This window comes from Mycobacterium asiaticum (assembly GCF_001673315.1).
In the GTDB taxonomy this organism is placed as follows: Bacteria; Actinomycetota; Actinomycetes; order Mycobacteriales; family Mycobacteriaceae; genus Mycobacterium; species Mycobacterium asiaticum_B.
The window spans coordinates 1-56,375 of sequence record NZ_LZLQ01000141.1 but is presented as its reverse complement, the minus strand read 5'-3'; the positions used below and the strand labels follow the sequence as shown (position 1 = coordinate 56,375).

The 56,375-nt window shown below is 66.1% G+C and carries 56 protein-coding genes, 2 tRNA genes and 1 pseudogene (1 of these 59 running past the window's edge); 39 read left to right on the top strand and 20 right to left on the bottom strand.

Annotation, left to right across the window (positions count from 1 at the left end; all coding sequences use genetic code 11):
* On the bottom strand, positions 1-487 hold the 5' portion of the coding sequence (locus tag A5636_RS22755) for a cysteine hydrolase family protein (RefSeq protein WP_065160887.1). Its footprint begins 53 nt before the window's first position; the window shows 487 of its 540 coding nt (coding positions 1-487); the start codon lies at positions 485-487; the stop codon falls past the left edge of the window.
* 214 nt (positions 488-701) lie between these two features.
* On the opposite strand from A5636_RS22755, the gene A5636_RS22750 reads away from it, so the two are divergent.
* From A5636_RS22750 to A5636_RS26315, 3 genes are all read left to right on the top strand, one after another.
* Entirely contained in the window at positions 702-1,001 is a 300-nt protein-coding gene (locus A5636_RS22750) for a DUF4193 domain-containing protein (RefSeq protein ID WP_065160886.1), read from the top strand.
* A 45-nt stretch (positions 1,002-1,046) separates the two neighbouring features.
* Positions 1,047-2,375, top strand: coding sequence for a cytochrome P450 (locus A5636_RS22745; protein ID WP_253900671.1), 1,329 nt, complete (start codon positions 1,047-1,049; stop codon positions 2,373-2,375).
* A gap of 104 nt (positions 2,376-2,479) precedes the next feature.
* Positions 2,480-2,635 (top strand): hypothetical protein, encoded by a 156-nt coding sequence (locus tag A5636_RS26315; protein WP_155763956.1) that lies wholly within the window; start codon positions 2,480-2,482, stop codon positions 2,633-2,635.
* Between the two features lie 601 nt (positions 2,636-3,236).
* Here A5636_RS26315 and A5636_RS22740 read toward each other — a convergent pair.
* The 4 genes from A5636_RS22740 to ponA2 all read right to left on the bottom strand — a co-directional run bounded on the left by A5636_RS22740 (position 3,237) and on the right by ponA2 (position 7,948).
* Positions 3,237-3,310 (bottom strand) — tRNA-Pro (locus A5636_RS22740).
* 61 nt (positions 3,311-3,371) lie between these two features.
* Positions 3,372-4,487, bottom strand: coding sequence for a PLP-dependent cysteine synthase family protein (locus A5636_RS22735; RefSeq protein ID WP_065160885.1), 1,116 nt, complete (start codon positions 4,485-4,487; stop codon positions 3,372-3,374).
* A complete protein-coding gene (locus A5636_RS22730) occupies positions 4,484-5,452 on the bottom strand; it encodes a metallophosphoesterase (protein WP_065160884.1) in 969 nt (322 codons plus the stop codon). The genes A5636_RS22735 and A5636_RS22730 overlap by 4 nt, the downstream gene beginning before the upstream one ends.
* Positions 5,453-5,509: 57 nt before the next feature.
* On the bottom strand, positions 5,510-7,948 hold the full coding sequence (gene ponA2 / locus A5636_RS22725) for a transglycosylase/D,D-transpeptidase PonA2 (protein WP_065160883.1): 2,439 nt from the start codon (positions 7,946-7,948) through the stop codon (positions 5,510-5,512).
* Between the two features lie 361 nt (positions 7,949-8,309).
* Here ponA2 and A5636_RS22720 point away from each other — a divergent pair, with 361 nt between their 5' ends.
* Complete coding sequence (locus A5636_RS22720; RefSeq protein ID WP_065160917.1) at positions 8,310-8,660, top strand: WhiB family transcriptional regulator; 351 nt, start codon at positions 8,310-8,312, stop codon at positions 8,658-8,660.
* Between the two features lie 517 nt (positions 8,661-9,177).
* Here A5636_RS22720 and A5636_RS22715 read toward each other — a convergent pair.
* Together A5636_RS22715 and A5636_RS22710 are read right to left on the bottom strand one after the other, a co-directional pair.
* The gene (locus tag A5636_RS22715; RefSeq protein WP_065160882.1) at positions 9,178-10,320 is read right to left on the bottom strand and encodes an ArsA family ATPase; all 1,143 of its coding nucleotides are present in this window, start codon (positions 10,318-10,320) and stop codon (positions 9,178-9,180) included.
* The gene (locus A5636_RS22710) at positions 10,317-11,339 is read right to left on the bottom strand and encodes an ArsA family ATPase (protein WP_065160881.1); all 1,023 of its coding nucleotides are present in this window, start codon (positions 11,337-11,339) and stop codon (positions 10,317-10,319) included. Before A5636_RS22710 ends, A5636_RS22715 begins: the two co-directional genes overlap by 4 nt.
* Before the next feature lie 40 nt (positions 11,340-11,379).
* Between A5636_RS22710 and A5636_RS26310 the strand changes: the two genes are divergently transcribed.
* Genes A5636_RS26310 through A5636_RS22700 form a run of 3 tightly spaced genes read left to right on the top strand, consistent with a single transcriptional unit; the run spans position 11,380 to position 12,804 of the window.
* The gene (locus A5636_RS26310; RefSeq protein WP_099051178.1) at positions 11,380-11,541 is read left to right on the top strand and encodes a DUF4177 domain-containing protein; all 162 of its coding nucleotides are present in this window, start codon (positions 11,380-11,382) and stop codon (positions 11,539-11,541) included.
* 10 nt (positions 11,542-11,551) lie between these two features.
* A complete protein-coding gene (locus A5636_RS22705) occupies positions 11,552-12,007 on the top strand; it encodes a RidA family protein (protein ID WP_065160880.1) in 456 nt (151 codons plus the stop codon).
* A gap of 5 nt (positions 12,008-12,012) precedes the next feature.
* Complete coding sequence (locus A5636_RS22700) at positions 12,013-12,804, top strand: MBL fold metallo-hydrolase (protein WP_065160879.1); 792 nt, start codon at positions 12,013-12,015, stop codon at positions 12,802-12,804.
* Here A5636_RS22700 and A5636_RS26680 read toward each other — a convergent pair.
* A complete protein-coding gene (locus tag A5636_RS26680) occupies positions 12,801-13,262 on the bottom strand; it encodes a GreA/GreB family elongation factor (protein WP_065160878.1) in 462 nt (153 codons plus the stop codon). The genes A5636_RS22700 and A5636_RS26680 overlap by 4 nt on opposite strands.
* Before the next feature lie 262 nt (positions 13,263-13,524).
* Here A5636_RS26680 and mbhE point away from each other — a divergent pair, with 262 nt between their 5' ends.
* Genes mbhE through A5636_RS22660 form a run of 7 tightly spaced genes read left to right on the top strand, consistent with a single transcriptional unit; the run spans position 13,525 to position 19,193 of the window.
* Complete coding sequence (mbhE, locus tag A5636_RS22690) at positions 13,525-15,828, top strand: hydrogen gas-evolving membrane-bound hydrogenase subunit E (protein WP_065160877.1); 2,304 nt, start codon at positions 13,525-13,527, stop codon at positions 15,826-15,828.
* Positions 15,825-16,283, top strand: a complete 459-nt coding sequence (locus tag A5636_RS22685) for an MnhB domain-containing protein (protein WP_155763954.1) — start codon at positions 15,825-15,827, stop codon at positions 16,281-16,283. The genes mbhE and A5636_RS22685 overlap by 4 nt, the downstream gene beginning before the upstream one ends.
* Entirely contained in the window at positions 16,280-16,666 is a 387-nt protein-coding gene (locus A5636_RS22680) for a sodium:proton antiporter (RefSeq protein ID WP_065160875.1), read from the top strand. The genes A5636_RS22685 and A5636_RS22680 overlap by 4 nt, the downstream gene beginning before the upstream one ends.
* A gap of 7 nt (positions 16,667-16,673) precedes the next feature.
* Complete coding sequence (locus A5636_RS22675; RefSeq protein ID WP_065160874.1) at positions 16,674-18,077, top strand: complex I subunit 5 family protein; 1,404 nt, start codon at positions 16,674-16,676, stop codon at positions 18,075-18,077.
* Positions 18,074-18,574: a Na+/H+ antiporter subunit E gene (locus A5636_RS22670; protein WP_065160873.1), complete on the top strand. Its 501-nt coding sequence runs from the start codon at positions 18,074-18,076 to the stop codon at positions 18,572-18,574. The genes A5636_RS22675 and A5636_RS22670 overlap by 4 nt, the downstream gene beginning before the upstream one ends.
* A gap of 5 nt (positions 18,575-18,579) precedes the next feature.
* Complete coding sequence (locus tag A5636_RS22665) at positions 18,580-18,849, top strand: monovalent cation/H+ antiporter complex subunit F (protein WP_065160916.1); 270 nt, start codon at positions 18,580-18,582, stop codon at positions 18,847-18,849.
* Positions 18,846-19,193 carry a cation:proton antiporter gene (locus tag A5636_RS22660; RefSeq protein WP_065160872.1) on the top strand — a complete coding sequence of 116 codons (348 nt, stop codon included), beginning with the start codon at positions 18,846-18,848 and terminating at the stop codon, positions 19,191-19,193. The genes A5636_RS22665 and A5636_RS22660 overlap by 4 nt, the downstream gene beginning before the upstream one ends.
* A 4-nt stretch (positions 19,194-19,197) precedes the next feature.
* Here the strand turns inward: A5636_RS22660 and A5636_RS22655 are convergent, their stop codons facing one another.
* The 4 genes from A5636_RS22655 to A5636_RS22640 all read right to left on the bottom strand — a co-directional run bounded on the left by A5636_RS22655 (position 19,198) and on the right by A5636_RS22640 (position 22,404).
* Positions 19,198-19,821, bottom strand: coding sequence for a DedA family protein (locus A5636_RS22655; protein WP_065160871.1), 624 nt, complete (start codon positions 19,819-19,821; stop codon positions 19,198-19,200).
* Between the two features lie 22 nt (positions 19,822-19,843).
* On the bottom strand, positions 19,844-21,070 hold the full coding sequence (locus A5636_RS22650) for a TerC family protein (RefSeq protein ID WP_065160870.1): 1,227 nt from the start codon (positions 21,068-21,070) through the stop codon (positions 19,844-19,846).
* Between the two features lie 166 nt (positions 21,071-21,236).
* Entirely contained in the window at positions 21,237-21,911 is a 675-nt protein-coding gene (gene crp, locus A5636_RS22645; RefSeq protein ID WP_036362963.1) for a cAMP-activated global transcriptional regulator CRP, read from the bottom strand.
* Between the two features lie 97 nt (positions 21,912-22,008).
* Positions 22,009-22,404 (bottom strand): hypothetical protein, encoded by a 396-nt coding sequence (locus A5636_RS22640; protein WP_172827301.1) that lies wholly within the window; start codon positions 22,402-22,404, stop codon positions 22,009-22,011.
* Between the two features lie 173 nt (positions 22,405-22,577).
* Between A5636_RS22640 and nth the strand changes: the two genes are divergently transcribed.
* Genes nth through marP form a run of 4 tightly spaced genes read left to right on the top strand, consistent with a single transcriptional unit; the run spans position 22,578 to position 25,975 of the window.
* Entirely contained in the window at positions 22,578-23,270 is a 693-nt protein-coding gene (gene nth / locus A5636_RS22635) for an endonuclease III (RefSeq protein ID WP_155763962.1), read from the top strand.
* 12 nt (positions 23,271-23,282) lie between these two features.
* Positions 23,283-23,930 carry a TlpA family protein disulfide reductase gene (locus A5636_RS22630; protein ID WP_065160868.1) on the top strand — a complete coding sequence of 216 codons (648 nt, stop codon included), beginning with the start codon at positions 23,283-23,285 and terminating at the stop codon, positions 23,928-23,930.
* Between the two features lie 24 nt (positions 23,931-23,954).
* The gene (locus A5636_RS22625; RefSeq protein WP_065160867.1) at positions 23,955-24,776 is read left to right on the top strand and encodes an NUDIX hydrolase; all 822 of its coding nucleotides are present in this window, start codon (positions 23,955-23,957) and stop codon (positions 24,774-24,776) included.
* Entirely contained in the window at positions 24,773-25,975 is a 1,203-nt protein-coding gene (marP, locus tag A5636_RS22620; protein WP_065160866.1) for an acid resistance serine protease MarP, read from the top strand. Before A5636_RS22625 ends, marP begins: the two co-directional genes overlap by 4 nt.
* On the opposite strand, the gene A5636_RS22615 is transcribed toward marP, so the two are convergent.
* Together A5636_RS22615 and A5636_RS22610 are read right to left on the bottom strand one after the other, a co-directional pair.
* A complete protein-coding gene (locus A5636_RS22615) occupies positions 25,968-26,924 on the bottom strand; it encodes an alpha/beta fold hydrolase (RefSeq protein ID WP_065160865.1) in 957 nt (318 codons plus the stop codon). The two genes, marP and A5636_RS22615, sit on opposite strands and share 8 nt — an antisense overlap.
* Positions 26,925-27,452, bottom strand: coding sequence for a phage holin family protein (locus tag A5636_RS22610; RefSeq protein WP_065160864.1), 528 nt, complete (start codon positions 27,450-27,452; stop codon positions 26,925-26,927).
* A gap of 269 nt (positions 27,453-27,721) precedes the next feature.
* Here A5636_RS22610 and A5636_RS22605 point away from each other — a divergent pair, with 269 nt between their 5' ends.
* Entirely contained in the window at positions 27,722-28,381 is a 660-nt protein-coding gene (locus tag A5636_RS22605; RefSeq protein ID WP_065160914.1) for a S1 family peptidase, read from the top strand.
* A gap of 6 nt (positions 28,382-28,387) precedes the next feature.
* On the opposite strand, the gene acs is transcribed toward A5636_RS22605, so the two are convergent.
* The gene (gene acs, locus A5636_RS22600; RefSeq protein ID WP_065160863.1) at positions 28,388-30,337 is read right to left on the bottom strand and encodes an acetate--CoA ligase; all 1,950 of its coding nucleotides are present in this window, start codon (positions 30,335-30,337) and stop codon (positions 28,388-28,390) included.
* 35 nt (positions 30,338-30,372) lie between these two features.
* Between acs and A5636_RS22595 the strand changes: the two genes are divergently transcribed.
* From A5636_RS22595 to A5636_RS22575, 5 genes are read left to right on the top strand one after another with little or no spacing between them, the layout of a single operon-like run.
* Entirely contained in the window at positions 30,373-32,004 is a 1,632-nt protein-coding gene (locus A5636_RS22595; protein WP_065160862.1) for a peptide ABC transporter substrate-binding protein, read from the top strand.
* 1 nt (position 32,005) lies between these two features.
* Entirely contained in the window at positions 32,006-32,932 is a 927-nt protein-coding gene (locus tag A5636_RS22590) for an ABC transporter permease (RefSeq protein WP_065160861.1), read from the top strand.
* Positions 32,925-33,746: an ABC transporter permease gene (locus tag A5636_RS22585; RefSeq protein WP_065160860.1), complete on the top strand. Its 822-nt coding sequence runs from the start codon at positions 32,925-32,927 to the stop codon at positions 33,744-33,746. Before A5636_RS22590 ends, A5636_RS22585 begins: the two co-directional genes overlap by 8 nt.
* The gene (locus tag A5636_RS22580; protein ID WP_065160913.1) at positions 33,743-35,386 is read left to right on the top strand and encodes a dipeptide ABC transporter ATP-binding protein; all 1,644 of its coding nucleotides are present in this window, start codon (positions 33,743-33,745) and stop codon (positions 35,384-35,386) included. Before A5636_RS22585 ends, A5636_RS22580 begins: the two co-directional genes overlap by 4 nt.
* A gap of 35 nt (positions 35,387-35,421) precedes the next feature.
* Entirely contained in the window at positions 35,422-36,153 is a 732-nt protein-coding gene (locus A5636_RS22575; protein WP_065160912.1) for an oxidoreductase, read from the top strand.
* 493 nt (positions 36,154-36,646) lie between these two features.
* Here A5636_RS22575 and A5636_RS22570 read toward each other — a convergent pair whose 3' ends face one another.
* Complete coding sequence (locus A5636_RS22570; protein WP_065160911.1) at positions 36,647-37,504, bottom strand: HAD-IB family hydrolase; 858 nt, start codon at positions 37,502-37,504, stop codon at positions 36,647-36,649.
* A 441-nt stretch (positions 37,505-37,945) separates the two neighbouring features.
* Between A5636_RS22570 and ssd the strand changes: the two genes are divergently transcribed.
* The 7 genes from ssd to A5636_RS27490 are packed head-to-tail and all read left to right on the top strand — an operon-like array spanning position 37,946 to position 42,439.
* Positions 37,946-39,046 (top strand): septum site-determining protein Ssd, encoded by a 1,101-nt coding sequence (gene ssd / locus A5636_RS22565; protein WP_065160859.1) that lies wholly within the window; start codon positions 37,946-37,948, stop codon positions 39,044-39,046.
* Positions 39,043-40,206 (top strand): TadA family conjugal transfer-associated ATPase, encoded by a 1,164-nt coding sequence (locus A5636_RS22560; RefSeq protein WP_065160858.1) that lies wholly within the window; start codon positions 39,043-39,045, stop codon positions 40,204-40,206. Before ssd ends, A5636_RS22560 begins: the two co-directional genes overlap by 4 nt.
* On the top strand, positions 40,203-41,000 hold the full coding sequence (locus A5636_RS22555) for a type II secretion system F family protein (protein WP_065160857.1): 798 nt from the start codon (positions 40,203-40,205) through the stop codon (positions 40,998-41,000). Before A5636_RS22560 ends, A5636_RS22555 begins: the two co-directional genes overlap by 4 nt.
* Positions 40,997-41,575, top strand: coding sequence for a type II secretion system F family protein (locus A5636_RS22550; RefSeq protein ID WP_172827298.1), 579 nt, complete (start codon positions 40,997-40,999; stop codon positions 41,573-41,575). Before A5636_RS22555 ends, A5636_RS22550 begins: the two co-directional genes overlap by 4 nt.
* 12 nt (positions 41,576-41,587) lie before the next feature.
* Positions 41,588-41,791: a DUF4244 domain-containing protein gene (locus A5636_RS22545; protein ID WP_065160856.1), complete on the top strand. Its 204-nt coding sequence runs from the start codon at positions 41,588-41,590 to the stop codon at positions 41,789-41,791.
* Complete coding sequence (locus tag A5636_RS27495) at positions 41,788-42,114, top strand: TadE family type IV pilus minor pilin (protein WP_253900675.1); 327 nt, start codon at positions 41,788-41,790, stop codon at positions 42,112-42,114. The genes A5636_RS22545 and A5636_RS27495 overlap by 4 nt, the downstream gene beginning before the upstream one ends.
* Positions 42,115-42,145: 31 nt before the next feature.
* The gene (locus A5636_RS27490) at positions 42,146-42,439 is read left to right on the top strand and encodes an Rv3654c family TadE-like protein (protein WP_065160854.1); all 294 of its coding nucleotides are present in this window, start codon (positions 42,146-42,148) and stop codon (positions 42,437-42,439) included.
* A gap of 27 nt (positions 42,440-42,466) precedes the next feature.
* Here A5636_RS27490 and A5636_RS22530 read toward each other — a convergent pair whose 3' ends face one another.
* The 3 genes from A5636_RS22530 to A5636_RS22520 form a co-directional block, all read right to left on the bottom strand.
* Positions 42,467-43,504 carry a PAS domain-containing protein gene (locus tag A5636_RS22530; protein WP_065160909.1) on the bottom strand — a complete coding sequence of 346 codons (1,038 nt, stop codon included), beginning with the start codon at positions 43,502-43,504 and terminating at the stop codon, positions 42,467-42,469.
* A gap of 533 nt (positions 43,505-44,037) precedes the next feature.
* Positions 44,038-44,946: a PE family protein gene (locus A5636_RS26935; protein ID WP_065160853.1), complete on the bottom strand. Its 909-nt coding sequence runs from the start codon at positions 44,944-44,946 to the stop codon at positions 44,038-44,040.
* 207 nt (positions 44,947-45,153) lie between these two features.
* A complete protein-coding gene (locus A5636_RS22520) occupies positions 45,154-47,451 on the bottom strand; it encodes a DEAD/DEAH box helicase (protein WP_065160852.1) in 2,298 nt (765 codons plus the stop codon).
* Positions 47,452-47,747: 296 nt separating this feature from the next.
* Here A5636_RS22520 and cspA point away from each other — a divergent pair, with 296 nt between their 5' ends.
* The 5 genes from cspA to A5636_RS22495 all read left to right on the top strand — a co-directional run bounded on the left by cspA (position 47,748) and on the right by A5636_RS22495 (position 53,033).
* Positions 47,748-47,951, top strand: coding sequence for a cold shock protein CspA (gene cspA / locus A5636_RS22515; RefSeq protein ID WP_036363014.1), 204 nt, complete (start codon positions 47,748-47,750; stop codon positions 47,949-47,951).
* Positions 47,952-48,169: 218 nt separating this feature from the next.
* Positions 48,170-48,748: a hypothetical protein gene (locus A5636_RS22510; protein ID WP_065160851.1), complete on the top strand. Its 579-nt coding sequence runs from the start codon at positions 48,170-48,172 to the stop codon at positions 48,746-48,748.
* Positions 48,749-48,955: 207 nt separating this feature from the next.
* Positions 48,956-51,772, top strand: coding sequence for a type I DNA topoisomerase (topA, locus tag A5636_RS22505; RefSeq protein ID WP_065160850.1), 2,817 nt, complete (start codon positions 48,956-48,958; stop codon positions 51,770-51,772).
* Between the two features lie 31 nt (positions 51,773-51,803).
* The gene (locus tag A5636_RS22500; RefSeq protein ID WP_065160849.1) at positions 51,804-52,265 is read left to right on the top strand and encodes a MarR family winged helix-turn-helix transcriptional regulator; all 462 of its coding nucleotides are present in this window, start codon (positions 51,804-51,806) and stop codon (positions 52,263-52,265) included.
* A 99-nt stretch (positions 52,266-52,364) separates the two neighbouring features.
* Positions 52,365-53,033: a nitroreductase gene (locus tag A5636_RS22495; protein WP_065160908.1), complete on the top strand. Its 669-nt coding sequence runs from the start codon at positions 52,365-52,367 to the stop codon at positions 53,031-53,033.
* Here A5636_RS22495 and A5636_RS22490 read toward each other — a convergent pair.
* The gene (locus A5636_RS22490) at positions 53,030-54,715 is read right to left on the bottom strand and encodes an adenylate/guanylate cyclase domain-containing protein (protein WP_253900674.1); all 1,686 of its coding nucleotides are present in this window, start codon (positions 54,713-54,715) and stop codon (positions 53,030-53,032) included. The two genes, A5636_RS22495 and A5636_RS22490, sit on opposite strands and share 4 nt — an antisense overlap.
* Before the next feature lie 76 nt (positions 54,716-54,791).
* On the opposite strand from A5636_RS22490, the gene A5636_RS22485 reads away from it, so the two are divergent.
* The 3 genes and pseudogenes from A5636_RS22485 to A5636_RS27965 all read left to right on the top strand — a co-directional run.
* Positions 54,792-56,009, top strand: coding sequence for a DNA polymerase III subunit delta' (locus tag A5636_RS22485; protein ID WP_065160848.1), 1,218 nt, complete (start codon positions 54,792-54,794; stop codon positions 56,007-56,009).
* Between the two features lie 35 nt (positions 56,010-56,044).
* Positions 56,045-56,120: transfer RNA gene (locus A5636_RS22480), tRNA-Thr, on the top strand.
* A gap of 180 nt (positions 56,121-56,300) precedes the next feature.
* Positions 56,301-56,375: pseudogene (locus tag A5636_RS27965) on the top strand (hypothetical protein); the annotation flags it as partial.

Below are 56,375 nucleotides of genomic sequence, written 5' to 3'. Positions count from 1 at the left end.
TCATCTTCAGTGCCGCCGCACCGAGATCTTCGTCGATGTGGGCGACCGCATCGGAGGGAACCACCACCTCGTAATGACGGAGGTATCCGTCCAGCGCGCTGTAGAGGATGCACTGTTCGGTGACCTGTCCGGCGAGCACAATCCGCTCGGTTTCCAGGCGGTGCAGAAGGTAATCGAGTGCGGTGGAATAGAAGACGCTGTGCCGCACTTTCGTGATGATCCGGCTGTCGGGTGGCGGAATCAGGGGCTTGACCAGTTCGGGCCGCTTGCCCTCCAGCGCGCTGTTGATGATGGCGCGATGGTCAGCTGTGAAGTCACCGTGGTTGTCGTTGACGTAGATCAGATCGACGTCGTCGTGTGACTGCGCGTCGCCTATCAGGCCAACCAAGGGATCGATGATGTCGGCAACGTTGTCGGCCAACGGCTCGGCGTCGGGATGGTCGTAGTCGTTGAACATGTCGATGACGAGCAACGCGGTTTTACTCACGAACGCTTAGTACCCGCTCTGCCTTGGCTCAACAGTGATCTCGAAAACAACGGGTAGTCGAGGCGGCGCTTGGAACGGGTGATTGACCCGTGGCCTTAGCACATGCCCAGATTTTCCTGCACACGGGTGTGAGCGGGATTCGAACTGGGTACTGCCTGTGCCAACGGGCGCACTTGGGAGGTGCAAAGCCCGGTCACAGCAGGAGGGAAATGCCATGCCTACCGTCAGTGATTACGACGCACGCCGCGTGACCGAGGCCGACGCCGCCGACCGGTCCACCTTGGGCGAGCTGGGCACGATGCCCAAACTAACCACCGTGTTGGTGGACGACGACCCGAATGACTCGCCGTTCTTCGAACTTCCGGGTGCGGATCTCTCCGGCGAAGAGCTCTCGGTGGTGGTGATTCCCCAACGCTCCGACGAGTTCACCTGCTCGTGCTGTTTCCTGGTTCAGCACCGCAATCGGCTGCGCATGTCCAGCGGTGGACGACAGATTTGCGCCGACTGCATCTGAGGTTGCCGTTGACCTAGGCGCCGCTGGCGTGTTGTGTCGACAAGCGTGGCAGCGCCCCTGAGTCCTCCGCCCGGCTTGCCCGCTCCGCGCGGATTGCGAAGTGCCGCAGCGGCAGCGTACGCGGCCGCGTACTTGGCCGGCGGTGAGCGGCGGATGCTCCGGTTGATCCGCCGGTACGGGCCGATCATGACGATGCCCATCCTCAGCCTGGGCCACGTGGCGATCGTGTCCGATCCGGTGTTGGCCAAGGAGGTCTTCACAGCCCCGCCCGACGTGTTGCTGGGCGGCGAAGGCGTGGGCCCCGCGGCAGCCATCTACGGTGTGGGATCGATGTTCGTGCAAGAGGAACCGGAACATCAGCGCCGTCGCCGACTCCTGACGCCGCCGTTGCACGGCACCGCGTTGACGAGCTACGTGCCGATCATCGAAGCGTCCACCCGAGCGGCCATGCGTGACTGGCCGATAGACCACCCGTTCGAGATGCTGCCCGCGGCGCGTGCGCTGATGCTCGACGTGATTGTCAAGGTCATCTTCGGCGTCGACGACCCTGCCGAGGTGCAGCGACTGGGGCGGCCCTTCGAGCGACTGCTGAATCTTGGTGTCTCCGAACAGTTGACGGTTCGCTATGCGTTGCGTCGGTTCGGCACCCTGCGGGTGTGGCCCTCCCGCGCGCGGGCCAACCGCGAGATCGACGACGTGGTCATGCCACTCATCGCGGAGCGGCGACGTGATCCCCGTCTGGCCGAGCGGCGTGACATCCTGGCGCTGCTCGTGTGTGCTCGGGGTGAGGGCGGAGAGGGACTGTCGGACAACGAGATTCGTGACGACCTGATCACTTTGATGCTGGCCGGCCACGAAACGACGGCGACCACGCTGGCATGGGTGTTCGACCTGCTGCTACATCACCCCGATGCGCTGCGACGCGTGCAGGAAGAAGCCGGCAACGGTGACGAGGCGTTCACGACGGCAGTGATCGACGAGACGCTGCGGGTCCGTCCACCCGCTCCGCTGACCGCGCGGGTCGCCGCGCAGCCATTCCCCATCGGGGGATATCTCGTCGAGGCCGGTACGCGGATTGTCGTGCACATCATCGCCATCAACCGCAACCCCGCGGTCTATGACCGACCGAATGAGTTCCGGCCCGAGCGGTTCGTCGATGTTCGGCCGCAGACATACGCCTGGGTGCCGTTCGGCGGCGGCGTCAAACGGTGTCTGGGCGCGGCGTTTTCGATGCGGGAGTTGATCACTGTGCTGCACGTGCTTCTGCGCGAAGGACAGTTCACCGCGGTAGACCCCAATCCCGAGACGATCGTGCGACGGTCCATCATGCTCGCGCCCCGGAACGGCACCAGAGTGTGTTATCGCCCCGCGTAGTCGGTTAAAAGCTCTTGGGATGCATTGTGATTGGACGTGCCTTTTGCGGGGTAATCCAGAAGAGGTTCTGCTAATTAGACAGCGTTCAACAGAAGGGGCGCGACGTGATAATTCTGGGAATCATCCTGTTGCTGGTCGGTTATTTCACCGGCCTCAGCATCCTGTACACGATTGGCGGCATCCTCGTGCTCGTCGGCATCGTGCTGTGGATCCTGGGGGCCGTTGGTCGCCCGGTGGGTGGCCGAAGGGTCTGGTTCTAGCTGCGCTAGACCGCCCAGTACCCAGTTGCCGTGACATCGGGGTCGATACGGCAACTGGGTACTGGCATGTCCGCACCCTCTCGTTAGCGCGCGCTCCCCGGTGGGAATTTCGTGCGCGAAAGTGGCGCTGACAGGAGTTCTGAGTGCTGACCGGAGCGCTACCAGCTGCGCAAATTCGTTGCAGCAGTTGGAGTCCGCCCTCGGATCAGCAACAAGACCATCCACGAAATCTGGCAGAGCAAGATCTGTGTAATCCGGTGCTCCCGTGGTGGCATGCGATTCGGCAGGTGCACAAGGGACTTCGGCGTTCACCATTGCGGGAAACCCAACTCTCGAAGGTCATCGAAGTCCGTCAGGCCCTCCTTGGAGACTCGGGAGTAGGAGGCGAGTATGAGGCGGCGAATTGTCAGCTGGGGATCGCACACTGAACTGTGTCGCCACCGGCGACCTCATCCGCCGGCGGACGCTGGCCTTCACCGGGGCTACCCATCCCGAAAAGCCCCCTCGCCATCCCGAAAGGCCCCCTGCGGCCAACCGAAGAAAAGCCCCGAACCCCAGAGGAGGGTTCAGGGCTATTCCGATGTCTTGACACATCACCGAGTCGGGGTGGCGGGATTCGAACCCACGGCCTCTTCGTCCCGAACGAAGCGCGCTACCAAGCTGCGCCACACCCCGCTTGAAGCCACGACAGCGTATCGCACCGAGCCAGCCACCTCCCAAACGGCAGGTCGGCGACTCAGTTCCACTGACAAGACCGCTCGAATTCGACCAGTGCCTGAGCGGGTCCCGTCAGATCCAGTCCCTGAGCGGCCACCCACTCGTCGTTGAAGTAGGTGTCGGAGTAGCGATCGCCGCTGTCGGCCAACAAGGTCACCAGCGAGCCACTGCGGCCCGCCGCGACCATTTCGGCCAGTAGCCCGAAGGCGCCCCATATGTTGGTGCCCGTCGACGGCCCCACCCGGCGTCCCAGCACGGCGCTGACGTGACGGCAGGCGGCGATCGACGCTGCGTCCGGGACCGAGACCATGCGGTCGACTACGGAGGGAAGAAACGACGGCTCAACGCGCGGACGACCGATGCCCTCGATGCGCGACGACGCGCCCGTCGTGATGTCGTACCGATCTTCGGCGTAAGCGGGAAAGAAGGCGGAGTTCTCCGGGTCCACGACGCACAACCGGGTGGCGTGCCGCCGATAGCGGATGTAACGGCCAATCGTTGCGCTGGTTCCCCCAGTACCGGCTCCCACGACGATCCAGCTGGGTATGGGGTGCGTCTCTTCGCCCAACTGCTCGTAGATCGACTCGGCGATGTTGTTGTTGCCCCGCCAGTCGGTGGCACGCTCGGCGTTAGTGAACTGGTCCAGGTAGTGGCCGCCCGTCTCTGCGGCGACCCGTGCCGCCTCGGCATAGACGTCACTGGCGTATTTCACGAAATGGCAACGGCCGCCGTGGGATTCGATCAACGCGATCTTGGCCGCGCTCGTTGCCACCGGCACCACGGCGACGAAAGGCAAACCCAGCAGCGCCGCGAAATAGGCTTCGGACACCGCCGTCGAACCAGAGGACGCCTCGACCACCGTGGTGCCCTCGCCGATCCATCCATTGCACAGTGCATAAAGGAACAATGACCGTGCCAGCCGGTGCTTGAGGCTGCCCGTGATGTGGGTCGTCTCATCTTTGAGATAGAGCGCCACTTGAGCATCAGGACCTGCACTCGACCAGGCCGACGGCAGGGGATAGCGCAGCAGGTGCGTGTCGGCGCTACGGCGTGCATCGGCCTCGATCAGCCGGATCGCATTGTCGACCCAGTCGCGGGGCAGGCTGCGGACCGCGGTGCGGGTCCGTTGTGTCAACGCACCGAAACTGTTGGCTGCGAACGACCCAGATTGCTGGTCGATTCCCGGCCACCCATCGGGGTGGCGATCAGCGTCAACAAAGTGGCCTCGGGCCGGCAGCAGAACCGCACCGGTGCGAACGGGGAAGTGCCGATGCCCGCTGAGACATGCAGGAGTGTGTCCGCACCCCACCGGGATGCGCCTTTGGCGCGGGACCGATCCAAGCCGCAATTGGTGACGATGGCCCCGTAAAGCGGCAGGCACAGCTGCCCGCCGTGCGTATGCCCGGCCATCACCAGTTGGTAGCCGTCGGCAGCGAAACGGTCCAGCACCCGCGGCTCCGGGGAGTGGGTCAAGCCCAGCCTGAGGTTGGCGGCCGGGCTCGCCGGACCGGCGATCGTGTCGTACCGGTCCCGGTCGATGTGTGGATCGTCGACGCCCGCGGCGGCAACGTGCAGGCCGGCCACCTCGAATTCGCGCCGGGTGTGCGTCATGTCCAACCAGCCGCGCTCGGTGAACGCCGCCCGCAAGTCCTGCCAGGGCAGCGGTTCACCACGCACCCGATGACCGGGGTTGCTGAGGTAGTTCAGCGGATTCTTCGGTCGCGGACCGAAATAATCATTGCTGCCGAAGACGAAAACCCCGGGCCGGGACAGCAGGTCACCCAACGACTGAACCACCGCCGGCACCGCCTTTGGGTGCGCGAGATTGTCGCCGGTGTTGACCACTAGGTCGGGGTCCCAGCTGGCCAACTCACGCAGCCAGGCCTGCTTACGCCGCTGGTTGGGTGTCATATGCAGGTCGCTGATGTGCAGCACTCGCAGCGGCGTGGACCCCGGACTCAGGACGGGGATCGTCACCTCGCGCAGCACGAACGCATTGCGCTCGACCAGTGCGGCATAACCCACTCCGGCAACCGCCGAACCCACAGCGGCAGCGCCGGTTCGCAACAGGATGGGAGCAATCGGGCGGACGTCAGCCATGCCAAGCAGTTTACTGCCGGTACGCAGCCTGATGCGCGTCTCTGACGCGATCAGCGCTTAGGGTGGCGGCGGTGCTCCCGCCGGCGGTGGCGGCGGCGCCAGCAGCGGAATCGTGATCGGCGGCAGGCCGGGTATCTCGACGACCTGGGATCCCACGACGTCCGGCGGAAGGCTGGCCTCTGGGGGCGGCGGAGGTGGCGGCGCGATGCCGTTACTGATCTGGATCGTCACGATTGAACCAGGAATTGTCTGGCCGCTGGGGGTTGTGCCGACGACCTGGCCGTACTTGGCCGAGCTGTTGACCGAATTGGGCTGGTCGGCGACCTGAAAACCGGCGTCTCTCAGCCGCTGCCGGGCCTGGTCGACATCCAGACCGGCCACGCTGGGTACCCGGCCGGCGGGAGAGCCGTCCATGTACCGCGGATCGGTGGGCGGCAGGTGCACGTCGCCGAAGTTGTTCGCGATCGGTTGCAGTGCGGTGAACCAGGTGCGGGCGGGCTCGTTACCGCCGTACAGGTCGCCGCTGCCGCAGTGGCGCAACGGGGCCGAACAGAGGTCCGTCGGCGAGGGGGAGTCGTCGTAGATGTAGTTCGCTGCGGCGTAGCGGTTGGTGAAACCCACGAAACCCGAGGATCGGTGTGCTTCGGTGGTACCGGTTTTACCCGACACGGGCAGATTCCATCCGGCCGCACCGGCCGAACCGGCTGCCGTGCCACTCCCTACCGCGTCCTTGCTCATGGCGTTGGCCAGGGTGTTGGCCAGCCCTTCGGGGACCACCTGCTCACACGTCTCGGTGGTGACCGAGACCTCGTTGCCGTTGCGGTCGATCAGCTTGTCGATCGGGTTGGGCGGGCACCACATGCCGCCGGAGGACAGGGTCGCCGCCACATTCGACAACTCCAGCGCATTGACTTCGATGGGGCCCAGCGTGAACGAGCCGATGTTCTGCCGTTTCACGAAGTCCGCCAGGCTTTCGTTGCTGTCGGGGTTGTAGTCGCGGGCGGTGCCCGGGTTGGCATAAGACCGCAGGCCCAATTTAATGGCCATGTCGACCGCACGGGACACCCCGATTTGCGAGATCAGCTTGGCGAATGCCGTGTTGGGTGAAGTGGCCAGCGCATCGGTCACATTCATCGACCCGCGGTAGTTGCCCGCGTTGACCACGCACCAGGTGTCTTTGGGGCAGCCTTTGGCGCCACCACTGCCCAAGCCTTTGGCTTGGAAGCGGGGCGGCACGTCGAGGTTGGCGTTGATGCCCATGCCCATATCCATGGCGGCAGCGGTGGTGAAGAGCTTGAAGATCGACCCGGCGCCGTCGCCGACCAACGAGAACGGTTGCGGGCGCATGGTCTCGCCGGCCTCGGTGTCGAGCCCGTACTTGCGGTTACTGGCCATAGCCACCACTTTGTGGGATGTCTTGCCGGGCAGGATCACGCTCATCACGCTGGAAATGCCGGACAGCGTCGGGGGAGCGAACTTGTCGATGGCCGCCTTCACCGGGATCTGGACATCGGGATCCAGCGTGGTGCGAATGAGGTAACCGCCTCTGGCCACCTGCTCCTTGCTGATGCCCGCCCGCGACAGATACTCCTGGACGTAGTCGCAGAAGAACGCCCGGTCACCGGCTGCGATGCAGCCACGTGGCAACTCGTTGGGCTGCGGCAGGATGCCCAACGGCTGGGCTTTGGCCGCCCGCAGTGCGTCAGCCTCGGCGGGGATGTTCTCGATCATCGTGTCCAACACCAGGTTCCGCCGGGCCAGCGCGCCCTCGGGGTTGGTGTAGGGGTTGAGCGCGCTGGTCGACTGGACCATGCCGGCCAGCAGGGCCGCCTGCTGCCAGTTCAGGTCGATCGCGTTGACGCCGAAATAGGTCTGCGCGGCGTCCTGGACGCCGAACGAGTTGTTACCGAAGGACACCAGGTTCAGGTAACGGGTCAGGATCTCCGGTTTGGTGAATGTTTTGTCCAGGGTCAGCGCCATCCGGATCTCACGCAGCTTGCGCGCCGGGGTGGTCTCGACGGCCGCCCGCTTCTCCGCGTCGGTCTGCGCGGTGACCAGCAGCTGGTAGTTCTTGACGTACTGCTGCTCAATGGTGGAACCGCCGCGGGTGTCGACGTCACCGGACGCATAGCCCGCCAGACCGGTCAGCGTGCCTTTCCAGTCCACCCCGTTGTGATCGGCGAACCGCTTGTCTTCGATGGAAACGATCGCCAACTTCATAGTGTTGGCGATCTTGTCGGTGGGAACCTCGAATCGGCGCTGAGAGTAGAGCCACGCGATGGTGTTGCCCTTTGCGTCGACCATGGTCGACACCGCGGGAACCTGCCCCTCGAGCAGCTGTGCCGAGCCGTTCGCGACCACTTCCGAGGCTCGGTTGGACATCAATCCGATACCACCGGCGAAGGGGAACATCAGCGCAGTGGCCACCACGCTGGCGAGCACGCAGAAGCCGGCCAACTTGAGTAGCGTGATTGCGACCGGGGGACGCTCGGACATGCGTACTACAGTAGCGACCCCTTGTGACGGTGCCCCGCCGCGCGGCCCGGAAAAAATTCTTTAGCAGGTGTCGTACTGTTCCGCCACCCCTAATCGGGGCTAAAGTGACGGCGACGTCACTGGTCAGAGCCCCAAAATGAGACAGGCTGAGCTTGTTTCCCCCGGCCGTCCGGTGCCAGACGGGACGATCGTCCCAGAAAAAGCGTTATCGGACTGTTGCGCAATTGGCACCCGACCACCTAACTTATATCTGCAGTGAGATTCAGGTAACACCGATGCTCGCAATGTGGCTCAAATCGCTTCATCGGCTGGAACCGGGTTGGGCGGTCGCGACGAGCGGCCGGGAGGAAGGGAACAGCTCGTGTCAGGAACACGTCCGGGCGCACGGAGGACCAACCTCACGTCCACGGGTAACCTGCTCCGCAGCGTCGAAGCAGAGGAGCGCATCACCTGGGTGTCGCAGGCGTTGTGCCGGACAACCGATCCCGACGAGCTATTTGTCCGCGGAGCCGCGCAGCGCAAGGCCGCCGTCATCTGCCGGCACTGCCCAGTCATGCAGGAATGCGCCGCGGACGCGCTGGACAACAAAGTGGAGTTCGGCGTGTGGGGCGGTATGACCGAGCGTCAACGCCGGGCACTGCTCAAGCAGCACCCTGAGGTGGTCTCCTGGTCGGACTACCTGGACAAGCGCAAGCGCCGCAACGTCATCTGACCGCTTCCCGCAGCTAGGCCCCAGCTAGGCCGCAGCTAGACCCAGCTAGACATGAGCGGCCGGTATAAGTCGCACTCCTCATTGCGTTATTGTTACAACTTAGCTGGGCGTACTACTGACGCACTTTAATACCCGCAGGTCAGAGGGGTTTTTCCGGTTTCGGACAGCTGTCCATTTCAAATCGCCGTTAGATCGGCGTCAAATAACGCGAATCATCGCTGGTTGGCGGCGTGTTGGCCGGTGCGTTACGGCCCCTGCTTCGGATGTAACGTTCGGCGCCGGACCGGACGAATACAACTGTGAGGTAGCACCGGAGCGCTGGGCGGGAGTCGCCGGTCAGTTCCGGCGTTCCATCATGACATTTGTGTTACAGCTTAGCTTGTCGCACTACTTTTCCGAGTCATTCCCGCTGGTCAGGGACGATTTTGTGCGGAACGCAGTGCCGTGCCCCAGTCGACGGTCTCGAATCGACGTTGAACTACACCTCATGACGACGCTATAACCGCAGGTCAGGGCTTCAGGTTGAGGTGATCTGGTCGGCCAGAGCGCGCAAGGCCTCCAGGTCCGAGACGTCGAACGGCAGCGACGGGACCCCGACGATGGGCACGTGCGGGTTGGCCCCGGTGAACCGGGACAACAGCCGGATCTCCCGCTTGGCTGTCTGTGCGCGATCGGCATGAATGCGCAGGACGCCCGCCGCCAACGCTGCCGCGTCCGAGTCGGAGGCTTCGGTCTGGAGCGTTTCGATCGCATCGATGGCCCGCTCGACGGGTAACGAGCACAACATCGGATGGGTGCGGTTCAACACCAGCCCCGCTAGCGGCATCCCTTCCTGGGACAGTCGGTCGACGAAGAACGACGCCTCTCGCAACGCATCGGGTTCGGCGGCCGAGACAACGACGAACTGAGTGCCGCGTCGCTTCAGCAACGCATAGGTCCGGTCGGCCTTCTCGCGGAACCCACCGAACGTGGCATCCAGCGACTGCACGAAGGCTGCCGCGTCGCCCAGCATCTGGGAACCGAGAATCGTCGACATCGCCTTCATGGCCAGACCCATCGCGCCGGTGACCAACCGGCCAATGCCGCGACCGGGTGCCAGCAGCAACCGCCACAGGCGGCTGTCCATGAAACTGCCCAGCCGTTTAGGGGCATCCAGGAAATCCAGCGCGTTGCGCGAGGGTGGGGTATCGACCACCACCAAGTCCCAGCGGTCTTGTGCCAGCAGCTGTCCCAGTTTCTCCATGGCCATGTATTCCTGCGTGCCGGCGAGAGAGGTGGCGACGGTTTGATAGAACTGGTTATCCAGAATCGACTGTGCCCGAGCCGTTCCCGAGTACTGGACCACCATCTCGTCGAATGTGCGGCGCATGTCCAGCATCATCGCGTGCAGCTCGCCAGGCACTTCCGGCGCCAATGGCACGCGCTGAGGTGTGTTGCCAAGGTCGTTGACGCCCAACGCTTGTGCGAGCCGCTTGGCCGGGTCGATCGTCAAAACGACGACGGTGCGACCGTATTCGGCGGCCCGCAACGCGATCGCCGCCGCCGTCGTGGTCTTTCCGACCCCGCCGGCCCCGCAGCACACCACCACCCGATTGGTGGTGTCGGCCAGCAGGGCGGCCATGTCCAGTGGCGTCGGCTTGTGCGGATGCGGTGCAGTCATCGAACCCCCTGCTGTGCAAGTACTTCCGAGAGTTCGTAAAGGCTGCCCAAATCGACGCCGTCGGAAATGGTCGGTAATTCCAGCCGCGGCACCTGCAGCGCGTCGAGTTGTTGGGCCGTCTCGGAACGGGCGGTGATCCGCGTCGCGTGCTCGACGGTCTCGGTGAGCAGTCCGGCGAAGTCCGCCTCGTCCAAATCGAGTCCGGCCAGCGCCAACCCGGACCGCACCGAGTCCGCGTCGATGACGCCCTCGGCGGCCTTGGCCAGGTCGCCGGGCGGCAGATGCGCCGGGATATTGCGGTTGACGATCACGCTGCCGATCGGAAGTTCCATCTCGGCAAGTTCCTCGATGGCTTCCATGGTTTCCTGCACCGGCAACGCTTCCAGCAGCGTGACCAGGTGGATGGCGGTCTGATCGGAGTGCAGGAGCTTGACCACTCCCTCGGCTTGCGAATGCACGGGGCCGCCCTTAGCCAGATCCGACACCGCCTTGGTGACGTCCAGGAAGCGGGCAATGCGGCCGGTCGGGGGAGCGTCGACCACGATCGCGTCATACAGCGGCAACCGGTTCTTGTCGACGCGGATCACGGTCTCCTTGATCTTGCCGGTGAGCAGCACGTCACGCAGACCGGGGGCGATGGTCGTGGCGAACTCGATGGCGCCGATGCGGCGCATTGCCCGGCCGGCAATGCCCAGGTTGTAGAACATGTCGAGGTATTCCAGGAACGCGGCCTCGATGTCGATCGCCAGGGCATTGACCTGGCCGCCCCGTTCGGCGGTCGCGATCTTGACTTCCTGGTAAGGCAGTGGCGGGACGTCGAAGAGTTGCGCAATCCCTTGGCGCCCTTCGACTTCGACGAGCAGGACCTTGCGCCCACCGGCGGCTAGAGTCAGCGCCAGTGCCGCGGCAATGGTCGACTTTCCGGTGCCGCCCTTGCCGGTTACGAAGTGCAGACGGGCCTTCGACAGACGCGACGGCCACCCGACGGCACTCCCGCCGCTTGAAGTGTTTGCCACCATCGCATGCTAGCCCTAGCGGTCCGGCCGATAAGCTCGCGGCATGACCCAACCCACCACATGGGAGTACGCGACGGTTCCGCTGCTCACCCACGCAACCAAGCAGATCCTCGACCAATGGGGAGCCGATGGCTGGGAGCTGGTTTCGGTGTTGCCCGGCCCGACCGGCGAGCAACACGTCGCGTACTTGAAACGCCCCAAGTAAAGGGTCGAGGATGAGCGCTAAAGCCCGCCTTCAGCAGCTCGGCATTGCCCTTCCGGAGGTGGTGGCGCCGCTGGCGGCCTACGTTCCCGCGGTACGAACCGGGAATCTGGTCTTCACCGCAGGGCAGTTGCCGTTCGAGGCAGGCAACTTGGCGCACACCGGCAAGGTTGGGGACGAAGTCACTCCCGAGCAGGGCAAGGCACTGGCGCGCGTCTGCGCGCTCAATGCCTTGGCCGCCGTGGATTCACTTGTCGGGCTGGATTCGGTAACCCAGGTGGTGAAGGTCGTCGGGTTCGTCGCCTCGGCTGCTGGGTTTCACGGGCAGCCGGGCATCATCAACGGCGCCTCCAATTTGCTTGCCGAAGTGTTCGGCGATCGCGGTGCGCATGCGCGTTCCGCCGTGGGGGTCGCCGAGCTCCCGCTGGACGCCCCGGTGGAAGTCGAGTTGATCGTCGAGGTCGGATAGCGGCGGTGGCTGAGGCAGCCGAGACACCGACCCATCCCGCCTACGGTCAACTGCGGGCGGTTACCGACACTGCTTCGGTCCTGCTGGCCAACAACCCCGGACTGATGACACTGGAAGGCACCAACACCTGGGTGCTCCGCGGGCCGGGCAGCGACGAGTTGGTGATCGTGGACCCGGGGCCCGACGACGACGAGCACATCGCCCGCGTTGCCGCACTGGGCCGCATCACGCTGGTTCTGATCAGTCACCGCCACCCGGACCACACCGATGGCATCGACAAGCTCGTTGAAATGACCGGAGCCACGGTCCGCTCAGCCGGCAGCGGGTTTCTGCGCGGATTCGGCGGCCACTTGGTCGACGGTGAAGAAATCGACGCCGCCGGCCTGAAAATCAAGGTCATGGCCACTCCCGGTCATACCGCCGACTCGATGTCCTTCCTGCTCGAGGACGCAGTGTTGACCGCGGACACGATCCTGGGCTGCGGCACCACCGTGATGGACAAGGAAGACGGAAATCTCACCGACTATCTGGAATCGCTGCAGCGGCTGCGTGGGCTGGGGCAGCGGATGGTGCTGCCCGGCCACGGACCCGATCTGCGTGACTTGGCAAGCATCACACAGGAGTATCTGGTGCACCGGCAGGAACGTCTGGAGCAGGTGCGTGCAGCACTGCACGCACTCGGTGAGGACGCGGACGCCCGCCAGATCGTCGAACACGTCTATACCGATGTCGACGAGAAGCTGTGGGACGCCGCCGAGTGGTCGGTGCAGGTGCAGCTGAATTACCTGCGCGCTTAACGGCGGCCGATGCTGTCTCGCGGACCGGGGCGGACATCGATCACGGTCACCGGCAAGGGCGCGCTGTCAGGCGTCAGCACCTGCCGTCGTTCTCCCGCACGTGCCCCGACAATGGCCCGGCCGATCGGCGACCGGAGCGGGTAGATCTTCTTGTCGGCGTCGCAGGCGCCGTAGCCACCGAGCATGAACGTATCGGTACGGCCGCTGTTGTCGTAGCGGACGGTGACAACCTTCCCTGCTTCGGCGACAGCACAGGAAGCCGGCCGCTTTCTGCGGGCCGCCAGCCCCTCGAGGTGGCGGATGCGTGCGCGCCGCGCCCGGTAACCCTGCAGGTCTTCACCGGTGTCCATCAGGTCGTCGGCGACCTCGACGCTGGGCCGGGCGCGCAGTGCCCTCAGTTCGTGCTGTAAGTCGTCGTACTTCGGGCGAGCGATTGGAACGTGTTCAACTGCAGTCATTTTGGTGTTACCTCCTGGTGCGGGCCGACTACGTGGCCGTTGATTCCATTGTCTGCCGCCAGGAGGTGCTGGTGGTTGCGCGGACGCGACAACGCCGCGCTGCCCTGTTGTGGTGCTTGGACAACGCGTGCGACACCAATCGGGCTCTGCGATGAAGCCAGGCAGTGAACCCAACGGGGTCGAACGCCAGACCCACTCAACGCACAGCCGTACCACCACATACGTTGGTGCTGCGGACACCGCACCCCGATGAGGAGTCTTTGTGGCCAAATCCCCCCACACCGGAGCAGACGGTGAGTCGGGTCGGCCGTTGCCGGTGGACTGGCAAGGCTGGGCATCGGCAGCCTTTGCGCTGATCGGATTCGGCGTGTCTTTGGTGGCCTGGCTGCGCGGCGGCGGCACCATCACGCTGCCCTGGGTGCCCAGCTTGGACCTACACCTGAGTTTCAGCTACGACGGATTAGCGGCGTTGTACTCGATGCTGGCGTGCGGTGTCGGCGCGCTGGTCTTCTGTTACGGCACCAGTTATCTGTCCCTGCATTTGTCTCATCAGCACCGTCCGCCGCGGGAACGCTGGCGGTTCTGGCCCTGGATGGTGCTTTTCGCCGTGTCAATGGTGGGGCTCGCGACGGCGCAGGATCTGGTGTTGCTGTTCGTGTTCTTCGACATCACCGCTATTTGCTCCTATTTCCTGATCGGTTTCGACAAAGACGAGGCAAAAGCCCGCCGGGCAGCGCTGATGGCACTGCTGGTGACCGTTGCCAGCGCTGTCGCTCTGCTCATCGCCGCCGTGCTGCTCTACGCGCGCTACCACACGTTTGCGCTGCCCGAGTTGCTGGAGCGGGTCGACTCCGGACCTACGACCACGGTCGCCGCGGCATTGCTCGCGGTTGCAGCCTTGGCCAAAAGCGCGCAGGTGCCGCTGCACTTCTGGCTGCCAAAGGCCATGGCCGCGCCGACACCGGTCTCGGCGTACCTGCACTCGGCTGCCATGGTGGCCGCCGGGGTGCTGGTCCTGGGCCGGGTACACCCGCTGCTTGCGCACAGCCGGCCGGTACTGACCGCCGTGTTACTGATCGGCGCGGCATCCGTCGTCGTCGGCGGCATCAGCGCGCTGGCCCAGGACGTGCTCAAACAGGTGCTCGCTTATTCCACCATCTCCCAGTACGGCTACGTCGTGATGCTCTACGGCATCGGCGGCCGCGCCGCGGCGGGGGCTGCGGCGTTCTACGTCCTTGCGCACGGGGTAGCCAAGAGCGCGCTGTTCATGACTGCGGGTGCGGCCACGATGGCAACCGGGGAAGACCGGTTGTCCCGGCTGGGCGGACTGGGCCGACGCAGACCGCTGCTCGCGGTGGCCGCCGCGCTCGCCGCGGCCAACCTCGCCGGATTGCCGCTCACCGTGGGCTTCTTCAAGGACGAGCTGTTCTTCGAAGCGGCGGCCGGTGCCGGGCAGTGGCTCACCGTATGCGCGGTGCTGGCCGCCACCCTCACCCTGGCCTACATCGGACGGTTCTGGGCGTTGCTGTTCCTGGGACCGACGCGCGCCGAGCCCCGCCGAACGCCGCGCGTGCTGACCGCACCGGTGGTGATCCTGGCCGGAATCGGCGTGGCCGGCGGTCTGGTGCCGCAACTGTTCAGTCGGCTCGCCGCCGACGCCGGCAGCGTGACCAGCGCCGCGCCGGTGAGCCTGGCGCCCGGCTACCACTTCGACGCGCGCGCCGGGAACCTGATGGCGCTGTGTGCGTGGACGCTGGGCGCGGTACTGCTGGCACTGCCCCGGGTGCGGGACGGTCTGTCCGGGGCATGGACCCGGGCGGGCGATCGGTTCGGGCCATTGCGGGTCTACACCAGGAGCCTGCGTGCGTTGTCCCGCCTCTCGGCGGCGATCCACGATCGGGAGGTCCGCGACCTGCGTAGCAGTGTCGCAGCGGTGCTGGTTCCGGCCGGCATCCTGACCGGAGTGGTCTTCGCCCTCACACCGATCCGCGGCGCCTATACCGTCGGCCGCGTCGGGGACGTGGACTGGCTGATCCTGCCTTTGCTCGCCCTGGTCAGCATCGCGACGTTGGCGGTGGCAAGGGCCTCAGCCCGGGTCGGCATGATCTTGGCGCTGTCGGTGGTCGGTTTCGGACTGGCCGCGGTGTACGCGCTTTTCGGGGCACCCGATATCGCCTTGGTGGCTGTGGTGGTCGAAACCATGATCACCCTCGTCTTCATCGGAGCCCTGACACGACTTCCGCGTCTCGGACCTGAGGCAGCAGACGAAGTCCGTGCCGGTGGTCCCGGTGCAGGTCAGCCGCGGCGCCGGCAACGCAACCTGGCGGCGGGTGGGCTGGCCGGGTTGGCCGCCTTCATCACGGTATGGGGCTTCCTGTCGGCCCCGAGTGCCGCGCCGAGCGTGTCCGAGGAATACCTGCGCCGAACGCCCAGTGCCCACGGCCTAGACGCCGTGACGGTGATCATCACCGACTTCCGCGGCCTGGACACCCTCGCCGAGATCACCGTGCTGCTGGTCTCCGTCGTCGGCGTGGCCGCGTTACTGCGCAAGGGCAAGCTGTGGTGAGGCGGCGCGACCTGGTGGTGCGGGTCGTGTCACAAGTGCTGTTGGGTCCGAGCCTGATGGTGGCAGCCGCGCTGATCATCAAGGGGTACCGGGATACCGGCGACGGCTTCGGGGCGGGCGTGGTCGTCGCGCTCGCGATCGCGTTGCGGTACATCGGTCTCGGCTCCCGGGCCGCGGAACGCACCTTGCCGATTCTGCGGTATTCGCCGTGGCTGGCAGTGGGCGGTTTGCTGCTGTGCTTGGCCGTCGGCTTCTTCCCGTTGCTGTGGAACGGAGCGTTGTTCACCCATCAGCCAGCGGCCGGAGAGCCGGTGACGCACTTCGGATCCCTTGAATTCTTCACTCCATTGCTGTTCGACATCGGGATCTTTTCGCTGGTCGTGGGTGTTCTGACGATCCTGCTGCATCAGCTTGCCGATCCGGACGACGAGATCGACGACGGGGAAACGACGTGAACCTTGCATTCGCGATCACCGCCGCCGTCCTGTTCGGCGCGGGTGCCTACCTGCTGCTGCAGCACGACCTGATCCGCATCGTGGTCGGCGTCGCGCTGATCTCGCAGTGTGCCGTCGTGGCACTCATCGGCGCCAGCATGACGCGGGGGCGAGCACCGATCGGTCCGGGATCGGGCGGTCCGGTCAGCGACCCGGTGCCTCAAGCGCTGGTGCTGACCGCCCTCGTCATCGGCCTGGCCACCCTGGCTTTGCTGCTCGCGCTGGTGCACCGCGTCGTGGTGGTCTTCGGCACCATGCGCCGCAACGAGTTGGCCGCTCAGGAGGCAGAACACGAAGAGCAGCTCAAGCGCAACGAGCAGCTGGACCGAAACGAGATGACCTGATGGCCTCATGATGGCCTTGTCGCTCGCGCTGCTGGTGCCGTGGGCGGCCGGCGCGGTGCTGGTCGCCCTCGACGGCCGTCGCCGCGGTGTCGCGTGGCTGGGTGTGGCCGCCTTGACGGCGACCCTGGTGGTGGCCGTCGTACTCACCGCTGACGTACTGCGCCACGGACCTCAGCAGGTGGTGACCGGCGGCTGGCCGGCCGGGATAGGCATCGTGCTGCGCGCGGACGCACTGGGCGGGGTGTTTGCCCTGGTATCACTGGTGGTGCTGATCGCGGCCCTGGCGAACGAAGCCGCTAGCGGTGCCCGCACCCGCACTTTTCCGGGTCTGGTGGTGCTGCTCGCGGCCGGATTGAACGGGCTGTTTCTCACCGGCGACGTGTTCAACTTCTACGTCTTCTTCGAGATCGCGATGACGGCTTCGTATGCGCTGACCACCTACGGCCAGCGTCCGCGACAACTGCGGGCGGCACTGATCTTCGCCTCGGTCAACCTGCTGGGCTCGTTCGTCTTCCTGCTATCCGTCGCCGGTACCTACCGGATCACCGGTGCGCTCGCCATGGCCGATGTAGCCAAGCGGATCGACGCCGTAGGAGCCAATGCCGCGATGCTGGTCGCGGTGGGATTCTTCGTCGCGTTCAGCGTGAAACTCGGCTTGTTCCCGTTCCACTTCTGGTTGCCGACGGTGTATGCCGGCACTCGTCCCGCGGTGGCGGCCGTCCTGAGCGGCGCGGTGGCCAACATCGGTAGCTACGGCTTGCTGCGCTTCGGTGCCGGAATGTTCGCCGATGAGCTGCGTTTTGCCGCTACCGCGCTCGTCCTGCTGGGGGTGGCTTCAATTCTGTACGGCGGCGTGCTCGCCGTGTCGCGCGGTGACGAGGCCGAGACACTGGCGTACTCGGCCATCGGACAGGTCGGGTACGTGCTGTTCGCGCTCAGTGTCGGCGGGCCGATCGGATTGTCCGCAGCGGTGGTGTACAGCGTCATCAACGCGCTGAACAAGGGGTTGCTGTTCCTGGCTGTGGGGCTGCGTGGGCCGTTGGTGGCGGCCGCGTTCGTGATCGGTGCGTTCAGCGTCGCCGGCGTGCCGCCCGCAGCTGGATTCGTCGGCAAGCTCGAGTTGTTCCGTGCCGCGATCGCAGTGCACAACCCCGCGTTGGTGGTGGTACTGGTGGTTGGCAGCGTGTTGTCACTGATCTACATGTTCCAGATCTATCAGCGCAAATTCTGGTGCGCCGGCGACGGGGTCGACAACGACCGGCGGGACGACGCCACCGAAGTCAGCCCGCTGGCGCCGCGGCTGTTTGCCGGCGCGCTCGCGGTGCTGGTCCTGGCCACCGGGCTGTGGGCGGAGCCTTTGTTGGTGCTCAGCCAGGACGCCGCCGACGTGCTCACCGGGAGGTCGCAATGAAAGGCATCGTGGCCCGGGTCGCCACCCTCACCTCTGTCTACCTATTGGCGCTGACCAGCCTGAAGCCAGGTGACATCGTCGTAGGTGTGGTGTTGGCATCGTTGATCGTCGGCCTTGGCGGCCGCTTCGGCCGTGGCGATGCGCACAGCATGCCGCCGCCAGGGACGTCGGCACTGCGCCGGCTGGCCGGGCTGCCCGCACTCCTGTTCTTCACAGCGATCGACATGTGCCGCGGCAGCTGGCAGGTGGCCGCATGCTGCCTGGGCCTGCGGCCGATGGCGCCCGGCGTGGTGTCGATACCGATCGAACCGAACCGTCCGAACTCGGCTGCGGTGTGGGCGATCCGGGTCGGTTTGGCACCGGACAGCGTTGTCGTCGACGTCGACGACAAGAAAGGCGAACTGTTGCTGCATGTCCTGGACGCGAGCGATCCAGACGCCGTCCGACGGGCCCAGATCAACTCCTATCGGCGCGCACAGCAAAGTGTGTTCCCGTGACCGGCATGCTGCACGTCCTTTTCGTCGTCGCCCTGATCTGGAACACCCTGCTGCTCGTAGCTGGGGGCTTGGTGCTGCTGCGGGCACGTGACGTGGTCCAGCGGGTTCTTGCGCTGGATCTGCTGGCCGCACTGGTGGTGTCGTTGCTGGCTTTGTTGAGCTACTACCACCACCAGCCTTACTACCTGGACGCGGCGGTGGCGCTCGCGTTGCTGTCCTTCGTGGCCACGGTTGCAGCCGCTCGTTACCTGGGTTCGGGAGGACCATTCGAATGATCTCGCTGGTATTCGACGTCCTGGGCGCGGTGCTGCTGGTGATCGGACTGTTGCTGCTCACCATCAGCGTCTACGGTGTCCTGCGCCTGCCCGACACCAACAGTCAGCTCCACGCTCAGGGACTGGCCACAGGTCCTGGGGTGATCGCCGTGCTCGCTTCCTCCATCGCGACCGAGAACGCAACAATCATCACCTTCGCGGTCCTGGGGATTGCCTTCATGGTCTTGAGTTCCCCGTCCTCGGCGCATGCCGTCGCCAAGTCCGTGCGCCGGCGAAATGACGACGCCCATCCCACCCATCCCGCCCATCCGCCCGAGGACACGCAGCAAGAAGCGCCGGAGTAGCCCGTTATGGACGGGCGGAACTTTCTTGGGGTTGCGACTGCTTTTTCCGCCGACGCAGCCGACTGACCAGATCGATGGTCCCGGCCAGTGCCAGCGCCACGCCGAACGACACCGCGAACGCAACCAGTGGTCGGTCTTCGAAGGCGTGTCCGCCCACGAAGCCGATCATCGAATTTACGGTCGCCCAAAGGACGGCACCGATCGCGTCGAACAGCAGAAACTGTCGATAAGGGAATTCCAGCACACCGCAGGCGAGAGTGGTGGCCGTGCGCCCGCCGGGCAGAAACCTAGCGACGATCACCAGCGGACCACCATGTCGCTCCAACTGCCGCTCCGCCCAATACAGGCTGCGCTGACCCCGTTCGCCGCGGGTGATCCAACGCCGCGCCCAGTCCTCGGCCGAGTGACCGATGCGGTAGGCGATGTTGTCCCCGGCGAACCCACCCAGAGCGCCCATCGCGATCACGCCGGCCAGGACCATCGAGTGGTCGGCTGCCAGGATGCCGCCGGTGAGCAGCACCGTTTCGCTAGGCAGCAGCGGCAGGATGGCGTCCAGGGTGCAGAAGCCGAAAATCAGCGGATACGCCCACCAGGAGTGACCCAGCGCGTCGAGCAGTGAATCGAACATGTGCATTATCGGCCGGCCAGGTTCACGAGGTCAGCCCTTTGCGGGTGAACTGCTCGGCTTCACCGCGATCCACCGCCTCGTCGTGGCTGGACGCGGCGCGGTCGAGCAGGTCGGTCAGGGCCGGCTCGCCGCGGACCTGTTGTTGATACTTCGGGCCCAGCGCCATGATCTGATCACGCTCGCCGAGCAGCTTCTTGAAAATGCGTTCCCGCTCCTCAGGGTCGTGGGTGTACTCCGAGTCCAGGTAGGCCGTCGCGTGCCGCCGGGCGTTGGCGATCGCCATCTCGGCCTTGCCACGCTTGCTGAGCAGCGATGCGATGACGGTTATCAGGAGAACACCGATGATCACTACCAGCGAGAGCGTGGTGCTGATCTCTGCCACCCGCACCGGCTCACCGTCGTTGATGAAGGGCACGTTGTTCTCGTGCAGGGCATGCAGGATCAGCTTCACGCCGATGAAGCCGAGGATGGCAGCCAACCCGTAGGACAGATAGACCAGGCGGTCCAGCAGACCGTCGATCAAGAAGTACAACTGCCGCAGACCCAACAGCGAGAACGCCGTGGCGGTGAAGACGATATAGACGTGCTGGGTCAGGCCGAAGATCGCCGGGATCGAGTCGAGTGCGAACAGGATGTCGGTGCCGCCCAGGGCGACCATGACCAACAGCATCGGTGTCATCGCACGCTTGCCGTCGACCTTTGTGAACAGCTTGTCCCCGTCGTAGTGCTCGGTGGTGCGAATGAGCTTCTTTGCCGTCCGGATGACGAAGTTGTCGGCTTTGCGGGAGTCGTCGTCGTCCGGCTTGAGAATGCTCCCGGCGGTGAGCAACAGGATCAATCCGAAGAGGTAAAAGATCCAGGCGAAGGCATTGATGAGCGCGGCGCCCAGAAAGATGAAGCCGGTGCGAGCGATCAGGGCGAACACGATGCCGAACAGCAGCACCTTTTGCTGATCCTCGCGGGGCACCCGGAAGCTGGCGATGATGACCAGGAAGACGAACAGGTTGTCGACGGACAGCGCTTTCTCGGTGACGTATCCGGCGAAGTACTCCGACCCCACGTCGCTGCCGGCGAACATAAGCATGCCGACGCCGAACAGCACGGCGATGCCGACGTACAGCGCCGACCAGACGGCGGCTTCCCGCAGCTTGGGCACGTGCGCCTTGCGGACATGGAAGAAGAAATCGAACGCCAACAGGCCCGCAATGGCGAGCATGGTGAGGGCCCAAACCCAGGTGGGGACATTCATCGGCTACCTAAGCACCTTCTGTGCGGCTAACTTGGCGGTCTCCACCTGTCGATACCCGCTCTGCCGCCACAGTAGGCCTGGGCTTGGCGAACTCAGATGCCGAGGGGCGCGCTTACCTCGCTCGGGGTCGGATTCTCGCTCGGTTGCGCCCGCGCTTCGCGCGCGCTTACCTCGCTCGGCGGGCCAGGCGTTCAGAGTCCGAGATCAACACACTCTTGCCCTCCAGCCGAATCCAGCCGCGGTGGGCGAAGTCGGCCAGGGCTTTGTTCACCGTCTCCCGGGAGGCTCCCACCAGCTGAGCGATCTCTTCCTGCGTGAGGTCATGGGTGACCCGCATCGCGCCACCCTCCTGGGTGCCGAAACGCTGCGCGAGCTGAAGCAGCTGCTTGGCCACCCGGCCCGGCACGTCCGTGAAGATCAGGTCGGCGAGATTGTTGTTGGTGCGGCGCAGCCGGCGAGCCAGGACCCGCAGCAGCTGCTCGGCGATCTCCGGTCGGTCGGCGATCCACGCGCGCAGCGCGTCGCGGTCCATCGACACCGCCCTGACCTCGGTGATCGTCGTCGCGCTGGAGGTACGGGGCCCGGGATCAAAGATCGACAACTCGCCGAACATGTCCGACGGGCCCATGATGGTCAGCAGGTTCTCCCGGCCGTCCGGCGAGCGTCGACCGATCTTCACCTTGCCGGCGACGATGATGTAAAGCCGATCACCGGGCTCACCTTCGGCGAAAACGGTGTGTCCGCGGGGGAAGTCGACGGGCTGCAATTGCTTGGTCAGCGCGGCGACGGCGCTGGGCTCAACCCCTTGGAAGATTCCTGCCCTTGCCAGGATCTCGTCCACGTTGCCTCTTCAACTTTCCGACGAAGGATTACGGGCAGTCAGACTGTGACGGCCGACACGAGTCTAAACGTAGGCCAAACGGTGCGACCTGCCAACGCTACACACGATTGATGTGTCGAGTCGCCGTAAATTGCGTATTCGTTCGCGACCGCACGCGGATGCGCGTGGGCAAACCTGTTTCGATGCGGCCGACCACGTCGGTGGCAAAGATCGTGTCAGCGTGATGTCTACCCGTCAGCGCCCTGGGCTGCGGGGCGACGGCCAACTCGTGAGCCCGGCGCAGGTGCAGGTACTCCTGCGCCTCCGGCATCCCGTCCCGCGCCAGCGTACGGACGTCGACAGGGCCGGCTTGATCCAGAAATTTCGCGATGTCATCGGCTGTCGCCGTCTCGTGAACAAGCGCTTTCTCCAGCCGCCCGAGCCCGAGCGTCGCCAATATCAGCAACCCCGGAATGCAGGCGACCAGCAACCACAGCACAGGAAGAGTAAACATGGCCAAGGTCTCAGCGAGATCACGAAATCAGTACTCTGTCGTAGGTGACAGCGGCAAAGTCGTCGGGGCGCGCGCGATCGAAGCCGACACCACTCGCAACCCCCGCCAACAAGACCGTCGCAAAGCGCTTCGCCGACGAAACCCGCACCGGTTTGGTGCGCCGGGCGCGACGCATGAATCGGGCGCTGGCGCAAGCGTTTCCGCACGTCTACTGCGAGTTGGATTTCACCTCGCCGCTGGAGTTGGCCGTCGCCACGATCCTTTCGGCACAGAGCACCGATAAGCGGGTGAACCTGACGACGCCGCCGTTGTTCGCGAAATACCGGACTGCGCTGGATTACGCGCAGGCGGATCGCGAAGAACTGGAGGCTCTGATCCGGCCCACCGGCTTCTACCGCAACAAGGCGTCCTCGCTGATAGGACTCGGGCAGGCGCTCGTCGAACGATTCGACGGTCAGGTGCCGAAAACCATGGAGGAGTTGGTGACGCTGCCCGGCGTTGGCCGCAAGACGGCCAACGTGATCCTCGGCAATGCTTACGACATTCCCGGCATCACCGTCGACACCCATTTCGGGCGGCTGGTGCGGCGCTGGCGTTGGACGGCCGAAGAGGACCCAGTCAAGGTCGAGCACGCCGTCGGCGAACTGATCGAGCGCAAGGAGTGGACTCTGCTGAGTCACCGCGTGATCTTCCACGGCCGGAGGGTCTGCCACGCCCGTAAGCCGGCCTGCGGGGTTTGCGTGCTCGCCAAGGACTGCCCCTCCTTCGGTCTCGGTCCCACCGAACCGCTACTCGCCGCCGCTCTGGTTCAAGGACCCGAAACCGATCATTTGCTCGCCTTGGCCGGGCTCGATCCGCAGGCCTAGCCGCGCCCAGCTATGAAGGCGCTTTCCGGCACGACTCGCTGGACCATTGCGGTCTTGGTGGTGGTGGTCGCGTTGGTGGTAGCGCTGGTGGCTGAACTGCACGACGACGCCGTCCCGCGGGCGGCCGACCAGATCCCGACGCTTCGCGAACATCGCGACGCCGACACCCCGCAAGCCCTGGCCGAGCCCCGCCGGCGCGCCGACTTGTCGCCATGTCCGGGCGCGGGCACCTCGCCCGGTGCGGCCGCACTGCAAGGGGTGATCGTGGAATGCGCCGCCGACGGTACGGCTGTCGACGTGGCCAAGGTGTTGGCCGGACGTCGGGTCCTGCTCAATTTTTGGGCGTATTGGTGCGCGCCGTGCGCGGCCGAATTGCCGGCGATGGCCGAGTATCAACGTCGGGTCGGGTCCGACGTGACGGTGGTGACGGTGCATCAGGACGAGAACGAGACTGCGGCGCTACTGCGGTTGGCCGAGCTCGGCGTTCGGTTACCGACGCTGCAGGACGGGCGGCGCCGGGTGGCGGGGGCGTTGCGAGTGGTTAACGTGATGCCCGCGACGGTGGTGCTGCGGCCGGACGGTAGCGTTGCGCAGACCCTGCCGCGGGCGTTCGGCAGCGCCGACGAGATCGCCGAGGCGGTCGGAAGCGAGCCGGGTTGAGCGACCGGGGCGGTTGTTGGGCCGATTCATGCAAGTGAGGTACCGGTGAGTGCTGGGGGCACCGCGCGCGGACGGGGCACGTTCGCGCTGACTCCTGATGCCGGACCGGCATGGTTGCGACCCCTCATCGACAACCTCGATCAGATTCCTGATGCGTACCGGCGTCGTCTGCCGGCCGATGTGCTGGCGATGGTGACCGCCGCCAAGTCGGTGACGTCGCTTGGTGGCGGTGGGCGGGACGCCGCGGTCTTGGTGCTGTTCTCGGGTCCACAAGCCGCGCCTGCCGAGGGAGGCGTGCCCGACGACGCCGACCTGCTGCTCACCGTGCGAGCCTCGACGCTGCGCCACCACGCCGGTCAGGCTGCCTTCCCAGGCGGCGCGTCGGACCCCGGGGACGCCGGCCCCGTCGCGACCGCGCTGCGCGAGGCACACGAAGAAACCGGCATCGACGTCACCAGGCTGCATCCGTTGGCGACCATGGAGCGCACCTTTATCGCGCCGTCGCGCTTCCACGTCGTACCGGTGCTGGCCTACTCACCGGATCCCGGACCGGTGGATGTCGTCGACGACGCGGAGACTGCTCTGGTGGCCCGCGTCCCGGTGCGGGCCTTCATCAACCCGGCCAATCGATTGATGGTGTACCGCGGCACGCTCGGGCGCCGCTGGGCCGGGCCGGCATTTCTACTGAACCAGATGTTGGTGTGGGGCTTCACCGGCCAGGTAATCTCGGCGGTTCTCGACGTTGCCGGCTGGGCCCAACCCTGGGACTCCGACGACATCCGTGAGTTGGATGACGCGTTGGTGCTGGTGGGCAGCTCGGACGGATTGCGGGGCGGACTGCGGTGAACTCGGTTACCCCGTCGCAGTGGCTGGACATCGCCGTCCTGGCGGTCGCGTTCATCGCCGCGATCTCGGGCTGGCGTTCCGGCGCGCTGGGCTCGATGCTGTCATTCGCCGGTGTGTTGCTCGGCGCGGTGGCCGGCGTGCTCTTGGCGCCGCACATCGTCAGCCAGATCGCGGCCCCCCGGGCGAAACTGTTTGCCGCACTCTTCCTGATCCTGGCGCTGGTGGTGGTCGGGGAGGTCGCCGGCGTGGTGCTGGGACGGGCGGTCCGTGGCGCGATCCGCAACCGGCCGGTCCGGATGGTCGACTCGATCATCGGCGTGGGCGTGCAACTGATGGTCGTCCTGACGGCCGCCTGGCTGCTGGCAACCCCGCTGACTCAGTCGAAGGACCAGCCGGAGCTGGCTGCCGCCGTCCGCGGCTCGAGGGTGCTGGGCGAGGTCAACGAGGTGGCGCCGACCTGGCTGAAATCGGTGCCCAAACGGCTCTCGGCGTTGCTGAACACCTCCGGTCTGCCGGCGGTCCTGGAACCGTTCAGCCGCACGCCGGTCATTCCGGTTGCCTCTCCGGACCCCGCGCTGGCCAACAATCCGGTGGTGGCGGCCGCTCGGCCCAGCGTCGTGAAGATTCGCAGCCTGGCTCCGAGCTGCCAGAAAGTGCTCGAAGGCAGCGGCTTCGTGATCTCACCCGAACGGGTTATGACCAACGCGCACGTGGTCGCCGGATCCAGCAGTGTGTCGATCCAGTCCACCGGCAAGCAGTTCGACGCCACCGTGGTGTCCTACGACCCGGCGGTGGACATCGCGATTCTGGCGGTTCCGGGATTGCCCTCGGCGCCACTGGTATTCGACGACACACCGGCGAAGACCGGCACCGACGTCGTGGTGCTGGGCTATCCGGGCGGCGGCAACTTCACGGCCACTCCCGCCCGTATCCGCGAAGCCATCAGACTCAGCGGCCCCGACATCTATCGGAGCCCGCAGCCGGTCACCCGCGACGTGTACACCATCAGAGCCAATGTGGAGCAAGGTGATTCGGGCGGACCGTTGATCGACCTCGACGGCCGCGTGCTCGGGGTGGTATTCGGCGCCGCCGTCGACGATGCGGATACCGGCTTCGTGTTGACCGCCGAGGAAGTGTCCAGTCAGCTGTCCAGAATCGGGGCGACCCAACAGGTGAACACCGGGTCCTGCGTCAGCTGATCCGGGGCCGGTGCACCTGATCCAGGAATCGCGTGAGGTGCCGGTTGATTTCTCCCGGCGCCTCCTCGTGGCTGAAATGCCCTGCGCCGGAAACGGATATGTAGCGACCGTGGGGTGCGTAACGCTGTGTGCGCTCGACTGGGGCGGCCAGTACGTACGGGTCGACGTCGCCGCGTATGTGTAGCAGCGGCACGCCGAGTTGCTGAGTCGTGGATTTGATGAAGCGGTGGCCTTCGGAACGCAACTGGCTGCGCACGGCCCACCGCTGGTACTCGAGTGCGCAGTGCGCGGCCCCGGGCACCTGGATGGCCCGGCGCAGATAGCCGATCGTTTGCGAAAAGTCTTCGGAGGCACACCATTTGGCGCTGCTACGGGCACGGACGAGGCGCTCGATCTCGGCGCCGTCATTGCGGGTCAGTAGCCGCTCCGGCCACAGTGGTGCCTGGTAGCGCAGCAAGGTCGGCAGCAACGCGCGACCCTGATCGCGCCGGGTGACGGTGGTTCGGCGCAAGGCCGCCGGGTGTGGGGAGCTGATGACGGCGATGGCCCGCACCAGCCGGGAATGCAGCAGGGCCGTGGTCCAGCAGGCCAGCCCGCCGTCGGCGTGCCCGATCAGCGTCGCCGACGAATGTCCCAGTGCGCGGATGAGTCCCGCGGTATCACCGGCAAGTGTCCAGCCGTCGTAGCCGCGGGGTGGTTTGTCGCTGCCGCCGTAGCCGCGGAGGTCGACCGCGACCACGCGGGCCCCGGTCAGGGCGCGTAGTTGATGCCGCCAGGACCACCAGAACGAACCGAACCCGTGCAACAGGATGACCAGCGGCCGTGCGGTGCCCGGCCCCGCGTCCTCCGGGAGCGCTTCGACGACATGGAACCGAATGCCGTTGGCGTGCACGTCCAGATGGCGCCATGGCCCGTCGATACGGACCACCGACGGATCTGGGGCCGGCATTTACCAACCTGACGGGTCGGTGGTCGCCTTGGTGTCGGCGGGCAGGGCCTTCGGAGTCGCGGCCTTCTCAGAGTGGGCGGCGGAGCCCGGTGTGAAAGCGGTGCGAGCCTCTTTGACTGATTCGATCGTCTTCTGCGGTCCCCGGATCCGACGCACCTTCAGGAATCCAAGCAGTGCCAGCAGGGCGGTGACCACCACCATGATGCCGAACACGATCAAGAACGCCGCCCAGCGCCACAGCCAGTTGTCGAGCAATTCGGCGAGGAAGAAGAAAAGAAAGAAGGTCGAGTAAAACAGCACCACCAGCGCGGAGATGAAGAAGACGCTGCCCGTCAGCCCCTTCTTGACGTCGCGGGTGATCTCGGCTTTGGCCAGTTCCACCTCGGCGCGCACCAATGTGGACATCTGGGCCGTCACGTCCTTGATCAGCTCGCCGATCGACGGATCGCCGGCTCTGGCATGTGGGTCGGCCAACGGAATCGTAGTCAGCGTGCTCGGCACACCGCTCTTGCGATCAGGCTTGCTCACAGATGGTCCCTCTCCGTTTTGCGCCCATCGTTCAACCGTTCAACCCCGACTGGTGCGCGTCGTCGCGGTTCATGTTGCCATGTGAACCGGGTGGCGTACGAGGCCAGCCAAACCACAGGCCGACGACTCGAAACGGGCCACAAACCGCGGGTGGCGATCCTCTAGACTGCCCACTGTTCTTCCGATCCCCGTCCGGGGCTCGACCATCTGACGGGAGTACCCCTTTGCAGAAGGCGCTTTGCGGCCTCAATCCCGCCACCGCCGCGGTCATCATCACCGCGTTGTTGGGTCTTCTGTTCCACCCGGCAGGAACCGCCGCTGCCGACGACAAGGTCCCCTTGGGCGGGGGAGCGGGCATCGTCGTCAACACCGGCACCCTGTGCACCCTCACCGCGATCGGGCACGACAAGTTCGGTGACCTGATCGGTTTCACGTCGGCACACTGCGGTGGTCCGGGAGCACCGGTCGCCGCTGAGGGCGCCGAGAACAGGGGCCGGGTCGGAACCATGGTCGCCGGCAATGACGCGCTGGACTACGCGGTGATCAAGTTCGACCCGGCCTTGGTCGTCCCGGTCGCCAACTTCAACAACTTCGCCATCAACGGCATCGGCCCGGAACCGGCCGCCGGGCAGGTGGCCTGCAAGCAGGGCCGCACCACTGGCAATTCGTGCGGTGTGACCTGGGGGCCTGGTCAGGATCCGGGCAGCATCCTGATGCAGGTATGCGGCGGTCCGGGGGACTCCGGGGCGCCCGTGACGGTGGACAACATGCTGGTAGGGATGATCCACGGGGCCTTCAGCGACAATCTGCCCTCGTGCATCACCAAGTACATCCCGCTGCACACGCCGGCCGTGGTGATGTCGATCAACGCGGACCTGGCTGACATCAACGGCAAGAACCGGCCCGGCTCGGAGTTCGTGCCGATCTGACGGCAGTTACTTGGCGTCGCGGATCGCGTCGAAAACGCTCGGGTCCAGCAAGGTCGACGTGTCGCCCAGGTCGCGATTCTCGGCAATGTCGCGCAGCAACCGGCGCATGATCTTGCCGCTGCGGGTCTTGGGGAGTTCGGGCACGATGTGGACCTCGCGCGGTTTGGCGATCGGCGAGATCTCGTGGGCAACCTGAGACCGTAGCTCGTCGACCGTGCCTTCAGTCGCGTCGTGGTCGCTGCGCAGCACCACGAACGCGCAGATGGCCTGCCCGGTGGTGTCGTCGGTGGCGCCGACGACGGCGGCCTCGGCCACCCCGGAATGCCCGACGAGCGCGGACTCCACTTCAGCGGTGGAGATCCGGTGCCCGGACACGTTCATCACGTCGTCGATGCGGCCCAGCACCCAGATGTCGCCGTCGGGATCGAAACGGGCGCCGTCCCCGGCGAAGTAATAACCCTTCTCGGCGTATTTGGACCAGTACGTCTTGCGGTAGCGCTCCGGGTCACCCCAGATGCCCCGCAGCATCGCCGGCCAGGGCTGATCCAGCACCAGGTAACCGGTGACGTGCGTTTCACCCTCTTCGTCAGGCGGGAGTGGATCGCCGTGGTCATCGACGATCTTGGCGGAGATGCCCGGCAGTGCCGCCATCGCCGAACCCGGCTTTGCGGCGCTGACACCGGGCAGGGGCGAGATCATCGCGGCTCCGGTTTCGGTCTGCCACCAGGTGTCGACCACTGGCACCTCGCCGCCGCCGATGACGTCGCGGTACCAGCGCCAAGCCTCCGGGTTGATGATCTCGCCGACCGAACCCAGCAGTCGCAAACTGGACAGGTCGTGGGCGTCGGGGATCTCCCGGCCCCACTTCATGAACGTGCGGATCATGGTGGGCGCGGTGTAATAGATTGTGACGCCGTATCTTTCGATGATTTCGAAATGCCGATGCTGGGTCGGCGTGTTGGGCGTGCCCTCGTAGAGAACTTCGGTGACGCCGCCCGCCAGCGGCGCGTAGACAGCATAGGTGTGTCCGGTCACCCAGCCGATGTCGGCGGTGCACCAGAAGACGTCGCTGTCGGGTTTGACGTCGAAGATTGCGTGCATGGTGTACGCGCACTGGGTCAGGTAGCCGCCGCTGGTGTGCACGATGCCCTTGGGCTTTCCGGTGGTGCCCGATGTGTAGAGCAGGAAAAGCGGCTGTTCCGACTCGAACGCCTCCGGGGTGTGCTCGTCGGAAGCCGAATCAACCACCTCATGCCACCACAGGTCGCGGTCGTCGTCCCACGCCACGTCGATGCCGGTGCGCCGCACCACCAGGACGTGCTCGATCGGGCTGTCCGGAACCGAGACCGCCTCGTCGGCGGCTTCTTTCAGCGGTGCGGGTTTGCCGCGTCGGAACTGACCGTCGGCAGTGACCAGCAGCTTGGCTTCGGCGTCGGCGATGCGGGCTTGCAGGGCGTGCGCAGTGAACCCGCCGAACACCACGCTGTGCATGACGCCCAACCGCGCACAGGCCAGCATCGCGATCACCGCTTCGGGGATCAGCGGCAGATAAATTGCGACGCGGTCACCGGCAACCAGACCCAGTTCGGTTAGCGCGTTGGCCGCTTTGCAGACTTCCCGCTGCAAGTCCGCGTAGGTGAACGTGCGGCGGTGGCCCTCGGGTTCGCCCTCCCAGTGGATTGCCACCCGGTCACCGTGGCCGGCTTCGACGTGCCGATCCACGCAGTTGTAGGCGACGTTGAGCTTGCCCCCGACGAACCATTTGGCGAACGGGGCGTCGGACCAGTCCAGCACCTCGGTGTAAGGCGTGTCCCAGGACAACCGGTCGGCCTGCTCGCCCCAGAACGCGAGCCGGTCTTGTTCTGCCTGCTCGTATAACTCGGGGCGGGCGTTGGCCTGCTCGGCGAACTGGTCCGGCGGTGGATAGGAAGCAGGGCCTTCGGCAGTGGCAGTCACGTATTCGAGCCTAAAGCGACATTAAGGTCGCTGTCATGCGTCGGATGCGTGCCACGCTGGCCGCCATAGTTGTCGGCTTGGCAGCCGCAGTACCGGCGGCGGGTTGCGGCGGCGGAATGCTGACGCCCGACGCGGTGGTGGTGAACGCCGCGGAGCCCCCCAACCCGCTGATCCCGACCGGCACCAACGACAGCAACGGCGGCCGCATCCTCGACCGGTTGTTCGCCGGCCTGATGTCCTACGACGCGGCCGGTCGGCCGTCACCGGAAGTTGCCCAGTCCATTGAGACCACCGACAACATCAGCTACCGGATCGTGCTCAAGCCTGGATGGAAGTTCACCGACGGTTCTCCGGTCACCGCGCATTCTTTCGTCGATGCATGGAACTACGGCGCATTGAGCGCCAATGCCCAACTGCAGCAGAACTTCTTCAGCCCGATAGCCGGATTCGACGACGTGGCGGGCCCGCCGGGCAGCGGCACCGCGACCACCCTGTCCGGGCTGCAAGTCCTGAATGATCTGGAGTTCACCGTCCGGCTCAAGGCACCGACCGTTGATTTCGTGATGAGTCTGGGGCACAGCGCGTTCTATCCGCTGCCACGCTCGGCATTTCAGGACATGGCGGCATTCGGCCAACACCCGATCGGTGACGGTCCCTACAAACTGTCCGACGGCCCGGATGGGCCCGCGTGGGAACACAACGTCAAGATCGACCTGGTCCCCAACCCCGATTATCACGGCAACCGCATGCCCCGTAACAAGGGATTGCGCTTCGAGTTCTACGCCAACCTCGACACCGCGTACGCCGACCTGCTGTCCGGCAATCTGGATGTGCTGGACACGATTCCATCGAGCGCACTGACGATCTACCGGCGCGACCTCGGCGACAACGCACTCAGCGCACCCGTCGCCGTCAGCCAGTCGCTCGATACACCGTTGCGGTTACCGCACTTCGGCGGCGAGGAGGGGCGGCTGCGCCGGCTGGCGATCTCCGCGGCGATCAACCGGCCGCAGATATGCCAGCAGATCTTCAACAACACTCGTACACCCGCCCGCGATTTCACCGCCAGTTCCCTGCCCGGCTTTGACCCGAACATCCCCGGTAATGCTGCGCTGGACTTCAATCCGTCTCGTGCTCAAGAGCTTTGGGCGCAGGCCAACGCCATTTCGCCGTGGACTGGCCGATACGCCATCGCCTACAATGCCGACAGCGGCCACCAGGAGTGGGTGGACGCCGTCGCCAACAGCATCAAGAACGTACTGAGCATCGATGCGGCCGGCGCACCCCATCCCACCTTCGCAGGGTTTCGCACCCAGATCACCAACCACACCATCGACACCGCATTCCGCGCGGGCTGGATCGGCGACTACCCGTCGATGATCGAGTTCCTCGCCCCGCTCTACGCCACCGGGGCCGGATCCAACGACGTGGGCTACTCCAGCCAACAGTTCGACGCGGCTCTGGCGGCGGCCGAGGCGGCGCCCAACTTGCGCGAGGCCGATGCACTGGTCAACGTCGCCCAGCGAATCCTGTTGCGCGACATGCCAAGCGTGCCGCTGTGGTACTACATCAGCGTGATCGGCTGGTCTACCGCGGTCAGCAACGTCAAGCCCACCTGGAACGGGCTGCCCGACTACGAGAACCTCGTCAAGGGTGAGAAGGTCTGAGATGGGCTGGTATGTGCTACGCCGGATTTCGATGATGGTGCCCGTCTTCCTGGGCGCCACGCTGTTGATCTACGGCATGGTGTTCCTTTTGCCGGGCGACCCGCTGGCCGCCATCGCCGGTGACCGGCCGCTGAGCCCGGCGGTGGCCGCACAGCTGCGGGCCCAGTACCACCTCGACGACCCGTTTCTGGTGCAGTATCTGCGCTATCTGGGCGGTCTGCTGCACGGGGACCTGGGCCGCGCTTACTCCGGTCTGCCGGTCAGTGCCGTTCTGGCACATGCCTTTCCGGTGACGATTCGGCTCGCGCTGATCGCGCTGGTGGTGGAAGCTGTGCTGGGCATCGGGTTCGGGTTGATCGCCGGGTTACGTCAGGGCGGCATCTTCGACACGACCGTGCTGGTCACGGGCTTGGTCATCATCGCCATCCCGATCTTCGTCCTGGGATTCCTGGCGCAATTCGTGTTCGGGGTGCGGCTGGGACTGGCGCCCGTCACGGTGGGCGGGCGGGCAACATTCGGGAGACTGCTGCTCCCCGGAGTCGTCTTGGGCCTGGTGTCATTCGCCTACGTGGTGCGGCTGACCCGGTCCGCGGTGGCGGCCAACGCGCACGCCGACTACGTGCGCACCGCCACCGCGAAAGGGTTGTCCCGCCCGCGGGTGGTGACCGTACACATCTTGCGCAACTCGCTGATCCCGGTGGTGACCTTCCTCGGCGCCGATCTGGGGGCACTGATGGGCGGCGCCATCGTGACCGAGGGGATCTTCAACATTCACGGCGTCGGCGGGGTGTTGTACCAGGCGGTCACTCGGCAAGAGGCACCGACGGTGGTGTCGATCGTGACGGTGCTGGTGTTGATCTATTTGATCAGCAACCTGTTGGTGGACCTGCTCTACGCGGCACTGGACCCACGGATCCGTTATGCGTAAACGTCCGAAACTCCTCGTCTCCGCAGCGCTGATCCTGCTGATCCTTCTGGTCGCCGCATTCCCGGGTCTGTTCACCGGCGTGGACCCCAGCTATGCGGACCCCAGCCAGAGCATGCTCGCGCCGTCGGCGGCGCATTGGTTCGGCACCGACCTGCAAGGCCACGACATCTATGCGCGCACGGTCTACGGCGCGCGTGCCTCGGTCACCGTCGGGTTGGGCGCAACGACGATTGTCTTCGTGGTCGGTCTGGTGCTGGGTGCCTTGGCCGGCTTCTACGGCGGCTGGATCGACGCGTTGGTCTCGCGGGTCACCGACGTGTTCTTCGCGTTGCCGTTGCTGCTGGCCGCAATAGTGCTCATGCAGGTTCTGCACCATCGCACGGTGTGGACGGTCATCGCGATCCTGGCACTGTTCGGATGGCCGCAGGTGGCACGAATAGCGCGCAGTTCGGTGCTCGAAGTGCGCGGCAGTGATTATGTGCTGGCAGCAAAGGCTCTGGGGATGCGGCCATTTCGGATCCTGTTACGCCACGCGCTGCCCAACGCCATCGGTCCGGTCATCGCGGTGGCCACCATCGTGCTGGGTGTCTTCATCGTCACCGAAGCCACGTTGTCCTACCTCGGAGTGGGGCTTCCGACGTCAGTGGTGTCCTGGGGCGGTGACATCAACGTCGCGCAGATGAGGCTGCGGGCGGGTTCGCCGATCCTCTTCTATCCTGCTGGTGCGCTGGCCATTACGGTGCTCGCTTTCATGATGCTGGGCGATGCGCTGCGGGACCGGTTGGATGCGGCATCACGGGCGTGGCGGGCATGAGCGCTTCCGAGACGCCGCTGTTGGCGGTAAAGGACCTGGAAGTCAGGTTCGGTAACGACGACCCCGCGGTACGCGGGGTGGACCTGACCGTCTTCGCGGGTCAGACCGTGGCCGTCGTGGGCGAGTCCGGATCCGGAAAATCCACCACTGCGGCTGCGATCCTGGGGCTGCTCTCGCCCGGTGGCCGAATCACCGGCGGTCGCATTGTCTTTGACGGACGTGACATCGCCGGTGCCGATGCACGGCTATTGCGATCGCTTCGGGGCCGTGAGATCGGTTACGTACCGCAGGATCCGATGACCAACCTCAACCCCGTGTGGAAGGTCGGCTTTCAGATCCGGGAGGCGTTGCGGGCCAACACCGATGGCCGTGCTGCGCAGCAACGGGTGGCCGAGTTGCTTGGCGAGGTCGGCATGCCCGACCCGGCGAAACAGGCCGGCCGGTACCCGCACCAACTCTCCGGAGGGATGTGTCAGCGGGCGCTGATCGCGATCGGTCTGGCGGGGCGGCCGCGGCTTTTGATCGCCGACGAACTCACCTCGGCGTTGGATGTCACGGTGCAACGTCAGGTCCTCAATCATCTGCAACGGCTCACCAGTGAATCGGGCACCGCGTTGCTGCTGATCACCCATGATCTGGCGTTGGCCGCCGAGCGGGCCGAGTCGGTCGTCGTGATGCATCGCGGTGTGGTCGTCGAATCCGGTGCCGCACAGACGATTCTGCGGGACCCACAGCACGAGTACACCCGGCGACTGGTTGCGGCGGCGCCGTCGCTGGTGGCCCGTGACACCCGCTCGGCACAGATCCGGTCCCGGGTGGCGGCCCGGGCGGCCGAACATGTCGCGGAGTCAGACGACATCCTGGTGGTGTCGGACCTGACCAAGACCTACCGGGAGTCGCACGGTGCGCCGTGGCGGCGGTCGGAGTTCCGCGCGGTAGACGGCGTGTCATTCCGGGTGCGGCGAGCCAGCACCCTGGCCATTGTCGGAGAGTCGGGTTCGGGCAAGTCGACGCTGGCCCGGATGGTGCTCGGGCTGCTGACGCCGACGTCGGGAACCGTCGTTTTCGACGGGCACGACGTCGAGACGGTTCACAAGACCCTCGCGTTCCGTCGGCGGATTCAGCCCGTCTTCCAGAACCCGTACAGCAGTCTGGATCCGCGGTACTCGGTGCTGCGGGCCATCGAGGAACCATTACGCGTCCACCGCGTCGGCGACCGGCGCCAACGCCTCCGCACGGTGCGGGAGCTCGTCGATCAGGTGGCACTGCCATCGTCGACGTTGGACCGGTTGCCGCGCGAGCTTTCAGGAGGTCAGCGGCAGCGGGTAGCGATCGCCCGCGCATTGGCGTTGCGGCCGGAGGTGCTGGTCTGCGACGAGGCGGTCTCCGCATTGGACGTCCTGGTCCAGGCGCAGATCCTGGAGCTATTGGGCGAGCTGCAGGCCACGCTCGGTCTGACATACCTGTTCATCAGCCACGATTTGGCCGTGGTTCGCCAGATTTCCGACGACGTATTGGTGATGCGGGCTGGTCAGGTGGTCGAACGTGCGCAGACCGAGTCGCTCTTCGCTTCCCCCGGCCAGGACTACACGCGCCAATTGTTGGAGGCTATTCCCGGCGCCTCGGAACGCCCCAGCTAGGTTGACAAGCTGTGACTGACCCGTTGGCTCCGCTGATGGACCTACCCGGCGTCGCCGAAGCGAGCGACCGGGCCCGCGAAGCGCTGGGCCGTGCCCACCGGCATCGGGCCAATTTGCGCGGCTGGCCGGTGACAGCGGCGGAGGCTTCGTTGCGCGCCGCACGGGCGTCGTCGGTGCTCGACGGCGGGCCGGTGCGACTGGACGACGTAGCGGATGCCGCCGGCGTACAGGATCCGGTCTTCGGCGGGGCGCTGCGGGTCGCGCAGGCACTCGAGGGTGGCGGCGGCCCGCTGGTCGCGGTGTGGCAAAAGGCGCCGCTGCAGGCGTTGGCGCGGTTGCACGTGCTGGCAGCCACCGATCAGGTGGACGACGAGCGGTTGGGTCGTCCGCGCACCGACCCGCAGATCGGGCCCCGACTTGAGTTGCTGGCCGACCTGGTCATCCGGCCCACCCAGGCCTCGGCGCCGGTGGTTGCCGCAGTGGCGCACGGAGAGTTGTTGACACTCAATCCGTTTGGCAGCGCCGACGGCGTGGTGGCACGCGCGGTGTCCCGCCTGGTGACGATCGCGACGGGGTTGGACCCACACGGACTTGGTGTGCCAGAAGTGAATTGGATGCGCCAGCCGGCGGCCTACCGCGATGCCGCGGCCAAGTTCGCCTCGGGTACACCTGACGGTGTGGCGAGTTGGTTGGTGTTGTGCTGCCGGGCACTGAGGGCCGGCGCGCAGGAGGCCATCTCGATCGCGGAATCGTTGCCGGGACGGTAGCTGGCGGACCCTTGGGCAGCGTGCCTGAAGTGCCGCGAAATGCGAAGCGGGCGACGACCGAAAGGATTTCGATCGCCGCCCGCCAGCACGGTCGTCCGGTTACCAAGCGTGCATGTGTGGGCTGCGTGGGTTGGCCTCGGCGCGTTTGCGGCACTTCCTGCTGCAACCCCACCCAAAGGGCCGTCGACGCATTCGGTATTCCGCAACTACGCAGGCCCGCAACACTTTTGCCATTATCGCGGCTATGACTCCGCGTGGGTGCCGGGAACCGTGCTGGGTGCCCGGGTCGGGAGGACGAACCTTCTCTTCCGGATCGACCTTGGCCTCACCGGGCTGCCGTGACTCCTTTGTACTACTAGACCACAGGCACAGCAAGGCCTAGGAGTGCGAAAGTTGTGCCGGGACTTTGGAAATCTCTACATTGTGCCCACGTCCTGTTTGCTGCCGTGGCGCTTGGGGAAGTTGGGACGCCAGTGCTAGATCGGCGGGACCGCTAAAAGGCGAAGCGACGCAACAGCGCATACGTGACCGCTCCAGCGGCCAGAGCGCTGATCCCGACCGCGGCCGTGGTGGCGACGGCAGCGCCCGAGGGTGCCGGGATCCTGTCGCGCAATGAAACCGGCCGGGAAAATGACAACACCGGCCAACCCCGCTCGACCGCTTCCTTGCGCAGACCGCGATCGGGGTTGACCACCGAGGGGTGACCGACGGCCTCGAGCATGGGCAGGTCCGTGATCGAGTCCGAGTAGGCGTAGCAGTGTTCCAACGGATAACCCTCACGCGCCGCGAGTTCGCGGATCGCTTGCACCTTGCCCTCGCCGTAGCAATAGAACGCGACTTCGCCGGTGTACTTACCGTCCTCGACCACCATTCGGGTCGCCATCGCGTGGGTGGCACCCAGCGCCCGCGCGATCGGCCCCACAATCTCCTCGCCGGAAGCCGAAACGACCACGACATCGCGCCCACACAGTTTGTGGGCGGCGATGAGGTCGGCCGCTTCGGCGAAGACCAGTGGCGTCACGATGTCGTGCAGCGTCTCGTTGACGATCGACTTGACCTGTGCGACGTCCCAGCCGGTGCACATGTTGGCCAAGTGAGTGCGCATCCGATCCATCTGGTCATGATCGGCACCGGAGAGCAGGAAGATGAACTGGGCGTAGCTCGACTTCAACACGGCCCGCCGGTTAAGTAGGCCCTGCGCAAAGAAGGGTTTGCTGAAGGCCAGGGTGCTCGACTTGGCAATGATCGTCTTGTCCAGGTCGAAGAAGGCCGCGGTGCGGGGGCTCGATTCGGTGGTTCCGGCTACCTGCGTCGACGTTTGCTGCGGCGCGGCCGAGTCGGGGGCGGTCACCGATCCAGCATAGGTCCGCGATCCGGAGATGCCGTGAGGTTGAGCCGGAATCAGGCGATTGAATACGAATGGTGTTGTTCTGCCGGCGGTGTTTTCACAAGTCAAGCCGTACTTTTCTTTCAAAACGGTACTTGCGTGAAGCCCGGCTGGCATGTGTATAGTAAGCATTACTCGGCCCTGAGCCGAGGGTGGATCAGCCCGACCCCCCGGGGCTGATACACGACGACCTCCGCCTCCTCCCCCCCTGGCGGGGGTCGTCCCTTTTCTAGGGTAAAAATCTTCGCGCCGGATCGGCACGCCCGTTCGTCCGGGCGTTGCGGGGATGGTCCTGAATTCCGGCCTGGCCGCTGTCCAGCGAACCGGTTGCGCACAGATCTCTGATTGTCCACAGATGCGGCTTTGGCACTGGTGTACAGGATCTTTCGGCCGCACGGTGGAGGAATGAATGGTTCCTCACGGAGTGCTCCGCCCGGTCGTGGCGTGCTGGCGGTGTTGACCGAGCGGGATCTGCGCGACGAGATGGACCGCGTCGGCGCCGCCGTCGGCGTCCGGGTGGTGCACGCCGGCAGGTCGCATCCGGTGAGCAGGAAAACGTGGTCAGCGGCCGCAGCGGTGGTGCTCGACGAGGCAGCGGCGGACCGGTATGGGCGGACGACGCTGCCGCGGCGCGCCCACGTCAGCATTCTCACCAACACCGAAGCCAGGGCGCAGACCTGGGCGGCGGCCGTCGCCGTGGGTGCCGAGCGCGTACTGACGCTGCCGCAGCAGGAACAGGAACTTGTCGCCGAAGTCGCCCAAGCCGCCGAATCGGCGCGCGAGCAGTGTGTGCGCGGCGACGTCGTCGCCGTGATCGGGAGCTGCGGTGGGGCCGGGGCGTCGATGTTGGCTGTCGCGCTCGCGCAGACGGCCCCGAATGCGTTGTTGCTGGATCTCGATCCGTGGGGCGGCGGCATCGATTTGCTGTTGGGGGGTGAGGCCGCACCTGGACTGCGCTGGCCTGACCTGGCATTGCAGGGCGGACGGTTGAGCTGGCCGGCGATACGCGAAGCGTTGCCGCGCCACCGAGGGATCAGCGTTCTGTCAGGCACCCGGCACGGTTACGAGGTCGAGGCAGGCCCGGTGGATGCCATCGTCGACGCCGGCCGACGCGGTGGGGTGACCGCGGTGTGCGACCTTCCGCGGCGCCTGTCCGAGGCGACGCACCTCGCACTGGGTGCCGCCGACCTGGTGGTGCTCGCCACCCGATGCGACGTACGGGCATGTGCTGCAGCCGCGACGCTGGGCCCGTTGTTGACGTCGATCAATCCGAACGTGGGTCTGGTGGTGCGCGGGCCGGCGCCGGGTGGCCTGCGGGCGGCCGAAGTCGCCGATATCACCGGCTTGCCGATGCTGGCGGCAATGCGCGCCGAACCGCGCCTGGCCGAGCGATTGGAGCACGGTGGGCTGCGGTTGGGGCGGCGATCGGCATTGGGGGCGGCCGCGCGTTCGGTGCTCAGTGTGTTGCCTAGCGGCCGGAGAACGTCGAACGGCAGGGCGGCGTGAGCGGGTCGCTGATCGAAAGGGTGCGCGAGCGACTGGCGGTCGAGCCCGGCCCGCTGCGGCCGAACGTGGTGGCCGCGGCGATCCGCGCGGAGTCTGGTGGGATCCTCGGCGACACCGAGGTATTGGCCAATCTCCGGGTGTTGCAGACCGAGTTGACCGGCGCCGGAATCCTCGAACCACTGCTGTGCGCGGCCGGCACCACTGATGTGTTGGTAACCGCTCCCGACGCGGTTTGGGTCGATGATGGAAATGGACTGCGCCGCAGCCAGATTCGCTTCGCAGACGAGGCTGCTGTACGCCGCCTGGCGCAACGGCTGGCGTTGGCCGCCGGCCGCCGTCTCGACGATGCGCAGCCGTGGGTGGACGGTCAGCTCACCGGGATTGGCACCGGCGGGTTCGCGGTCCGCCTGCACGCCGTGCTGCCGCCGGTGTCGACCGAGGGCACCTGCCTGTCGCTACGGGTGCTCCGGCCGGCAACCCAGGACCTGGCCGCCCTGACCGCACTGGGCACCATCGCGACTGAGGCCGGTGCGCTGGTTGCCGACATCATCGCCGCGCGGCTGGCCTTCCTGGTGTGCGGTGGGACAGGCGCCGGCAAGACAACTCTGCTGGCAGCGATGCTCGGTGCCGTTTCCCCGGCCGAGCGGATCGTGTGTGTCGAGGACGCCGCCGAGTTGGCCCCTCGCCATCCGCATCTGGTCAAGCTGGTCGCGCGGCGGCCGAACGTGGAGGGCGTCGGCGAGGTGACCGTCCGCGAACTCGTGCGGCAAGCGCTGCGGATGCGGCCCGACCGGATTGTCGTCGGCGAGGTCAGGGGCGCCGAGGTGGTCGACCTGCTGGCCGCCTTGAACACCGGACACGGCGGTGGAGCCGGGACGGTGCACGCCAACAGCCCGAGTGAGGTGCCAGCGCGACTAGAGGCGTTGGGTGCGTTAGGCGGACTCGACCGCCCAGCCCTGCACAGCCAGCTAGCCGCGGCGGTACAGGTGTTGTTGCATGTCAGCCGCGATGGGACGGGCCGGCGTCGGCTGGCGGAGATCGCCGTGCTGCGCCGGGACAGCGGGCAGGTCCACGCGATCACTGTGTGGCACGCCGACCGCGGTATGACGCCCCAAGCCGTCGAATTACGCGCATTGTTGCGTCACCGGATGACGGCATGACCGGACTGCAACTTGCCGCACTGTTGTTGTCGCTGGCGCTGTTGGTGATGCCGCCGTCACCGCATTCCCGTCTGCGGGCTGGCACGTCGACCCGCCGAAAGCGAACTGTCGGCACGCGGGCGGTCGCCGGGGTCGGCGGGTGTGTGGTCGTGGTTGCGGTCTGGTTGTTGCCGTTGACGAGCGTCTTGGCGGCCGCGTTGGTCGTCGCGACCGCCGGCGCGCGCTGGCGGCGGCGCCGGGGCCGTCGTCGCGCCGCGGAAGAGGGACGCACATTGGCAGCGGGCCTGGACGTGCTGGTCGGTGAACTGCGGGTCGGGGCCCATCCCGTTCAAGCGTTCGAGGTTGCCGCCGACGAAACCAACGGAGCGGTGTCGGCCGCGTTTCGCACCGTCGCGGCGCGGGCGCGCATGGGTGCCGACGTAGCGGCAGGGTTGCGCGTTGCCGCGGGCAAATCGGCATTGCCCGGGCACTGGGAACGGTTGGCGGTGTGCTGGCAACTGGCGAGTGCCCACGGTCTTGCCATCGCGACCCTGATGCGCGCCGCGCAACGGGATATCACTGAGCGGCAACGCTTCTCCGCACAGGTGGCGTCGAGTTTGGCCGGTGCTCGGGCCACGGCGGGCATCCTCGCGGGCCTGCCGCTGCTTGGGGTGCTGCTCGGTCAGCTGATCGGTGCCCGACCGCTGAGTTTCTTGTTGGGAGCCGGCGGTTGGCTGCTGATGGTCGGCCTGGCGTTGGTGTGCGCAGGTGTGTTGTGGTCGGACCGCATCACGGATCGGGTGGCATCGGCATGAGTACCGCGGCGGTGCTACTGGCAGCGGCGCTGCTGATCGGTGCCGGACCATCGGTGGTGCGCGCTCGCGCTGGGATGCCGTCCCGCGTTCGTGCGGCGCGGGCGGGGCGCGCGGCCGGCTCCGATCCGCTGGGAGTGGCTTCGAGCCTCGACGTGCTCGCGGTGTGCTTGGCGGCGGGGATGTCCGTCGCCACAGCCGCGACCGCAGCCGCCATGGCCGCACCGACGGATCTGTCGCGCGTGTTGCGTCGGGCCGCTGACATGTTGGCGCTGGGTGCCGACCCGGCGGTTGCATGGTCGGCGCCGCCGGGGGAGTTCAACGCTGAGGCTGAGGGGTTGCTGCGGCTGGCGCGGCGCTCGGCGTCGTCGGGTGCCGCGCTCGCCGACGGGGCAGCCGAATTGGCGGCCCAATCCCGTCATGATGCCGCGCACACCGCCGCCGCGGCCGCCGAGCGTGCCGGGGTGTTGATCGCCGGCCCGCTAGGGCTGTGCTTTTTGCCGGCGTTTGTGTGTCTGGGCATCGTTCCAATCGTGGCCGGGTTGGCCGGTGACGTTCTGCAGTCTGGTTTATGGTGAGAAAGGAACACATTGTTACACAACGTTTTTCGAGAATTTGCCACACGACTGACGGTTCTGGTGAGCGACGAGTCGGGCATGTCGACCGTCGAGTACGCAATCGGGACCATCGCCGCGGCGGCTTTCGGCGCGATTCTGTACACGGTCGTCACAGGCGATTCGGTCGTTTCGGCCCTGAACCACATCATCGGTCGCGCGTTGAGCACCAACGTCTGACTTCCGATGCTGGCACGAGCACCGTCGAGACCGCGCTGGCGATCGCCGCCCTGGTGGTCGTCCTGGTGCTGTGCCTGGCTGGGGTCACAGCGGTGTCGATGCAGGTGCGTTGCGTCGATGCGGCCCGGGAGGCGGCCCGGCTGTCGGCGCGTGGGGACGATCGCGGCGCGATCGACGTCGCGCGCCGCGTCGCGCCGGCCGGCGCCCAGGTTCAGGTGTTCCGCAGCGGTGATTTCCTGGTCGCCACCGTGGTGGCGCATTCGAAGCTGTTGCCCACTCTGCAGATCCGGGCCCGAGCGGTATCGGCGAGAGAACCCGAATGAACGGGGCTCGGCCACGGTACTTGCGGCCACCATGATCTCGGTGCTGTTGTTCGTCACCGGGGCGGCCGGGTGGCTGGGTTTGGTGGTGGTGGCCCGTCATCGCGCGCAGTCAGCGGCCGATCTGGCCGCCTTGGCTGCGGGCGCACGCCTGCCCCTGGGCGCGGCGGCGGCCTGTGCCGATGCGGCTGTGGTGGCGCGGGAGATGCGGGTCAGGAGCGTCGAGTGCCGGGTGGATCACCTGGACGTCGTCGTCACCGTCGAGGTGCCGGTCCCGCTCACCGGCGTTGCAGAGGCGTCGGCCCGCGCTGGGCCCGTCGGGCGGTAGGCACGGCGATAGGCACGAAGCGAACAACTAGCTTTCGTCCGCCGACGGCGTCAAAAATTTGGCAGCCGCAAGTTCTTCCTCGGTGGGTAGTCGCAGCGAGAGCAGACCGGCGAAGGTTTCTGGCTCCAGTTCCACACGGTTGACGGTGACGTGCACGGGCACCCAGTCGGTGTCTTTGCCCGGCAATCGCAGCACCCGACTGGTCGCGCCGTCGGCGAATTCCTCTGTCATGGAAAACATGACCTGCTCATCGTCGGGATGGACCCGTGGCTTGTCGGCTTCGCTGCTACGCCAGTCGTAGAACGAGCAGGGCTCGTCGAGCCACTTCAGCAGCGTCCAGTTCTTCAGATCGACGAGCGCTCGATGAACGCCGGCCTGCGCCAACCCCCTGAGAATGCGCTGCGCGAGATCGTCGGCCGCAACTGCTGGACCTTTGCGTTCGGTGCGCCAGTTCATGGCCCGCGCCACCAAATGGTCGCGACCATCGGGTCCGGGCTCCAGTGCACTGCGCGCGGTGAACCCGATCCGCACCGGGTTCCCCTCCCAGTCGGTGAGATCCCAGGTGCTGCACAGCGTCAGACCGGGTTCGGCCCGGACCGCCATGGCCAGCACCTTCGTCTCGTTGGGATTGAGTTCGCGCGACGGCAGATCCTCGGCGAAGGCTCTGCCGTAGGTGACCTCGACTTCGGGATTTTTGCCGCTGTTGGCCAGTGATTCCGGGGTGTCGGTGGCCACCCCGCGCGTCAGGTCCCACTTCAAGGGGCCGGGGATGGGCCGCTCCGGCGGTTCCTCGTCGATGGGGCCGGTCCAGACGTGCACGCCATGGATTCGACCGTCGGACATCATCACCGGTTCGGTACGAATCACGCGGTCACTCTTGGGCGTGATGCTGGACAACGCCTGCCCGGTCTGGACCGATTCGGCAATCGCCGTTTTGACCGCCGCCAGGTACGGACTACGACGCAGGAAAGTGGTGATCGGCACGAGGTTCTTGAGTTGCCGCCCCTGAGCGACGACGGCAGGCTCGTCCCCCAGCGTCTCCACGAGCAGCCAGTCGTGGGCCATGGTGGCGAGCTTACTGATTGCAAGCCATTGCGTTGACATTGCTGCAGAATTCGGCGCGGCACACTGGGGCCTCCATCGTTGACACTGACGTCAAATGCTTTGTGTCCGAAACCTTTGCCGCCTGCGGCCGACCCGTGACCGGCGGTCAATCGAGAGTCGTAGTAGGTATTTGGTGGCGGTGCAACGTTTCTCGGTATTCGGAGCGCGGATAGTCGTACTCTGCGGCGGATTCGTAGCCAATTTCTTCGTGAAATTGCCCACGTTTATGTTGCTTTTGCAACTTCAACCCATGTAGTTTCTGCTGCGTAAGTGTTAGTGGCTGGCGTGCGGATTGCGTTTATTCCGTCGCGCAAAAGTGGGTCCGTGGAGGTCGACCGTTGAGGGGTCGGTCGCCATCCATCGGATTCCTCTGACACAGTTTGTGGCGGTCATTGCATTTGATCGCTAGATGCATTCTCCGAAATCCGCTGCGAAGCTAGGCATTTGTTTAGCGTAAGCGTGAGTTGACTTGCGCCATCCGGTATTACGGCGAGTCAGGTACCGGCGGCGCTGAGAGCCTGCGCAGCTTCTGGCGCCTGTCGGGTCTGCCCGACAACGGTCGTACCAGTTCCGTTGCGGCGCAGCGTGTTGGACAGCCACCGGTCAGGCCAGGACCTGGTGATGCGGAACGGACTCCCGGAAGGCGCGGCCCGGCGGCCCCCGCGGTTTCCGCGGTCCTTCGTCTCGGGCGTGCCGTCGGCTTGGCTGTCGGCACCGTGCCGCAGGATCAGATCGCCCAGTAGCCCGCCGTCGCCGGGTCCGTCGGTTGCATCGGCGTGAGCGCGCAAACCGCCGCCGGAGGCGCGGACGCCGAACAGGGCACCGCCCGAATGGCCCGCATCGCTCGGGAGAGCACTCATGCCCACCGCGCCGACGTAACCCGACCCGTCAGATCCAGTGGCATTGCCCAAGACGCTGCCGCCACTGCCCGGCAAGCCTCCGGCGGCGGCGCTATCCGCGGGCGCGCCAGACCCGCCGACGACCCCGTTGACCCCGATCCACTCGCGGTGTTCGCCCCCGGCGCCGCCGTCGCTGGCGACCGCCGGATGCCCTGCCGCTGCCTCGATGGGCGCGTTGACGAGTTGCGCGAGGTGTTGCAACGGATTCTGAACAGCGGCGGCGTTAGCGGCCTCGGCCAGCGCATACGTGCTTGCGCTGGCGCCCAGGGCGCGGACGAACTGCTCGTGAAAAGCCGCCACTTGTGTGCCCAGCGCCTGATAACCACGGGCGTATCCGGAGTACAGCGCCGCAACGGCCGCCGACACCTGGTCGCTGGCCGCGGCCGGGATCGCGGTGGTCGAGACAGCCGCGGTGGCATTGGCGCCCTTGATCGTGGAGCCGATGCCGGCCAGATCAGCGGCGGCCAGCTGCACCGCGTCGGGTACCGCATTGAAGAACGACATCAAACACCTTTCGGCGCCTCGCCAGACCCGGCCAATGTCTGATCGCGTTGCGGCTATTCAACACGAGCACCGTATCTCCACACTCTGGCGAATGGAATAACGATTTCCGAAGAATTTGACACGATGGCATATTCCCCCCGGACCGCTGCCTGCCTGCGCAGGCCCGCCGGATTTGTCCCTGAGCGTCGCAGCGTGCCGCCAGCCGCGTCACAGCTCGGCAAGAACGAGTCGCAACACCCTGACTGCGCCGTCTTTGTCGAGCGGATCGTTTCCGTTGCCACACTTGGGCGACTGCACGCACGACGGACACCCGCTGCGGCACTCGCACGCCTCGATGGCCGCCGCGGTGGCCCCCAACCAGGTAGCCGCCTTGCGGAAGCCACGTTCGGCGAACCCGGCGCCACCCGGGTGGCCGTCGTAGACGAAGACCGTCGGCAGCCCCTCGGGGCCGAGCGCGGTGGACAGGCCACCGATGTCACCGCGGTCGCAACTGGCCACCAGCGGCAGCAACCCGATGGCCGCGTGCTCGGCAGCGTGCAACGAACCCGGGATTCGTACGACGTCTATTCCGTTGCGTTCCAAGGCATCCGGTTCGATCGTGTACATGGCCGCAACAGTGGGCAACGTGGCTCGGGGTAGCTGCAGCTCCTGGAAGTCGATCACTTCGCCGTTGGCCCGTCGGCGCAGGTAGCCGACCACCTGATGGGTGACGGTCACCGGCACCAGCCCCAGCGTCACCGGTCCGAAGGCCGTTCGCTCGCCCCGGCGGGTGACGGTGATGTCGGTGACCTCGCGGGCGAACGTCGAATAGCCCGGGTCCTCGCCGTGAACGAAGGCGACTCCCTCTTCGAGGTCCAGCGAGTCGACGACGTAGCTTTCGCCTTGGTGCAGATAAACCGCCCCAGGATGAATCGACGCCGGCGCCTGCCCTACTCCGGTGCTGCCCAGCAACCGTCCGGTGTCCGCCTCGACAATGACGACCTGCCCACCTATGGAGCCCCGGATATCCACCGCGCCATGGGGTTCGATACCGGGGACGGGAAAGTACTTGCCGCCGCGTCGTTTCAGCAACCCGTCGTCTACCAATCCTTCGGCCACGTCCACCGCGTTCAAGCCCCGGACCTCGGTCTCGTCAAGGGGGAGTTCGGTTGCAGCGCAGAGTAATTGCGGGCCGAGAATGTACGGGTTCGACGGATCGATCACGACCCGTTCGACGGGCTTGTCCAGCAGCGCGGCAGGGTGATGCACCAAATAGGTGTCCAACGGGTCATCTCGCGCGATCAGCACCACCAGCGCACCTTGACCGCGCCGCCCGGACCTTCCGGCCTGCTGCCAGAAAGACGCGACCGTCCCGGGAAACCCGGCCAGCACCACGGCATCCAGGCCGGCGATGTCGACACCCAACTCCAGCGCGTTCGTCGTCGCCAGACCACGCAACTCGCCGTCGGCCAGCGCCTTCTCCAGCGCACTGCGATCCTCGGCCAGATATCCGGCGCGGTACGACGCCACCGTGCCCGTCAGTTCCGGCGCGATATCGCCCAGCCGCGCCTGCGCGCTCAGTGCGGTCAGTTCGGCGGCCCGCCGCGACCGCACAAACGTGAGGGTCTGAGCGCCCTCGACGATCAGGTCGGCCATCACCCGGGCGGCCTCGGCGCCCGCCGAACGTCGTACCGGTGCGCCGTTCTCCCCAATCAGATCGGCCAGCAGCGCCGGTTCCCACAGAGCCACCGTGCGGGCGCCCTGGGGGGAACCGTCCTCGACGACCTCAGCGACGGGCTGCCCGATCAGTTCGGTGGCCGTGGTGCCGGGGGAGTCGTTCGTGGCACTGGCGAAGATCACCGTCGGGTAGGACGAGTACCGCGCGCACAGCCGCAACAGGCGGCGCAACACCATCGCCACATTCGAGCCGAACACGCCGCGGTAGTAGTGGCATTCGTCGACGACGACAAACCGGAGTCCCCGCAACAGCACCGCCCAGCGGGCGTGATTGCGCAGGATCGACAGGTGGATCATGTCCGGGTTGGAGAAGATCCAGCGGGACCGCTCGCGGGCGAAGCGACGCACTTCGGAGGGGCTGTCGCCGTCATACGCCGAAGGCGCCACGTCGGACAGCGGAACGGCGGTCACCAGGGCGTGCGCCGCACGCAGCTGATCGTGACCCAGTGCCTTGGTCGGTGACAGGTAGAGCACCCGGGCCCGCGGGTCGCTCGCCAGCGCGTTCAGCACGGGCAGTTGGTAGGCCAGCGACTTGCCTGACGCGGTCCCGGTGCTGATCACCACGTGACGGCCCGCCTGCGCCAATTCCGCTGCTTCCAACTGATGCGACCAGGGGGTGCTGATGCCCCGGGCGGTGAATGCGCGCACCACGTCGGGCTGGGCCCACTGCGGCCAACCTTGCGGCCGCCCGGTGCGCGGCGGCAACTCGGTGACGTGGCGCAGGGGGTGCTCATCGGCGGCGGTACCGGCCAGGGCGGCGGCGAGTAGTTCGCTGCCGAAACTCGCCATCACACCCCTCTCTCGGTCCTGGCCTGCGCGATGACGCTCACGTAAATTCACCCGTCCTTCGGTGACAGTCTCCGGCTTCAGGCTGTCGCCGACGCCACGAACGTGGTTGACTGAGTGCGGTCGCAGCTTCTGTGTTCGTGTAAAACTTTCGCAGGATCGACGTTGCGGTCGCGGTTCCTGCGAGGTTATCTGTCGGGTGAAGTTCCGGCGACTCCGCGAAGGTATGGCGGTCGTGGCTGGCCCGGGGCATCGAAAGGCGACGCCCCGCACCCAGATAGAAAAGGAAAGATCGAGAGATGCCACAGGGAACTGTGAAGTGGTTCAACGCGGAGAAAGGGTTTGGCTTCATCGCCCCCGAGGACGGCTCCGCTGACGTGTTTGTCCACTACACGGAGATCCAGGGGACGGGCTTCCGCACCCTCGAAGAAAACCAGAAGGTCGAGTTCGAGATCGGCCACAGCCCTAAGGGCCCCCAGGCCACCGGAGTTCGCTCGGTCTGATCCGGGCTGATTCCGACGAGCCCCCCGGCGCCGTTCCCGCTTGCAGGAACGCCCCGGGGGGTTTTCGTTTCTCCAAGACATTCCAGGACGTTTCGCACATTCCAGGACGTTTCGCCAAGACATTCCAGGACGTTTCTCCAGGACCGGTATCGCCTCGGGGTGCGCCGCGCCGCGTACGCGCAAGCCCCGGATCGGCTGGCTGGCCTACTGTCTGTGGCGTGAGCCAGCTTTCCTTCTTCGCCGCGGAATCGGTTCCGCCCGCGGTCGGGGACCTGTGTGGACTGCTGGCGGCGCACGGCCAGATCGTGACAGTCGGACCCGGTGCCCGCCTGTCAGTGGTGGTGGACGATTCCTGGCGGGCCGAGGCGCTGGCCGAGATGATCCTCGAAGCCGGCCTGGTGCCCGAAATCACCCGGACCGACGAGCACACCCCGTTGGTGCGGACCGCGGTGGACCCCCGGTTGCGCACGATCGCGGCCGAGTGGACGCGGGGAGCGGTCAAGACGGTGCCACCGCGCTGGCTGCCCGGCCCGCGGGAACTGCGGGCGTGGACATTGGCCGCCGGCGGTCCCGAATCCGACCGGTATCTGCTGGGTCTGGACCCACACGCCCCCGACACGCACTCGCCGCTGGCGTCGGCTCTGATGCGGGTCGGGATCGCACCCACTCTCATCGGCACTCGGGGTGCCCGCCCGGCACTGCGAATCAGCGGTCGTCGCAGGCTATCGCGCCTGGTAGAGAACGTGGGAGACCCCCCAGACAGCGCGGAGGCGGTGGCTCAGTGGCCCCGGGTCTGACAGGTTCGACGCGCGTGCTTTGCAGGCGGCCGGTTTGCGTAGGCCCGCCCAATGGTGCGAAATTGTCAGTTGCCCGCGAGGCGAAGAGACGGGCGGCGTACCTGGACTTCACCGGAACTGCCCGGAATTTTCAGGACCCAACTGTCATTCTTGGCTGTGGGACGGCTCCGCCCAGGGGCCGATACAGGAGATGGAGCGTAGGCGCAGTTGGCTGACGGGGGCCCCAAGAGGGCTAATAGCGGCAGAAATGGAAGCACCCGGCGACTCGTGATCGTGGAGTCGCCCACCAAGGCGCGCAAACTGGCCGGTTATCTGGGTTCCAATTACATTGTGGAGTCCTCCCGAGGACACATCCGCGACCTGCCCCGGGCGGCGGCCGACGTGCCTGCCAAGTTCAAATCCGAACCATGGGCCCGCCTCGGTGTAAACGTCGATGCCGACTTCGAGCCGCTCTACATCATCAGCCCCGAGAAGAAGAGCACCGTCACCGAGCTGAAGGGCCTGCTCAAGGACGTCGACGAGCTCTACCTGGCAACGGATGGTGACCGCGAGGGCGAGGCCATCGCCTGGCACCTGATGGAGACCCTCAAGCCCCGCGTCCCGGTCAAGCGGATGGTCTTCCACGAGATCACCGAACCGGCCATCCTCGAGGCCGCCGAGAACCCCCGCGACCTGGACATCGACCTGGTCGATGCGCAGGAGACCCGACGCATCCTGGACCGGTTGTACGGCTATGAGGTCAGTCCGGTGCTGTGGAAGAAGGTCGCGCCCAAATTGTCGGCCGGCCGGGTGCAATCGGTGGCCACCCGCATCATCGTGCAGCGCGAACGCGACCGGATGGCCTTCCGGAGCGCGTCTTACTGGGACATTCTGGCCCGGCTGGACGCCAGCGTCTCCGACCCGCAGGCCCAGCCACCCACATTTACCGCCCGCCTGACCAATGTGGACGGCCGGCGCGTGGCCACCGGCCGCGACTTCGACTCGCTCGGCAAGCTGCGCCGAGCCGACGAGGTCACCGTGCTGGATGAAGCCGGCGCCTCCGCTATCGCTGCCGGCCTGCGCGGGGCCCAGTTGGCTGTGGCCTCGGTGGAGGAGAAGCCGTACACCAGACGCCCGTATCCCCCGTTCATGACGTCGACGCTGCAGCAGGAGGCGGGCCGCAAGCTGCGGTTCTCCTCCGAGCGCACCATGAGCATCGCGCAGCGCCTCTACGAGAACGGCTACATCACCTACATGCGGACCGACTCGACCACGCTGTCGGCGTCGGCCATTGATGCGGCCCGCAACCAGGCGCGCCAGCTCTACGGCGACGAGTATGTGTCTCCTTCGCCGCGTCAGTACACCCGAAAGGTGAAGAACGCCCAGGAGGCCCACGAGGCGATCCGGCCGGCAGGTGAAACATTCGCTACCCCGGACGCCGTGCGCCGCGAACTCGACGGCGACGAATTCCGGCTCTACGAATTGATTTGGCAGCGCACGGTGGCTTCCCAGATGGCTGATGCGCGCGGCACCACGCTGAGCCTGCGGATCAACGGCACGGCGGGTGGTCCCGCCGGGGAGCGGCAGGTGGTGTTCTCGGCCAGCGGTCGCACCATCACTTTCGCCGGCTTCCTCAAGGCGTACGTCGAGACCGTGGACGAGCTGGCCGGTGGCGAGGCCGACGACGCCGAGAGCCGGTTGCCGCAGCTGACCCAGGGTCAGCGGCTGGACGCCATCGACCTGACCCCGGACGGTCACTCGACCAATCCACCAGCCCGCTATACCGAAGCCTCTCTGATCAAAGCGCTCGAAGAGCTTGGTATCGGGCGCCCATCGACGTATTCGTCGATCATCAAGACCATTCAGGATCGCGGCTACGTGCACAAGAAAGGCAGCGCACTGGTCCCGTCCTGGGTCGCGTTCGCCGTAACCGGTTTGCTGGAGCAGCATTTCGGCCGGCTGGTCGATTACGACTTCACCGCGGCGATGGAAGACGAACTCGACGCGATCGCCTCCGGGAACGAACGGCGCACCAACTGGCTGAACAACTTCTACTTCGGTGGTGACCACGGGGTGGCCGACTCGGTGGCCCGATCCGGTGGCCTGAAGAAACTGGTCGGCATCAACCTCGAAGGTATCGACGCGCGAGAAGTCAACTCCATCAAGCTTTTCGACGATGCCGAAGGCCGGCCGGTCTATGTTCGGGTAGGCAAGAACGGGCCCTACCTGGAACGCACCGTGGCCGGCGACAACGGGGAGCCCACCCCGCAACGGGCCAATCTCAGCGATTCTCTGACTCCCGACGAGCTGACCCTCGAGGTTGCCGAAGAGCTTTTCGCCACTCCGCAAGAAGGCCGCGTGCTGGGCGTCGACCCGGCGACCGGGCACGAGATCGTCGCCAAGGACGGGCGTTACGGGCCGTATGTCACCGAGATCCTGCCGGAGCCGCCTGCCGATCCGAGTGCCGAACCCGCCAAGAAGGGCAAGAAGCCGACCGGTCCCAAGCCCCGCACCGGTTCGCTGCTGCGCAGCATGGACCTGCAAACAGTCACCCTCGACGATGCTCTGAAGCTGCTGTCGCTGCCGCGCGTGGTCGGTGTGGACCCGGCCAATGGTGAGGAGATCACTGCGCAGAACGGACGCTACGGTCCATACCTGAAGCGCGGCACCGATTCTCGATCGCTGCAGACCGAGGACCAGATGTTCACCATCACCCTCGACGAAGCGTTGAAGATCTATGCGGAACCCAAACGCGCTGGGCGGCAGGCTGCTTCGGCGCCTCCGCTGCGTGAACTGGGTACCGACCCGGCGTCCGGCAAGCCGATGGTGATCAAGGACGGCCGGTTCGGACCGTATGTCACCGATGGTGAGACCAACGCGAGTCTGCGTAAGGGTGACGACGTGCTGTCGATCACCGACGAGCGGGCCTCCGAACTCCTGGCCGATCGCCGCGCTCGCGGACCAGTGAAACGGACCGCGAAGAAGACCGCCCGCAAGACGACGGCCAAGAAGGCACCGGCCAAGAAAGCCGCGAAGCGGAGCTAGTCGCTACCGCCCCGAACGATATTGTTGGCTGGTGTCCGCCGACGTCCCCCGGGCTACCGGCCGCAGCGGGGATGCCTCACCTTTCGCTCTCGGGTTGCTCCTGCGCCGGGCGCACTGGCACGCTGCGGCGGTGATGTCCGAGGCGCTTCGCCCCCTGGATATCGAGCTGCGGCACTTCGCCGTGCTGATCGTGCTGGTCGATCGCGGGCCCACCAGGCAGCAGGATTTGGTGGCGGCGACGGGCTCGGACAAAGCCGGCATCATGCGGGTCGTCGATGACCTGGAACGCAAAGGTCTGGCCGTGCGCACGCCCGTGCCGGGCGATCGCCGAGCACGGGCGGTGGAAATCACCGCGCAGGGGGTGGAGCTCTTCGATGCCGCGCACCTGGCCGCGGCACCACTGGCGGAGCGCCTGGTGGCCGGGCTGGGTCCTGGGGAGCCCGAGCGACTAGCGGACCTGCTCAACCGATTGACTCGTACGGAAGCGGATTAAACCCGTTCGTATGGGCTGCCGTATGCTACGTCACAATAGTATTGAGTGAAACCGTATCAAACGATACTATCGTGGGGTAACGATACGGAGGTGGCGACCATGGAGGTATACGAGGCAGTCAAGAGCCGTCGGGCAGTGCGGCAGTTCTCGGACCGTCCGGTGTCGAGGGAGGTGCTGGAGCGCGTGCTGACGGCGGCGGCCTGGTCGCCGTCGGGATCGAACATCCAGCCGTGGAACTGCTATGTCGTGACTGGTGCGCCCCTGGCGGAGATCAAGAAACGCGCGGCGGAGCGCATCGCGACCAAGGACGCCTGGGACGAGCGTGAGTACGAGATGTATCCGGCGAAGCTGAAGGCCCCATACCGCCAGCGGCGCGCTGCCTTCGGGGAGCAACGCTATGGCGCCCTGGGGATCTCGCGCGACGACGTCGAGGGACGCCAGCGTGCGGCCGTCGCGAACTGGGACTGTTTCGGCGCGCCCGCTGCGCTGTTCTGCTACATCGATCGCGACCTGGGCCGGCCGCAGTGGGCGGACGTCGGCATGTATCTGCAGACCGTGATGCTGCTGCTGCGCGCCGAGGGGTTGCACAGCTGCCCCCAGATGGCTTGGTCGGTGTATCGCAAGACCGTCGCGGATGTGCTGTCGCCGCCGGAGGGGCTGATCCTGTTCTGCGGCATGTCGATCGGCTACGAAGACGAGGCCGCGGACATTGGGGACCGCACCGGCCGCGCCCCGCTGGCCGAGACCGTCACGTTCGTCGACGGTTAGCGTGACTTGCTGGACGCCTTCTCAGCTTCGCGGGAAACACCGTCCGGCTCAGCGAGATTCAATGGACGGGCCAGCTGGGTAGGCGCGGCTCGACCACGCAGTTCCACCACTTCGCCGACGTCCCAGCACAAAGCTTCGGCGTCCAATGCACCGCTGACCGCGATCGCTGACGCCAACACGTGGCCCTCTTCGAGCTTGGCCAGCTCGGTGAGCCGGGCAGCCTCGTTGACCGGGTCGCCGATCACGGTGTACTCGAAACGTGCCTGGGCACCGATGTGGCCCGCGATGGCCCGTCCGGCTGATACCCCGATGCCGAACTCCGCGGATCCGAGCACGGGAATGAGTTCGTCGTGCAGCGCACGCGCTGCGGCCAGCGCGGCACCGGCGCCGTCGGGATGCTCGATCGGTGCGCCGAAGATCGCCAGCGCCGCGTCACCCTGGAACTTGTTGACGAACCCCCCGTGGCGGCCGATGGTATCCACCACGACTCGAAAGAACTCGTTCAGCAAGCTGACCACCTCGGCCGGCGGCCGGGTTGCGGCCAGCTGGGTGGAACCCACCAGATCCACGAAAAGCACAGCGACGTCGCGTTCCTGTCCGCCCAGTTCGGTGCCGCGTTCCAAAGCGCGCCGCGCCACATCCTCGCCCACGTAGCGCCCGAACAGGTCGCGCAGCCGCTGCCGCTCGGAGAGTTCGCGCACCATGTCGTTGAAGCCGGACTGCAGCAGCCCGAGCTCGCTGGCGTCGTAGATCTGCATGTGGGCGTTGTAATTTCCCCGCTGTACCTCCGACAGCGCCCACCGCAACTGGCGCAGCGGGTCGGCGATCGACATCGACACCAGCAGGGTGCTGGCCGCTCCGATAGCCAAGGCAGCCAGGGCCAGCAACAGAATGGGATTGAACAAACTCTGCGGCGGGGCGTGCAGCAAGGCGATCTTGTCCGAGATGACCGCCAGGATGATGGCCAACAGCGGCACGGCCGTGGACAGTACCCAGGTGAGCATCAGCCGCAGAATGACGCCGGGAGCTTTCACGTTCTCCGGCACACCGCTGCGCAGTGCGGCTACCGCCACAGGTCGCAACACCCGCTCGGACTGCAGGTAACCGATGATCCCGGTCGCGGTCGCGCCCAGCGCGTTCGCGACCACCACTACCGGCGCCGCGTGCCGGGCGACCGACCAGCTGGCGATGACGAATACCGCGCTGCCGATAGCCCAGGAGAACGCGCTGATCAACGTGCGGTAGAACGGCATTCGCAACGCACGGGTACGGGCCAGTTGGGTGGTGGACGGGTCGGATTCGACGAGCAGGTTGTCGCGTCGCTGCCAGCGGAAAACCGGTACCAGCAGCTTGAGGTTCCAGGCGAACCCCGAGAGGAACAGGAAGACGACCGAGAAAATAAAGATGGCGACGTTCAGGCTCGGCAGATCCTGCAGCTGAATGCGGTCATTCGGCGGCAGGCCGTAACGGAGGAAGCCCAGGACGAACAGCCCGCCGATGATGTCGGCCTGCAGCATGCTGAGGGAAAACACCGGCCACGGAGTGCGCACCACCCACCGGACGAATCCATTGATTCGTCGGGGGAGTGTCGCGGCCGCCGTCACGAAACCACCGTATCGGGCGAGGGCGACTCGCCGGTAACTAAAAAGTGCTACGGCACGTCGCGCGACGTGCCGAAAGATAGCCGAAGATCACGGAAGTGTCGCGAAACGGACGCTGATCGGTCTCCGTCGGTGGGGCTCACTACTGTTGCCGGTGATGACGGGAGTGTTTACGCGGCTGGTAGGCCAGGACGTGGTGGAGGCCGAGCTGCTCGCCGCGGCCAGGTCCGCGCGTGGTGATGCTCGCAGTGATCAGGGTCACGGAGCCTCGCGCTTGGGGAATATGACACATGCCTGGCTGATCACCGGGCCGCCGGGGTCCGGGCGGTCGGTGGCCGCGTTGTGCTTTGCGGCGGCACTGCAATGCACATCCGAGAGCAACCCCGGCTGCGGTGACTGCCGGGCGTGTACGACCACCATGGCAGGCACCCACGCCGACGTTCGACGGGTGATCCCCGAGGGCCTGTCCATTGGCGTGGACGAGATGCGCGGCATCGTGCAGATCGCGTCGCGGCGGCCAACCACCGGGCGCCACCAGATCGTGGTCATCGAAGACGCCGACCGGTTGACCGAGGGCGCTGCCAACGCTCTGCTGAAGGTCGTCGAGGAGCCGCCGCCGTCGACGGTTTTCCTGCTGTGCGCGCCCTCGGTGGATCCCGAAGACATCGCGATCACGTTGCGGTCCCGGTGCCGGCATGTCGCCCTGGTGACTCCACCCACCGACGCCATCGCGCAGGTGCTCATCGATGGCGACGGCCTGGATGCCGATACGGCGAGTTGGGCCGCGTCGGTCAGTGGTGGCCATGTGGGCCGTGCCCGCCGGCTGGCCACCGACGCCGACGCCCGGCAGCGGCGGGAGCAGGCGCTGGAATTGATCCGTGATGCCGCGCGGCCGGCTCGGGCATACGCGGCCGCCGAAGAGTTGGTGGTTGCGGCCGAAGCCGAAGCGGTGGCGTTGACCGCCGGCCGCGCGGAAGTTGAGACCGAGGAGCTTCGTACTGCGCTGGGCGCGGGCGGGACGGGTAAAGGAGCTGCCGGGGCGATGCGGGGCGCCGCGGGTGCGATCAAAGATCTGGAGCGACGGCAGAAATCCCGTCAGACCAGAGCCTCACGCGACGCCCTGGACCGTGCCCTGATCGACCTGGCCACGTATCTGCGGGATGCGTTGGTGGTGTCGGCGCAGGCGGGCCACGTCCGCGCCAATCACCCCGACATGGCCGCTCGGGTGAGCGCGCTGGCCGGGCACGCCAGCCCCGAGCGGCTGCTGCGCTGCATCGAGGCGGTGCTGGAATGCCGTGAGGCGTTGGCGATCAACGTCAAACCCAAGTTCGCCGTCGACGCCATGGTCGCCACGATTGGGCAGGAACTACGGTAGCCACGTAGACTCGTGCCGCCCGCATAACGGGCAGCGCCGCCTTAGCTCAGTCGGTAGAGCGATTCACTCGTAATGAATAGGTCAGGAGTTCGATTCTCCTAGGCGGCTCCACGTTTCGGCGTCAGCCCATGGGCCCCGGCTGGCCGTCCTGGCCGAAGATCACGCCTCTGCTGCCGCCCGACCCACCCAAGCCTCCGGTGGCACTGCCCAGCGGCAGCCCAGGCAATCCGCCGGGTCCACCCACGCCGCCGCTGCCAATGTATTTGGCCGATCCGCCGGCCCCACCCGCGCCGCCCGATCACGCACGGGATAGTGCCGGGGTTGGCAGGCGGCCCGTGGGACTGGGCCAGGTGGGGGCCGGCCTCG

Coding starts and splice junctions, on each gene's coding strand:
- A5636_RS22750 (WP_065160886.1), top strand. CDS start 702: ATGCCTACCGTCAGTGATTACGACGCACGCCGCGTGACCGAGGCCGAC.
- A5636_RS22730 (WP_065160884.1), bottom strand. CDS start 5,452: ATGGCTGACGTCCGCCCGATTGCTCCCATCCTGTTGCGAACCGGCGCT.
- ponA2 (WP_065160883.1), bottom strand. CDS start 7,948: ATGTCCGAGCGTCCCCCGGTCGCAATCACGCTACTCAAGTTGGCCGGC.
- A5636_RS22715 (WP_065160882.1), bottom strand. CDS start 10,320: ATGACTGCACCGCATCCGCACAAGCCGACGCCACTGGACATGGCCGCC.
- A5636_RS22710 (WP_065160881.1), bottom strand. CDS start 11,339: ATGGTGGCAAACACTTCAAGCGGCGGGAGTGCCGTCGGGTGGCCGTCG.
- A5636_RS26310 (WP_099051178.1), top strand. CDS start 11,380: ATGACCCAACCCACCACATGGGAGTACGCGACGGTTCCGCTGCTCACC.
- A5636_RS22705 (WP_065160880.1), top strand. CDS start 11,552: ATGAGCGCTAAAGCCCGCCTTCAGCAGCTCGGCATTGCCCTTCCGGAG.
- A5636_RS26680 (WP_065160878.1), bottom strand. CDS start 13,262: ATGACTGCAGTTGAACACGTTCCAATCGCTCGCCCGAAGTACGACGAC.
- A5636_RS22675 (WP_065160874.1), top strand. CDS start 16,674: ATGATGGCCTTGTCGCTCGCGCTGCTGGTGCCGTGGGCGGCCGGCGCG.
- A5636_RS22670 (WP_065160873.1), top strand. CDS start 18,074: ATGAAAGGCATCGTGGCCCGGGTCGCCACCCTCACCTCTGTCTACCTA.
- A5636_RS22665 (WP_065160916.1), top strand. CDS start 18,580: ATGCTGCACGTCCTTTTCGTCGTCGCCCTGATCTGGAACACCCTGCTG.
- A5636_RS22660 (WP_065160872.1), top strand. CDS start 18,846: ATGATCTCGCTGGTATTCGACGTCCTGGGCGCGGTGCTGCTGGTGATC.
- A5636_RS22655 (WP_065160871.1), bottom strand. CDS start 19,821: ATGTTCGATTCACTGCTCGACGCGCTGGGTCACTCCTGGTGGGCGTAT.
- A5636_RS22650 (WP_065160870.1), bottom strand. CDS start 21,070: ATGAATGTCCCCACCTGGGTTTGGGCCCTCACCATGCTCGCCATTGCG.
- A5636_RS22640 (WP_172827301.1), bottom strand. CDS start 22,404: ATGTTTACTCTTCCTGTGCTGTGGTTGCTGGTCGCCTGCATTCCGGGG.
- nth (WP_155763962.1), top strand. CDS start 22,578: ATGAATCGGGCGCTGGCGCAAGCGTTTCCGCACGTCTACTGCGAGTTG.
- A5636_RS22630 (WP_065160868.1), top strand. CDS start 23,283: ATGAAGGCGCTTTCCGGCACGACTCGCTGGACCATTGCGGTCTTGGTG.
- A5636_RS22615 (WP_065160865.1), bottom strand. CDS start 26,924: ATGCCGGCCCCAGATCCGTCGGTGGTCCGTATCGACGGGCCATGGCGC.
- A5636_RS22595 (WP_065160862.1), top strand. CDS start 30,373: ATGCGTCGGATGCGTGCCACGCTGGCCGCCATAGTTGTCGGCTTGGCA.
- A5636_RS22590 (WP_065160861.1), top strand. CDS start 32,006: ATGGGCTGGTATGTGCTACGCCGGATTTCGATGATGGTGCCCGTCTTC.
- A5636_RS22585 (WP_065160860.1), top strand. CDS start 32,925: ATGCGTAAACGTCCGAAACTCCTCGTCTCCGCAGCGCTGATCCTGCTG.
- A5636_RS22580 (WP_065160913.1), top strand. CDS start 33,743: ATGAGCGCTTCCGAGACGCCGCTGTTGGCGGTAAAGGACCTGGAAGTC.
- A5636_RS22575 (WP_065160912.1), top strand. CDS start 35,422: ATGGACCTACCCGGCGTCGCCGAAGCGAGCGACCGGGCCCGCGAAGCG.
- ssd (WP_065160859.1), top strand. CDS start 37,946: ATGAATGGTTCCTCACGGAGTGCTCCGCCCGGTCGTGGCGTGCTGGCG.
- A5636_RS22555 (WP_065160857.1), top strand. CDS start 40,203: ATGACCGGACTGCAACTTGCCGCACTGTTGTTGTCGCTGGCGCTGTTG.
- A5636_RS22550 (WP_172827298.1), top strand. CDS start 40,997: ATGAGTACCGCGGCGGTGCTACTGGCAGCGGCGCTGCTGATCGGTGCC.
- A5636_RS27490 (WP_065160854.1), top strand. CDS start 42,146: ATGATCTCGGTGCTGTTGTTCGTCACCGGGGCGGCCGGGTGGCTGGGT.
- A5636_RS22530 (WP_065160909.1), bottom strand. CDS start 43,504: ATGGCCCACGACTGGCTGCTCGTGGAGACGCTGGGGGACGAGCCTGCC.
- A5636_RS26935 (WP_065160853.1), bottom strand. CDS start 44,946: ATGTCGTTCTTCAATGCGGTACCCGACGCGGTGCAGCTGGCCGCCGCT.
- A5636_RS22520 (WP_065160852.1), bottom strand. CDS start 47,451: ATGGCGAGTTTCGGCAGCGAACTACTCGCCGCCGCCCTGGCCGGTACC.
- cspA (WP_036363014.1), top strand. CDS start 47,748: ATGCCACAGGGAACTGTGAAGTGGTTCAACGCGGAGAAAGGGTTTGGC.
- A5636_RS22495 (WP_065160908.1), top strand. CDS start 52,365: ATGGAGGTATACGAGGCAGTCAAGAGCCGTCGGGCAGTGCGGCAGTTC.
- A5636_RS22485 (WP_065160848.1), top strand. CDS start 54,792: ATGACGGGAGTGTTTACGCGGCTGGTAGGCCAGGACGTGGTGGAGGCC.